This is a genomic window from Pseudomonas sp. FP597 (genome assembly GCF_030687435.1).
Lineage (GTDB): Bacteria > Pseudomonadota > Gammaproteobacteria > Pseudomonadales > Pseudomonadaceae > Aquipseudomonas > Aquipseudomonas lactucae.
The window spans coordinates 4,079,175-4,136,845 of record NZ_CP117432.1 but is presented as its reverse complement, the minus strand read 5'-3'; the positions used below and the strand labels follow the sequence as shown (position 1 = coordinate 4,136,845).

At 62.0% G+C, this 57,671-nt stretch carries 47 protein-coding genes (2 of these 47 cut by a window edge); 25 read left to right on the top strand and 22 right to left on the bottom strand.

Annotation, left to right across the window (positions count from 1 at the left end):
• The 3 genes in view from PSH66_RS18735 to PSH66_RS18725 are tightly spaced (at most 15 nt apart) and all read right to left on the bottom strand, a layout consistent with a single transcriptional unit that may run on beyond the window.
• Window positions 1–64: the 5' end (the start) of a gamma-carboxygeranoyl-CoA hydratase gene (locus PSH66_RS18735; RefSeq protein ID WP_003174793.1), read on the bottom strand. The gene continues 743 nt to the left of window position 1, outside the view; 64 of the gene's 807 nt are visible here — the first part of the coding sequence; its start codon is at window positions 62–64; the stop codon falls past the left edge of the window.
• Between the two features lie 15 nt (window positions 65–79).
• Complete coding sequence (locus PSH66_RS18730) at window positions 80–1,687, bottom strand: carboxyl transferase domain-containing protein (RefSeq protein WP_003174792.1); 1,608 nt, start codon at window positions 1,685–1,687, stop codon at window positions 80–82.
• A gap of 11 nt (window positions 1,688–1,698) precedes the next feature.
• Window positions 1,699–2,862 (bottom strand): isovaleryl-CoA dehydrogenase, encoded by a 1,164-nt coding sequence (locus tag PSH66_RS18725; protein ID WP_003174791.1) that lies wholly within the window; start codon window positions 2,860–2,862, stop codon window positions 1,699–1,701.
• Between the two features lie 150 nt (window positions 2,863–3,012).
• Here PSH66_RS18725 and PSH66_RS18720 point away from each other — a divergent pair, with 150 nt between their 5' ends.
• Window positions 3,013–4,644: an AMP-binding protein gene (locus PSH66_RS18720; protein WP_305427427.1), complete on the top strand. Its 1,632-nt coding sequence runs from the start codon at window positions 3,013–3,015 to the stop codon at window positions 4,642–4,644.
• 99 nt (window positions 4,645–4,743) lie between these two features.
• Window positions 4,744–9,855: an NEL-type E3 ubiquitin ligase domain-containing protein gene (locus PSH66_RS18715; RefSeq protein ID WP_305427426.1), complete on the top strand. Its 5,112-nt coding sequence runs from the start codon at window positions 4,744–4,746 to the stop codon at window positions 9,853–9,855.
• A 548-nt stretch (window positions 9,856–10,403) separates the two neighbouring features.
• On the opposite strand, the gene PSH66_RS18710 is transcribed toward PSH66_RS18715, so the two are convergent.
• The 3 genes from PSH66_RS18710 to PSH66_RS18700 all read right to left on the bottom strand — a co-directional run bounded on the left by PSH66_RS18710 (window position 10,404) and on the right by PSH66_RS18700 (window position 12,786).
• Window positions 10,404–11,303: a hydroxymethylglutaryl-CoA lyase gene (locus PSH66_RS18710; RefSeq protein ID WP_141064884.1), complete on the bottom strand. Its 900-nt coding sequence runs from the start codon at window positions 11,301–11,303 to the stop codon at window positions 10,404–10,406.
• Between the two features lie 16 nt (window positions 11,304–11,319).
• Window positions 11,320–11,712, bottom strand: a complete 393-nt coding sequence (locus tag PSH66_RS18705; RefSeq protein WP_003174785.1) for a MerR family DNA-binding transcriptional regulator — start codon at window positions 11,710–11,712, stop codon at window positions 11,320–11,322.
• A gap of 138 nt (window positions 11,713–11,850) precedes the next feature.
• Entirely contained in the window at window positions 11,851–12,786 is a 936-nt protein-coding gene (locus PSH66_RS18700; protein ID WP_003174784.1) for a LysR family transcriptional regulator, read from the bottom strand.
• A 166-nt stretch (window positions 12,787–12,952) separates the two neighbouring features.
• Between PSH66_RS18700 and PSH66_RS18695 the strand changes: the two genes are divergently transcribed.
• On the top strand, window positions 12,953–14,182 hold the full coding sequence (locus PSH66_RS18695; protein ID WP_003174783.1) for an acyl-CoA dehydrogenase: 1,230 nt from the start codon (window positions 12,953–12,955) through the stop codon (window positions 14,180–14,182).
• A 115-nt stretch (window positions 14,183–14,297) separates the two neighbouring features.
• On the opposite strand, the gene PSH66_RS18690 is transcribed toward PSH66_RS18695, so the two are convergent.
• Both PSH66_RS18690 and xthA read right to left on the bottom strand, forming a co-directional pair.
• Window positions 14,298–15,629 carry a phosphate ABC transporter substrate-binding/OmpA family protein gene (locus PSH66_RS18690; RefSeq protein ID WP_305427425.1) on the bottom strand — a complete coding sequence of 444 codons (1,332 nt, stop codon included), beginning with the start codon at window positions 15,627–15,629 and terminating at the stop codon, window positions 14,298–14,300.
• Window positions 15,630–15,758: 129 nt separating this feature from the next.
• Complete coding sequence (gene xthA, locus PSH66_RS18685; protein ID WP_003174781.1) at window positions 15,759–16,571, bottom strand: exodeoxyribonuclease III; 813 nt, start codon at window positions 16,569–16,571, stop codon at window positions 15,759–15,761.
• A 169-nt stretch (window positions 16,572–16,740) separates the two neighbouring features.
• Here xthA and PSH66_RS18680 point away from each other — a divergent pair, with 169 nt between their 5' ends.
• The 7 genes from PSH66_RS18680 (at window position 16,741) to PSH66_RS18650 (ending at window position 27,690) form a co-directional block, all read left to right on the top strand.
• Window positions 16,741–17,391, top strand: a complete 651-nt coding sequence (locus tag PSH66_RS18680) for an N-acetyltransferase (RefSeq protein ID WP_003174780.1) — start codon at window positions 16,741–16,743, stop codon at window positions 17,389–17,391.
• A gap of 63 nt (window positions 17,392–17,454) precedes the next feature.
• Window positions 17,455–19,182: an autotransporter assembly complex family protein gene (locus tag PSH66_RS18675; RefSeq protein ID WP_141064886.1), complete on the top strand. Its 1,728-nt coding sequence runs from the start codon at window positions 17,455–17,457 to the stop codon at window positions 19,180–19,182.
• Window positions 19,182–22,853, top strand: a complete 3,672-nt coding sequence (locus tag PSH66_RS18670) for a translocation/assembly module TamB domain-containing protein (protein ID WP_305427424.1) — start codon at window positions 19,182–19,184, stop codon at window positions 22,851–22,853. The genes PSH66_RS18675 and PSH66_RS18670 overlap by 1 nt, the downstream gene beginning before the upstream one ends.
• A gap of 171 nt (window positions 22,854–23,024) precedes the next feature.
• Entirely contained in the window at window positions 23,025–23,498 is a 474-nt protein-coding gene (locus PSH66_RS18665; RefSeq protein WP_003174777.1) for a MarR family winged helix-turn-helix transcriptional regulator, read from the top strand.
• Window positions 23,495–24,946 carry an efflux transporter outer membrane subunit gene (locus PSH66_RS18660; RefSeq protein ID WP_305427423.1) on the top strand — a complete coding sequence of 484 codons (1,452 nt, stop codon included), beginning with the start codon at window positions 23,495–23,497 and terminating at the stop codon, window positions 24,944–24,946. Before PSH66_RS18665 ends, PSH66_RS18660 begins: the two co-directional genes overlap by 4 nt.
• 15 nt (window positions 24,947–24,961) lie before the next feature.
• The gene (locus tag PSH66_RS18655) at window positions 24,962–26,161 is read left to right on the top strand and encodes an efflux RND transporter periplasmic adaptor subunit (protein ID WP_003174775.1); all 1,200 of its coding nucleotides are present in this window, start codon (window positions 24,962–24,964) and stop codon (window positions 26,159–26,161) included.
• Window positions 26,161–27,690: a DHA2 family efflux MFS transporter permease subunit gene (locus tag PSH66_RS18650; protein ID WP_141064889.1), complete on the top strand. Its 1,530-nt coding sequence runs from the start codon at window positions 26,161–26,163 to the stop codon at window positions 27,688–27,690. The genes PSH66_RS18655 and PSH66_RS18650 overlap by 1 nt, the downstream gene beginning before the upstream one ends.
• A 108-nt stretch (window positions 27,691–27,798) precedes the next feature.
• Here PSH66_RS18650 and lpxH read toward each other — a convergent pair whose 3' ends face one another.
• Together lpxH and PSH66_RS18640 are read right to left on the bottom strand one after the other, a co-directional pair.
• Complete coding sequence (lpxH, locus tag PSH66_RS18645; RefSeq protein WP_003174773.1) at window positions 27,799–28,548, bottom strand: UDP-2,3-diacylglucosamine diphosphatase; 750 nt, start codon at window positions 28,546–28,548, stop codon at window positions 27,799–27,801.
• The gene (locus PSH66_RS18640; RefSeq protein WP_003174772.1) at window positions 28,545–29,048 is read right to left on the bottom strand and encodes a peptidylprolyl isomerase; all 504 of its coding nucleotides are present in this window, start codon (window positions 29,046–29,048) and stop codon (window positions 28,545–28,547) included. Before PSH66_RS18640 ends, lpxH begins: the two co-directional genes overlap by 4 nt.
• A gap of 259 nt (window positions 29,049–29,307) precedes the next feature.
• Between PSH66_RS18640 and PSH66_RS18635 the strand changes: the two genes are divergently transcribed.
• The 3 genes from PSH66_RS18635 to lepB all read left to right on the top strand — a co-directional run bounded on the left by PSH66_RS18635 (window position 29,308) and on the right by lepB (window position 33,577).
• Window positions 29,308–31,008: a glutamine--tRNA ligase/YqeY domain fusion protein gene (locus tag PSH66_RS18635; RefSeq protein ID WP_003174770.1), complete on the top strand. Its 1,701-nt coding sequence runs from the start codon at window positions 29,308–29,310 to the stop codon at window positions 31,006–31,008.
• A 19-nt stretch (window positions 31,009–31,027) separates the two neighbouring features.
• The gene (gene cysS, locus PSH66_RS18630; protein ID WP_003174769.1) at window positions 31,028–32,416 is read left to right on the top strand and encodes a cysteine--tRNA ligase; all 1,389 of its coding nucleotides are present in this window, start codon (window positions 31,028–31,030) and stop codon (window positions 32,414–32,416) included.
• A 492-nt stretch (window positions 32,417–32,908) separates the two neighbouring features.
• Entirely contained in the window at window positions 32,909–33,577 is a 669-nt protein-coding gene (lepB, locus tag PSH66_RS18625; RefSeq protein WP_042944947.1) for a signal peptidase I, read from the top strand.
• A gap of 68 nt (window positions 33,578–33,645) precedes the next feature.
• On the opposite strand, the gene PSH66_RS18620 is transcribed toward lepB, so the two are convergent.
• The 7 genes from PSH66_RS18620 to PSH66_RS18590 form a co-directional block, all read right to left on the bottom strand.
• On the bottom strand, window positions 33,646–33,984 hold the full coding sequence (locus tag PSH66_RS18620; RefSeq protein ID WP_003174766.1) for a Na+/H+ antiporter subunit G: 339 nt from the start codon (window positions 33,982–33,984) through the stop codon (window positions 33,646–33,648).
• Entirely contained in the window at window positions 33,981–34,259 is a 279-nt protein-coding gene (locus tag PSH66_RS18615; protein WP_003174765.1) for a K+/H+ antiporter subunit F, read from the bottom strand. Before PSH66_RS18615 ends, PSH66_RS18620 begins: the two co-directional genes overlap by 4 nt.
• On the bottom strand, window positions 34,256–34,744 hold the full coding sequence (locus PSH66_RS18610) for a Na+/H+ antiporter subunit E (protein WP_003174764.1): 489 nt from the start codon (window positions 34,742–34,744) through the stop codon (window positions 34,256–34,258). Before PSH66_RS18610 ends, PSH66_RS18615 begins: the two co-directional genes overlap by 4 nt.
• Window positions 34,741–36,423, bottom strand: coding sequence for a monovalent cation/H+ antiporter subunit D (locus tag PSH66_RS18605; protein ID WP_305427422.1), 1,683 nt, complete (start codon window positions 36,421–36,423; stop codon window positions 34,741–34,743). The genes PSH66_RS18610 and PSH66_RS18605 overlap by 4 nt, the downstream gene beginning before the upstream one ends.
• Window positions 36,420–36,764 (bottom strand): Na+/H+ antiporter subunit C, encoded by a 345-nt coding sequence (locus PSH66_RS18600; protein ID WP_003192163.1) that lies wholly within the window; start codon window positions 36,762–36,764, stop codon window positions 36,420–36,422. Before PSH66_RS18600 ends, PSH66_RS18605 begins: the two co-directional genes overlap by 4 nt.
• Window positions 36,764–39,685, bottom strand: coding sequence for a monovalent cation/H+ antiporter subunit A (locus tag PSH66_RS18595; RefSeq protein WP_305427421.1), 2,922 nt, complete (start codon window positions 39,683–39,685; stop codon window positions 36,764–36,766). The genes PSH66_RS18600 and PSH66_RS18595 overlap by 1 nt, the downstream gene beginning before the upstream one ends.
• Before the next feature lie 205 nt (window positions 39,686–39,890).
• Window positions 39,891–40,820: a DMT family transporter gene (locus tag PSH66_RS18590; RefSeq protein ID WP_078733732.1), complete on the bottom strand. Its 930-nt coding sequence runs from the start codon at window positions 40,818–40,820 to the stop codon at window positions 39,891–39,893.
• A gap of 93 nt (window positions 40,821–40,913) precedes the next feature.
• Here PSH66_RS18590 and PSH66_RS18585 point away from each other — a divergent pair, with 93 nt between their 5' ends.
• The 11 genes from PSH66_RS18585 (at window position 40,914) to PSH66_RS18535 (ending at window position 51,707) form a co-directional block, all read left to right on the top strand.
• The gene (locus PSH66_RS18585) at window positions 40,914–41,477 is read left to right on the top strand and encodes a helix-turn-helix domain-containing protein (protein ID WP_042944943.1); all 564 of its coding nucleotides are present in this window, start codon (window positions 40,914–40,916) and stop codon (window positions 41,475–41,477) included.
• Between the two features lie 154 nt (window positions 41,478–41,631).
• Complete coding sequence (locus tag PSH66_RS18580) at window positions 41,632–42,828, top strand: SfnB family sulfur acquisition oxidoreductase (RefSeq protein ID WP_003174758.1); 1,197 nt, start codon at window positions 41,632–41,634, stop codon at window positions 42,826–42,828.
• 12 nt (window positions 42,829–42,840) lie between these two features.
• Entirely contained in the window at window positions 42,841–43,167 is a 327-nt protein-coding gene (locus PSH66_RS18575; protein WP_003174757.1) for a hypothetical protein, read from the top strand.
• Window positions 43,167–44,561, top strand: a complete 1,395-nt coding sequence (locus tag PSH66_RS18570; RefSeq protein ID WP_003174756.1) for an LLM class flavin-dependent oxidoreductase — start codon at window positions 43,167–43,169, stop codon at window positions 44,559–44,561. Before PSH66_RS18575 ends, PSH66_RS18570 begins: the two co-directional genes overlap by 1 nt.
• Window positions 44,562–44,617: 56 nt before the next feature.
• Window positions 44,618–45,466 carry an AMP-binding protein gene (locus PSH66_RS18565; protein ID WP_305427420.1) on the top strand — a complete coding sequence of 283 codons (849 nt, stop codon included), beginning with the start codon at window positions 44,618–44,620 and terminating at the stop codon, window positions 45,464–45,466.
• A complete protein-coding gene (locus PSH66_RS18560; RefSeq protein WP_305427419.1) occupies window positions 45,463–46,233 on the top strand; it encodes an ABC transporter ATP-binding protein in 771 nt (256 codons plus the stop codon). Before PSH66_RS18565 ends, PSH66_RS18560 begins: the two co-directional genes overlap by 4 nt.
• Entirely contained in the window at window positions 46,233–47,114 is an 882-nt protein-coding gene (locus PSH66_RS18555; RefSeq protein WP_003174753.1) for a branched-chain amino acid ABC transporter permease, read from the top strand. Before PSH66_RS18560 ends, PSH66_RS18555 begins: the two co-directional genes overlap by 1 nt.
• Window positions 47,115–47,118: 4 nt before the next feature.
• A complete protein-coding gene (locus PSH66_RS18550; protein WP_141064424.1) occupies window positions 47,119–48,168 on the top strand; it encodes a branched-chain amino acid ABC transporter permease in 1,050 nt (349 codons plus the stop codon).
• A 20-nt stretch (window positions 48,169–48,188) separates the two neighbouring features.
• Window positions 48,189–49,529: an ABC transporter substrate-binding protein gene (locus PSH66_RS18545; protein ID WP_003174751.1), complete on the top strand. Its 1,341-nt coding sequence runs from the start codon at window positions 48,189–48,191 to the stop codon at window positions 49,527–49,529.
• A 3-nt stretch (window positions 49,530–49,532) separates the two neighbouring features.
• The gene (locus PSH66_RS18540) at window positions 49,533–50,300 is read left to right on the top strand and encodes an ABC transporter ATP-binding protein (RefSeq protein WP_003174750.1); all 768 of its coding nucleotides are present in this window, start codon (window positions 49,533–49,535) and stop codon (window positions 50,298–50,300) included.
• A 12-nt stretch (window positions 50,301–50,312) separates the two neighbouring features.
• Entirely contained in the window at window positions 50,313–51,707 is a 1,395-nt protein-coding gene (locus PSH66_RS18535; protein WP_305427418.1) for an FAD/NAD(P)-binding protein, read from the top strand.
• Window positions 51,708–51,722: 15 nt separating this feature from the next.
• Here PSH66_RS18535 and PSH66_RS18530 read toward each other — a convergent pair whose 3' ends face one another.
• Genes PSH66_RS18530 through PSH66_RS18515 form a run of 4 tightly spaced genes read right to left on the bottom strand, consistent with a single transcriptional unit; the run spans window position 51,723 to window position 56,313 of the window.
• On the bottom strand, window positions 51,723–52,964 hold the full coding sequence (locus PSH66_RS18530; RefSeq protein ID WP_305427417.1) for an efflux RND transporter periplasmic adaptor subunit: 1,242 nt from the start codon (window positions 52,962–52,964) through the stop codon (window positions 51,723–51,725).
• Entirely contained in the window at window positions 52,954–54,417 is a 1,464-nt protein-coding gene (locus PSH66_RS18525; RefSeq protein WP_305427416.1) for a TolC family protein, read from the bottom strand. The genes PSH66_RS18530 and PSH66_RS18525 overlap by 11 nt, the downstream gene beginning before the upstream one ends.
• The gene (locus PSH66_RS18520; RefSeq protein WP_141064420.1) at window positions 54,410–55,609 is read right to left on the bottom strand and encodes an ABC transporter permease; all 1,200 of its coding nucleotides are present in this window, start codon (window positions 55,607–55,609) and stop codon (window positions 54,410–54,412) included. Before PSH66_RS18520 ends, PSH66_RS18525 begins: the two co-directional genes overlap by 8 nt.
• On the bottom strand, window positions 55,606–56,313 hold the full coding sequence (locus PSH66_RS18515) for an ABC transporter ATP-binding protein (RefSeq protein ID WP_141064419.1): 708 nt from the start codon (window positions 56,311–56,313) through the stop codon (window positions 55,606–55,608). Before PSH66_RS18515 ends, PSH66_RS18520 begins: the two co-directional genes overlap by 4 nt.
• 357 nt (window positions 56,314–56,670) lie before the next feature.
• Between PSH66_RS18515 and PSH66_RS18510 the strand changes: the two genes are divergently transcribed.
• Window positions 56,671–57,423, top strand: coding sequence for a TetR/AcrR family transcriptional regulator (locus PSH66_RS18510; protein WP_003174744.1), 753 nt, complete (start codon window positions 56,671–56,673; stop codon window positions 57,421–57,423).
• Between the two features lie 88 nt (window positions 57,424–57,511).
• Here the strand turns inward: PSH66_RS18510 and ltrA are convergent, their stop codons facing one another.
• Window positions 57,512–57,671, bottom strand: the 3' end of a protein-coding gene (gene ltrA / locus PSH66_RS18505) for a group II intron reverse transcriptase/maturase (RefSeq protein ID WP_305427415.1). Its footprint extends 1,256 nt past the window's final position; only the last 160 of its 1,416 coding nucleotides appear in the window; its start codon lies beyond the right edge, outside the window — the gene reads right to left on this strand; it ends in the stop codon at window positions 57,512–57,514.

Below are 57,671 nucleotides of genomic sequence, written 5' to 3'. Positions count from 1 at the left end.
TGAGCCACAGCGTGGCAAAGCCACGACGGTCGGTGATCAGTTCGAGGGTGTTGAAATCACTCATGGGGTACAGCTCCATTTACATGCGGAACACGCCGAAGCGGCTCGGCTCGATGGGGGCGTTCAGCGCGGCGGACAGGGCCAGGCCCAGTACGTCGCGGGTCTGCAACGGGTCGATCACACCGTCATCCCACAGTCGCGCACTGGAATAGTAGGGGTGTCCCTGGGTTTCATACTGATCGAGGATCGGCTGCTTGATGGCGGTTTCTTCCTCGGCACTGAAGCCGTTACCGGCACGTTCGGCCTGCTCGCGCTTGACCTGCACCAGCACGCCAGCGGCCTGCTCGGCGCCCATCACGCCGATGCGCGCGTTGGGCCACATCCATAAAAAACGCGGGTCATAGGCACGGCCGCACATGCCGTAATTACCGGCGCCAAAACTGCCGCCGATGATCACGGTGAACTTCGGCACCCTGGCGCAGGCCACGGCGGTGACCAGTTTGGCGCCGTGCTTGGCGATGCCGCCGGCTTCGTATTTCTGGCCGACCATAAAACCGGTAATGTTCTGCAGGAACAGCAGCGGAATCCCGCGCTGGCAGGCCAGTTCGATAAAGTGCGCGCCTTTCTGCGCGGCTTCGGCGAACAGAATCCCGTTGTTGGCCAGGATCGCAATCGGGTAGCCCTGCAGGTGTGCAAAGCCGCACACCAGGGTGGTGCCGAACAGCGCCTTGAACTCATCGAACACCGAACCGTCCACCAGCCGCGCGATCACTTCGCGCACATCGAAGGGCTGCTTGGCGTCGGCCGGGATCACGCCGTACAACTCTTCGCCGCTGTACAACGGTGCCACCGGCGCGCGCTGCGCCAACTGGCCCAGTTTGCGCCAATTGAGGTTGGCCACGCTGCGGCGGGCCAGGGCCAGGGCGTGTTCGTCACTGTCGGCGTAGTGGTCGGCCACGCCGGAAACCTTGCAATGCACATCGGCACCGCCCAGGTCCTCGGCGCTGACCACTTCACCGGTGGCGGCTTTCACCAGCGGCGGGCCGGCGAGGAAGATGGTGGCCTGCTGGCGCACCATGATCGCTTCGTCGGCCATGGCCGGCACATAGGCGCCGCCGGCGGTGCATGAACCCATGACCACGGCGATCTGCGGGATGCCCTGAGCGCTCATGTTGGCCTGGTTGAAGAAGATCCGCCCGAAGTGCTCGCGGTCGGGAAACACTTCGTCCTGGCGCGGCAGGTTGGCGCCGCCGGAGTCCACCAGGTAGATGCACGGCAGGCGGTTCTGCTCGGCGATGGTCTGGGCGCGCAGGTGTTTTTTTACGGTGAGCGGGTAGTACGAGCCGCCTTTTACCGTGGCGTCGTTGGCCACGATCATGCATTCGACACCTTCCACGCGGCCGATCCCGGCGATCACCCCGGCGGCGGGCACGTCTTCGCCGTACACCTGATGGGCGGCCAGTTGGCTGAGTTCCAGAAACGGCGAGCCCGGATCGAGCAGGCGATTGATGCGCTCACGCGGCAATAATTTGCCCCGTGAAGTATGCCGCTCCTGAGCCTTGGCGCCGCCGCCTTGCTGCACGTGGGCAAGCAAGGTGTGCAGGGCGTCGACCTGCTGGCGCATCGCCGCGCTGTTGGTGGCGAATTCCGCCGAGCGCGGGTTGAGCTGGGTGTGCAAGGTGGCCATGGCGCGCTCCCTCAGCGGGTTTCGTTGAACAGTTCGCGACCGATCAGCATCCGCCGAATCTCACTGGTGCCGGCGCCGATTTCGTACAGCTTGGCGTCGCGCAATAAGCGTCCGGCGGGGAATTCGTTGATGTAGCCATTGCCCCCCAGGATCTGGATCGCATCCAGGGCCATTTGCGTGGCGCGTTCGGCGCTGTAGAGGATCACCCCGGCGGCGTCCTTGCGTGTGGTTTCGCCACGCTCGCACGCCTGGGCCACCGCGTAGAGGTAGGCGCGGCTGGCGTTGAGTTGGGTGTACATGTCGGCGACCTTGCCCTGGATCAGCTGGAATTCGCCGATGCTCTGGCCGAACTGTTTGCGGTCATGGATGTAGGGCACGATCAGGTCCATGCAGGCTTGCATGATCCCGGTGGGGCCGCCGGAGAGCACCACGCGTTCGTAGTCCAGGCCGCTCATCAGTACTTTCACGCCGCCGTTGAGCGCGCCGAGGATATTGGCTTCGGGCACTTCCACATCATCGAAGAACAACTCGCAGGTGTTGGAGCCGCGCATTCCCAGCTTGTCGAACTTGTTGCTGCGGCTGAAGCCTTTCCAGTCGCGTTCGACGATAAACGCGGTGATGCCGTGCGGGCCCTTTTCCAGGTCGGTCTTGGCGTAGATCACATAGGTGTTGGCGTCGGGGCCGTTGGTGATCCAGGTCTTGCTGCCGTTGAGCACGTAGCGGTCGCCGCGTTTGTCGGCGCGCAGTTTCATCGAGACCACATCGGAGCCGGCGTTGGGTTCGCTCATGGCCAGGGCGCCGACGTGTTCGCCGCTGATCAGTTGGGGCAGGTAGTTGAGTTTCTGTTCGTGGGTGCCGTTGCGGTTGATCTGGTTCACGCACAGGTTCGAGTGCGCGCCGTAGGACAGTGCCACCGAGGCCGAGCCACGGCTGATCTCTTCCATGGCCACCACGTGGGCCAGGTAACCCAGGCCGGCGCCGCCGTATTCTTCCGGCACGGTTATGCCCAGCAGGCCCATGTCACCGAACTTGCGCCACAGGTCGGCGGGGAACAGGTTGTCGATGTCGATCTGTGCCGCGCGGGGGGCAACTTCCTTGGCCACGAAGGATTGCACCTGGTCGCGCAGCATGTCGATGGTTTCACCGAGGGCGAAGTTCAGGGACGGGTAACTCATGGACAGGCACCTTAATGTCAGCGTTGTTGTTGTGTGGAGCATGCGCCAGGGGAGGGCGCTAACCTTTACGTTAACGTAAGCTTGCGTTAGCGCGCTGTCAATCGTAGTTTACGTTTACGTCAACCTACAAAAAAGACAACAGGGGTCGTTATGGATCAACCACACCCGAGCTACAGCCGTGGCTCTCAGGACAAGACCTTGCTGGCCATGACCATTGGCCAGGCCTTTGATAAAACCGTCGCGCAGTACCCGGAAGGTGAAGCCCTGGTGGTGCGCCATCAGTCGCGTCGTTATACCTGGCGTCAACTGGCCGAAACGGTTGAGTTGCACGCCCGTGCGTTCCTGGCCCTGGGCATGCAGACCGGCGACCGCCTGGGGATCTGGGCGCCCAATTGTGCCGAGTGGTGCATCAGCCAGATCGCCAGCGCCAAGCTCGGTGTGATCCTGGTCAATATCAACCCGGCGTATCGCAGCAGCGAGCTGGATTACGTGCTCAAACAGTCCGGCTGCCAGTGGCTGGTGTGCGCCGGGTCGTTCAAGACCTCCGACTACCACGCCATGTTGCAGGCGCTGGACCCAGACCTGCGCGGCCTTATCAGCCTTGATCCCAGCCCGCCCCCGGGCTTTATGCCCTGGGCGCAACTGGCGGCTCTCGGCGCAGGCGTGCCGCCCGAGCAATTGCACAGCCGCCAGGCCAGCCTGCATTTCGACCAGCCCGTGAATATCCAGTACACCTCCGGCACCACCGGCTTCCCCAAGGGCGCCACCCTCAGTCATCACAACATCCTCAACAACGGTTACATGGTCGGCGAAAGCCTGGGCCTCACCGCGCAGGATCGCCTGGTGATCCCGGTGCCGCTGTATCACTGTTTCGGCATGGTGATGGGTAATTTGGGCTGCATCACCCACGGCACCACCATGATCTACCCCAATGATGGCTTCGACCCGCTGCTGACCCTCACCGCCGTCGCCGAAGAACGCGCCACCGGCCTGTACGGCGTGCCCACCATGTTTATTGCCCTGCTCGACCACCCACGGCGTGGCGAGTTTGAATTATCCAGCCTGCGCACCGGCATCATGGCGGGCGCCACGTGCCCCATCGAAGTCATGCGCCGGGTCATCGACGAAATGCACATGGTCGAAGTACAGATCGCCTACGGCATGACCGAAACCAGCCCGGTGTCGTTGCAAACCGGTGCCAATGACGACCTGGAACGCCGCGTCACCACCGTCGGCCGCACTCAGCCGCAACTGGAAAACAAAATCATCGACGCCGCTGGCAACACGCTCGCGCGCGGTGAGATCGGCGAGTTGTGCACCCGTGGCTACAGCGTGATGCTCGGCTACTGGAACAACCCCGAAGGCACCCGCGACGCCATCGACCCGGCCGGCTGGATGCACACCGGCGACCTGGCAACCATGGATGAGCAGGGCTACGTGTGCATCGTCGGGCGCAACAAGGACATGATTATCCGCGGTGGCGAGAACGTGTATCCACGGGAGTTGGAGGAGTTTTTCTTCACGCATCCAGCGGTGGCCGACGTGCAGGTCATCGGCATTCCCGATGAACGTTATGGCGAAGAGATCGTCGCCTGGGTCAAGTGCCATCCCGGCCATGAAGTAAACGAGCTTGAGCTTCTGGACTGGTGCAAGGGCCGCATTGCGCATTTCAAGACGCCCAGGTACTTCAAGTTCGTGGATGAATTCCCGATGACGGTGACGGGCAAGATCCAGAAGTTTCGCATGCGCGAGATCACCCTGCAGGATCTCGGCCGCGGTTGACACACTTCGGCATACGCAGGGCGATACTCGTGTGCCGCCTGTGTGCCCGTGCCACAGCCTAGGGTAGCGAACCTATTTCGCTCCCCCAGGGTTATGCACGTGACACAGACCACTTCAGACCAGAATGAACAAAATGTTCACCTTCATACCATCAGAGACAACACACCCGACTGGTACACCGACGCGCTGGCTGAACACAAAACGCAATTGGCCCTCCAGCCGCTGAACATTCCGGATTGGTACCGACACGCACCAGATCCCGCCAGGGACGCGCTCAAGGCGGTCCATGTACGGAGCCGGCACTCATTGAATCAGTTGGATCGACTGCTGATCGGCTTGAACAGTGCCGCTGACTTTGCCGAACCCTTGCTGGTCGAGGCCATCAAGAAAACCTTCGGTCTTCAATTGGACGTCAGGCAGGTTTTTTATGCACGCAAGATAGAACAGAAGGAATGCGAGCGCCTGCCCGACGAAGTGTCCCGAAGCAGTGAGCCCTCACTGGCGTCAGCGTTCTACTCCTACAAAGGGGTTAGCCTGCTTGAAGCGGCACTTTGCAACTTCAGCGAAGATGAAACCCGGGTGCCTGTCTGCCAGGACTGCCACCTGATTACCCGATACAACTTTCATGGGCGTTCTTTGCGCAAATGGCCGGAGGCCGGCAACGTCAGGTCCTTGCCGGTGGGAATCAAGGCCCACGAGTTTGCCCGCATGTGCAGGACGCTCGATTTGGGGGCGCAGTATTACGAGCATGTGCGTGCCACGCTCAACGCCCAGATTACCTCGACAAACCCGGAGGCAGCCGCCGGTAAACTCTACAGCGCGATGATCACCGCGCATCGCAACCAGTTGGAGCTGGCCGCGCAGATCGCGGTGATGAAGCAGGACATCCAGAATGATGGCCATGCCTTGATCAAGGACGTCCTGGTTAACCAGAGCGGCCGGCAATTGGATGGGGAGGCTATTAAGTTCTCCAGGTTTTCACTGTGCGCATTGGCGCTGGAAAATATTCTGGTCATCGGGCCCGTAGTGTTTAAGGCCCACTTCAGGAATGCGTCGATTCAGCCCCGTCGATGCTGGGTCTACATCCCGGGCGATCCGGAGTGTGTATTGAAGGAATATCCCAATCTCGATTGGTTTGCCGATGATCTGACCACGCGTTTGTGCAGGGTCGAGTACCGGACGTTCTTCAGCCAGTTCGTGCCGCTTGCCGAGCAGCAGGCGTTTTTCACCAAGCTCAAGACACTGCTTGATCCTAAGGGAACGTTCACTCAGTCCGAGGATTTCGCCCCGGCGTCCAAGCGCAGAATCAGCAACCCCGCCGACTACGGCTACGGTCCGTCATTAAAGGATGTGTGGCAGGACAGCGCGTTGCAGAAAATCCGTTTGATCATGGCCAACTCCAGTATCGCAGCCGTTTCGACAGGGGACGTGGATAATCGTGTCACACGTGCCAGGCTGTTGTTGTGGGGAAACAGGCTGCTGGACGTTCTGAATCTGGCCGGGCTTGTGGTACCGGGTCTTGGCGAAGTCATGCTGGCCGTCGGAGCGATGCAAATGTCCTATGAGCTTTTCGAAGGAATCGAGTCCTGGTCTGACGGGCAGGTGCAAGAGGGCTGGGCACACTTCTCGGCGGTATTGCTGGGTGTGGCGGGGCTGGCGGTTCCCAAGGCACTGCTGGTGGCGAAGGAATCGGCGCTCGTCAAACGCTTGGTCCGCGTCGAATTTGCGGGCGCAAAAGTCCGCTTGCTTGATTCCGATCTGCGGGCTTTCAGGCACTCGGTCACCCTGCCTGCCGAGCTCAAGCCTGATGCCCGGGGGCTGTACGCGCATGCCGGCGAAAGCTATCTGCCGGTGGAGGGCGGGCACTACAAAGTCGCAGACACCCACAACGATACCCGGCTTATCCACCCAGACGACGCTTCGCAGTATTCACCGCGCATTCGGCATAACGGCGGCGGTGCCTGGGTGCATGAGTTCGAGCAGCCCCTGAGCTGGGATCGTAGGACTTTGTTGCGCCGTATCGGGCACAGTGTCGATGCCTTGAGCGATACAGACTTGGAGCAACTCAGGGTCATGAGCGGGGTGACGGATGAAGAGCTGCGCGGCATCTACATCGATCAGCAGTTGCCCCCACCGCTGTTCAGGGAAGCCCTGAGACACTTTGAGGCAAACGCCAAACACCAGGCGTTGCTCGATAAATTGCGCAGCACGGACCCGCAAGCGCTAACACGCGTAGACGGGTATGCGCAGCTCAAGTTGATCATGCGCGAGGGCGTGTGGCCTGGCACCAAGGCGCTGCAGATCGACAATGCGGCGGGAGATGCCGTATGGAGTTCTTTTAAGGGAGACACAGAGAAGCAAGTCGTCCTGCTGCACGAAAAAGACGTGCTTGCCGGGCACATCCTGCCGTCGCTTCTGGCACAGCTGGAGCTGACTGAAGCGCGTCAGTTATTGGATGAAGGCATTGCGCGCGATACGGTAATACTCGATCTGTTGATCGGTGAGACAGAGGTCGAATTGCCGGATCACTTGCAACGCCCTCTTGCCAAGCGGGCTCTTGAAGTGCCTTCTGACGCCAAACGGCTTGTCACCTACCAGCGTCGCTTGCTGCAACTGGCAGACGAACATCGTCATGAACTGCTCGAGCGTGAGCTGGAGACAGGCAACCTGTCCAGTGACGTCAATGTGCAGTTGCTGCAGCGCGACTTTCCCAGCCTGCCCAAGGGGGGCATCGAAGAGTTGCTGGCCAATGCCAACAGTCAGGAGCTGGCATACATTACGCAGCACTCGCGCGTGCCGTTGCGGCTGGCGGAAGAGGCGCGCCGCTACCTGCCGCGAGTACGCATTCTGCGGGCGCATGCCGCGCTTGATTTTGACGGCCCACTCACGATGGATACTGTGCAACTGGCCTTGCACAAGCTGGCGGCTATGCCCGGTAACTCGCAGGCATTCGGCATCGAGTTGCGTGCCGACAGCCTTACCGGCGCGTTGCTCGATCGCGTCGGCAGCAAGGACGCCCCCCTACAGCGCCGGTTGGTTCGGGTCACCCTGGCCCATTGGGAAGTCTTTGATGAGTCCGGTAAAAAGCTGTATGCACGAAGCGATAAAGACGCTTTCTACAGCGCCCTCTGGTTCGCCGCAGGCGGTAAGTACACGGCTAGGGAAGCGCTGCGCATCGACACGCAGGCGCTGAAACTCAAGCTTGTGCGACAACCCTTGACCGACGCGCAGGCCCGGCGTGCATTAGCGCTGCAACCCATCAAGCCAGGTTACAAATCCCCCATGCGCCTTGCGGATGGGCGTTTTGGTTATCCATTGAGCCCGGTGGGGGGCGCCCCGCAGCGACCTTTGGCACTTGAGCTTGCTGCGGTGAACATCTACCCGTCCAGAACGCTTGATGAGGTGCGAGCCTTTTTGGGATACGAGGGGCGTAGCGACGCTGACTTCCACGCGAAGCTGACTGAGCTTGGGGTTGAGTTTGAACACCTTCAAACGGTGCTGAGCACATGGGTTGGCGCGGCGGGTTCGGGGTATGCAGGGGCCAGACGCAGGGTCGCCGGCACCATCAAACTCGCTTGGCAGCGGGCATTTGCAGGTGGGCATATCCTCGATTTGTCTGACGAGATGATCGAAGAGCTTCCCGCGATCAGCGCAAATATGGACCACGTGAGCGATTTGCGTTTGAGCCGTATGGCGCTGAGCGATGAATCGTTGGCGTTCCTGCAGGCCTTTGGCGGCTTGCGACGGCTGCGGCTCGAAAATAACAACCTGACCCAATTGCCGGAATTTGCCGATGGCGGCGTCAACCTCATTGAGCTGAACTTAAGCGCCAACGATATCCGCCTGACGGAACAAACAGTCGCGCGCCTTGAGGGCATGCGCAGTCTGCAAGACCTTGACCTTTCCCATAACACCCGGTTGGGATGGACCCCCAACTTGAGTACCCTGCGACGCCTGAACCGGCTTAACCTGCGTCGTACCGGGACAGTAACATTCCCCACGGGTTTGCAGCATTTGCCGCAGCTTGTCGATATCGATTTGCATACCAACCAGATCAGCACGGTGCCCGATTACGTGTTCGAGCGACGTGAACGCATCAACCTGCACGACAATCCGTTATCCGCAGAGAGCCTCCAGCGGCTGGGGCTCCAGGCCCCCGTGGTTCAACCCAGCTGGGAGCATGTAACGGCTGCCGAAGGGCGGGAGTCATGGTTGCGCGGCTTGGAGCAAACCGAGCGATCACGCTGTGAAACGATCTGGGACTCGCTCACCGCCAATCCGGAATCGAGCGCATTGCTTACGGTCGTGGCCGATACCACACGGTCCGCTGAATACCGCAAGGTGGCCACTCGAGCGCAATTGAGGGCGCGCGTTTGGGAGATGCTCAAGGCCGTCAGTGAGCGCGAGAGTGTCCGCAATGGCTTGTTCGCGATTGCCGATGACAGGGCTACCTGTGGTGATGGCAGTACGCTTGAGTTCATGAACCTGGAGCGTGAATTGTTCGTGCTGGACGTTATGGATCTGGCGGATGGGCCGCAGCTCGAGACGCAGTTGTTGAACGCTTCGAAAAAACTGTTTCGACTGAAGTTGGTAGATGACATTGCGCAACGAGATGTCATCTCTAGAGGCGCTGCGTTTACCGAACAGACTGAAGTGATTCTGGCGTATCGAATTGGATTGGCGGACAAGCTGGGGTTACCGGTCAAGTCGCGGGATATGTTGTTTTCTCAGACGGCCGGTGTCAGCCAAGCGGCCATCGATGACGCCTACACTCAAGTACTGACAGCGGAAGCGGTCAGCAGCGACCAGGAAACGTTTCTGGTTGAACAAGCATTCTGGGACAGATACCTGCGTACGCACTACAGCGATGAGTTTGAAGCGCTGATCGCCCCCGGAATCAAGCGTATAGATGAACAGAGTGATGCGTTGTTTGAGTTGTCTAGATTGCAGGAGGGGGCCGGTGCTCAAACGGATCAAGCGGCAAAGGATGCCTGGCAAACGAAACGAGACAACGCGGTCGACGCAGTGGTCAGTGCGCTGGGCATCAGCCGCGACGAAATGCTGGTCGATGGCTCGATGCAAAGTGACTTTTATGTAAAGCAGATGGACGCACTCAGCATTGCACGAAGGAGAGAGGAAAACCTGGGGCTAAAACGATTGACGCGAAAAGTGCTCATTAATCACGCGGCGGAGCATGGCTTGCAGCTCTGAAACACCCTGCGCAGAAAGCACAAAGGGGACCCGAAGGTCCCCTTTAATTTGTCGTTGCGTGCTCTTTTTTTATTATTGAGGGGCGGCCTGTTGTTGTTTTTGGCAGCCGTGACCCTTACCGCTGTTTTTGTCGACCCCCATGCGGGGTCAAGAGCAAACGTATTTTTTTGAGCGCTGATCTGCTTCTTCGCACGCGATCCAACCAGTGGGTAGCTACCTGAGGTAGTTTTATTTTTCTCTATCCGGTTGCGGGTTTCGGCGAGCCGTACCCTGCGAAGCACATCTTCTCCAAAAAAATCTGTTAGCTGCGTCTCTGCCGTGTTGTTTTTGTTATGTCAGAGTCGTTTCGTCTTATTTTTATTAGGTTTGGCGCTTTTTATTCTTGTTATGCCATAGAGATAGCAGAAGCCGTGCCAACTTTAAAAAATTGTTTAAAATCAATGGCTTGTATTTTAGTGAGGAAATACCCCGCAGCAAATACGAGAAAATATGTTCCCGTGTTACTCGATGTGTAGGCGCGCGGTAACACATTGTCACAGGCGCTCTACTCACACGGCGTTACGCGCCTTGGCCACCCGTGAGCCGCTGGGGCGTCCGAGTACCTGGCTGATTTGCCGGCCCGCGAGAATCAGCGCCTCCAGGTCGATACCGGTGTCGATGCCCAGCCCGTCGAGCAGGTACACCACATCCTCGGTGGCGACGTTACCGCTGGCGCCCTTGGCATACGGGCAGCCGCCAAGGCCTGCGATAGAGCTGTCGAACACATGGATACCTTCGAGCAGGCTGGCGTAGACGTTGGCAATCGCCTGGCCGTAGGTGTCATGGAAGTGGCCGGCCAGCTTGTCCCGCGGCACCTGCGCACCTACGACTTCAAACAGCCGCCGCGTGTCGCCTGCGGTGCCTGTGCCGATGGTGTCGCCCAGGGACACCTCATAGCAGCCCATGGCAAACAGCTCCCGTGCGACCGCCGCCACCTGTTGCGGGGCGACCGTGCCTTCGTACGGGCAACCCAGCACGCAGGACACATACCCGCGCACACTCACCCCGTGTTCCTTGGCCGCCGCCATGATCGGCACAAACCGCTCCAGGCTTTCGCTGATGGAGCAATTGATATTGCGCTGGGAAAACGCCTCGGACGCCGCCGCAAACACCGCGACTTCCTTTACCCCGGCCGCCAGCGCATCTTCAAAGCCGCGCAGGTTCGGCGCCAGCGCGCCATAGGTCACGCCGGGCTTGCGCTGGATCTGCGCAAACACCTCGGCCGAACCGGCCATTTGCGGCACCCACTTGGGCGAGACAAAACTGCCGACCTCGATATAACTCAAACCGGCGGCGCTGAGTGCGTCCACCAACTGCACCTTGTCGGCCACGCTGATGGGTTGGGCTTCGTTCTGCAGACCGTCGCGCGGGCCGACTTCCACCAGGCGTACGTGTGAGGGGAGGGACATGGCGGTTACCTTCTGATCAATGGCCGGCCTGGCTCATGGTGTGCGCAAGGGCCTGGGTGCAGCGCTCTTCGGCGGTGTCCAGTTCCAGTTTCATTTGTTCTATATCCAGCAGTTGCTGTTCCAGCTGTTCGCGGCGCTCGGCGATTTTCGCCAGCATGCTGTTGAGCTGGATGTGGTTGCCGCTGGTGGGGTCGTAGAGTTCGATCAGCTCGCGGCATTCGGCCAGGGAGAAACCGATGCGTTTGCCGCGCAGGATCAACTTGAGGCTGACCTTGTCGCGCGCCGAGTAAATGCGCTCCTGGCCCCGGCGTTCCGGGGCCAGCAGGCCTTGCTCTTCGTAAAAGCGAATGGCGCGGGTCGTGATGTCGAGCTCGCGAGCGAGGTCGGAGATGCTGTAGGTGGTGCTCATGACGGTGCTCAAGGGTGGCTTGAGCGTTAGGCTAGTGGCTGGTTTACGTTAACGTCAAGGGCTGCTTTGCAGCCCGGCGCAGGGCAAGCCTGCTCACCCCAACAAGCCTGCCTGCTGCAGCAAGCTCTCTTGTGCGGGTCAAGCCTGCTTGCCATCGAGCTTCTTCTCATGAGCGGTAACCTGCTGGCACAGCTCGATCATCTGCTCACGCATCCAGCGGTTGGCCGGGTCCTGGTCGGTGCTTTCGTGCCAGTACAAGTGCGTTTCCACCGCGGGTACGTCGTTGACCGGTAAATTGAACCAGTGCAGTTCGTGGCGTCGGGCGAAGCGTTCGGGCACGGTCATGACCATGTCGGTCTGCTGCAGCACTTGCGAGGCCATCAGGTAATGCTGGGAACGCAGGGCGATCTTGCGTTGCAGGCCCATCTTGCCCAGGGCCAGGTCGACGTGGCCCAGGCCGTTGCGGCGGCTGGAAATATGGATATGGGTCAGCCCCAGGTAATCGTCCAGGGTCAGCTTGTCCTTTGTCGCCATAGGATGACCCTTGCGCATGGCGCATACGTAGCGGTCTTCCATCAGCTTGACGTGACGCACTTGCGGGTCGGTGTTGAGCGGTGCGTCCACCGCAAAGTCCAGACGGCCGGCCGCCAGTTCCTTGGTGGTTTCGCGACGTTTGGACAGGAAGCTTTCGATCACCACCGTCGGCGCCAGGCGACGCAGGCGCTGGAACAACGCCGGCAAAATCACCGCCTCGGTAAGGTCGGTCATGCTGATGCGGTAGGTCTTGGCCGCCTGTTGCGGGTTGAAGATGCGGCTTTCCTGCACCGACACCCGCAGCAACGACAACGCGTTGCGCACCGGACCAATGATGTTCTGCGCCATCGGCGTGGGCACCATGCCCTGGGCGGTGCGCACGAACAGCGGGTCGTTGAAGGTTTCGCGCAAGCGCGCCAACGCGTTGGACACCGCCGGCTGGGTGATGCCGACGATCTGCCCGGCGCGGGTCAGGTTGGCTTCGGTGTAGATCGCGTCGAAGACGATAAACAGGTTGAGGTCGACCTTGCTCAGATTCATGGGGTTGCGCTCTTATTGTTAGATGGCGATTTATTACGGGCTGAGGCGCCGATCATATATCGGTGATGAATGTTAATACACGCCGAGAATAGGCTAGGTAAATTATCAACGCTGTTCTAGCATCGATTGCATGACCTAAACAACCTCTCAGAGAAGGGAGCTGCTCATGGATTTCGCCTATTCGCCCAAGGTTCAGGAACTGCGTGAACGCGTCACCGCATTCATGGACGCTCATGTCTACCCCGCCGAGCCGGTGTTCGAACGCCAGGTCAGCGAAGGCGACCGCTGGCAGCCCACCGCCATCATGGAAACATTGAAAGCCCGCGCCAAAGCCGAAGGCCTGTGGAACCTGTTCCTGCCCGAGTCCGAACTGGGCGCCGGCCTGACCAACCTTGAGTACGCACCGCTGGCCGAAATCATGGGCCGATCCTTGCTGGGCCCGGAACCGTTCAACTGCTCAGCGCCCGACACCGGCAACATGGAAGTGCTGGTGCGCTACGCCAACGAAGAGCAGAAACACCGCTGGCTCGAACCGCTGCTGCGCGGCGAGATCCGTTCGGCGTTCGCCATGACCGAACCGGACGTGGCCTCATCGGACGCTACCAACATGGCCGCCCGCGCCGAACGCCAGGGCGACGAATGGGTGATCAATGGCAAAAAATGGTGGACCTCCGGCGCCTGTGACCCGCGCTGCAAGATCCTGATCTTCATGGGCCTGAGCAATCCGGATGCGCCGCGTCACCAACAGCACTCGATGATCCTGGTGCCGGTGGACACCCCCGGGGTGAAAATCGTACGGCCGCTGCCGGTGTTCGGCTACGACGACGCCCCCCACGGCCACGCCGAAGTGCTGTTCGACAACGTGCGCGTGCCGTATGAAAACGTTCTGCTCGGCGAAGGTCGCGGCTTTGAAATCGCCCAGGGCCGTCTTGGCCCAGGCCGTATCCACCATTGCATGCGTTCGATCGGCATGGCCGAGCGTGCGTTGGAGTTGATGTGCAAACGCTCGGTCAGCCGCAGCGCATTCGGCAAGCCGTTGGCCCGTTTGGGCGGCAATATCGACAAGATCGCCGACTCACGCATGGAAATCGACATGGCGCGCCTGCTGACCTTGAAGGCGGCCTACATGATGGACACCGTGGGTAACAAAGTAGCGAAAAGCGAAATCGCCCAGATCAAGGTGGTGGCGCCGAACGTGGCCTTGAAAGTGATCGATCGCGCGATTCAGATCCATGGCGGTGCCGGCGTGTCCAACGATTTCCCGCTGGCCTACATGTACGCCATGCAACGAACCCTGCGCCTGGCCGACGGCCCGGACGAAGTGCACCGCGCGGCGATTGGTAAATTCGAGATCGGCAAGTATGTGCCCAAGGAACTGATGCGCGGCGGGCAGTAACACCGAGTCGCCTGTATCGGGAGCAAGCCCCTCCCACACAAAATGTGGGAGGGGCGGTGCGACGATTCGACTTGCCCCCGATGAGGCCGGATCAGGCAATGAAGATCCAGCAGGTTCAATACACCCAAACCTCCACCCGCCGATTCTTGATCCGCCCCTCATCCGCCGTATTCGCCGCCACCGGCATCTGCGCGCCAAACCCGCGAATCTCCCTCAGTACCACGCCGTTCTTCACCAATTCGCGACGCACCGCCATCGCCCTCAGCTTGGACAGCAACGCCGCCCGCTGCGGATCGTTCTTGGCATCGCCGAACCCCACCAGCGTGACCTGTTTGTCGAGTTTGTCGTGGCCCTTGAGGTACGCCACTACCCGCCGCAGATCCTGGCGCGCCTTGTTATCCAGGCTGGCGCTGCCTTCCTCGAAACGAAAATTCACGCTCAGGCGCTGGGCGTCACGGGCGATGGCTTGATAGTCCTCGGGCATCGATGCGCGCGGTTCCACGGCCATTGCCTGCACTTGCTGCGCAATGAAGCCGTTGGCCGCGACGATGGCCTGGCCTTTGCCGCTTTGGGCAAACGCTACCAGCGCCTTGGCCCATGGGTTATGGCTTGACGGCGGCAGGTAGAGAAACAACCGGCGGGACAGCGGGTAATCTTCGGTGGCGATCAGGCTGTTGAGCGGCAACATCGGCTGCGAGTCGCCGTCCACAATCGCCACGGCCTTGGCTTGGCGTACGTAGGGCAGGCCAATAAAACCGATGCCTTGGGGATTCTGGCTCACCGCGTCGGACAATTGCTCGCTGGACTCGTAGCGTTTGGCCGAAGCGACGAGCGGCTTGCCGCGCAGGCGCAGCACCAGCTCCTTGAACGTGTCGTAGGTGCCGGACTGATCGTCCCGCGCATACACCTCAATGGGCCCGCCGATACCGCCCAGCGCCTCCCAGGTGCTGATTTCACCATTGAAAATCTGCGCCAGTTGCTCGGTGTCCAACGTGTTCAGCGGGTTGCGGGGGTTGAGAATGATGGCCAGGCCGTCGATGGCGATCACCTGTTCGGCTTCAGGGCTTTTCAGGTCGCCGAGCGGTTCGAGTTCGACCAGTTCGCTGTCCTTGATCGGGCGAGACGAAGCGGCGAGGTCAGCCGTGGCATTTTTCAGCGCCGCGAAACCGGTGCTGGAACCATGCGCCGCCACTTCGATCGTGATCGACTTTCCCTGGCGAGTCGTACCGATCACACGCTGTTCGTTGGCGCCGGCCGGTTCACTGTGTATCGCCTGCAAGCCCTGTTGCTCCATCAATCCCTTGACCAATGCAGGGCCCAATGCAGCGCCGATGGTGTTGGAACCCTGGATGCGTAGCGCAGGACCTTGTTCGGGGACGGGTAGGGCAGTTGCCACAGCGGAGAGGGACAACGCGCAACACAACAGAAACAGAACGCGCAGCGTCATGCCGGCACCTTCTCAAGCCAAAGGGAGTGCCGCGAGATTAAGTCAGTTGGGTTTCAATAATGTGACTGGCGATCAAGCGATCAAATGTGGGAGGGGCCTCCCACATTCAACCCCAACACGGTCAGGGAGTCAGCTCAGTTCAAGCCAGATCGGCGCATGGTCCGATGGTTTCTCCAAGCCGCGCAGATCGTAATCCACCCCGGCATCCTTGACCCGGTGCACCAGTCCCGTGGACGCCATGATCACGTCAATGCGCAGCCCGCGCTTGGGCTCGTCTTCAAACCCACGGCTGCGGTAGTCGAACCAGCTGAAACGGTCGGTCACGTCCGGGTTGAGGTGGCGGAAACTGTCCACCAGGCCCCAGTTTTTCAAGCGGGCCATCCACTCGCGCTCTTCCGGCAGGAAGCTGCATTTGCCGGTTTTCAGCCAGCGCTTGGCGTTGTCGGCGCCGATGCCAATGTCGCAATCTTCCGGGGAAATATTCACATCGCCCATCACCACCAGCGCCTGGTCATTGCTGAACTGGCTTTCCAGCAGGTGCTGCAAGTCTTCATAGAAACGCTGCTTGGCCGGGAACTTGGTGGGGTGATCGCGGCTTTCGCCCTGCGGGAAGTAGCCGTTCATGACCGTGACGGGGTTGCCGTGTTCATCGGCGAACGTGCCCCAGATAAAGCGGCGCTGAGCGTCTTCCTCATCGCCGAGAAAGCCTTTGTGCACGCTCAAGGCTTCTTGGCGCGACAGCAGGGCCACGCCGTAGTGGCCTTTTTGGCCGTGGTAATACACGTGATAGCCAAGGGCTTGTACTTCGGCCAGGGGGAACTGGTCATCGTGGACCTTGGTTTCCTGCAGGCCGATCACGTCCGGTTGGTGCTTTTCAATCAGCGCCGCCAGCTGATGAGGGCGGGCGCGAAGCCCGTTGATATTGAAGGAGACGATTTTCATGGTCGGCGGTCCGGTCCTGGCAAAAAGGCGATGCTAGCCGACAAGTCGGACGGGGGCCAGCGTGGCGCTAGCACTGTTGCGCTGCTAAGGTCTGGGAACGACTCGCGCTGCACAGGTTCGTACCCATACGAACGCCATCGTTTAAATGGCGCCCAGGGAGATTTACCGTATGCCTGACACTTCGACTGCCATTGCTGAAATTCGCCTGCTCAACAGCGGCTATTCGCGCGAGGCCCGTTCCCTGTTGTACCAGGCCTATCGGCACGAGCCGACGTTCGCCTACATTTTCGAGGCCGAGCGCGCCGGCTATGAACAGCGGGTACGCGCCACCGTGCGCGAGCTGGTCAAGCAGCATTTTTTCCAGAAACTGCCGGCCATCGGCCTGTTCGTCAATGACCGATTGATCGGCATCGCCCTGATCGCTCCGCCGCAACGACGCCTGGGGATTACCGAGAGCTGGGCCTGGCAATTGCGCATGTGGCTGAGCACTGGCGTGCGCGGTACGCGGCGGTATCTGGACTACCATCACGCGGTCATGGCGTGCCTGCCCGGTGAGTCGGTGCATGTGCTGCCGTTGCTGGGCATCCATCCGCAATTCCAGGGCAAGCACTACGGTGAGCAGCTGCTGGAAGCGGTGCACAACTGGTGCGCCGAAGACCCGCATTCCTCCGGCGTGGTGTTGGATACGGGGAATTCACGTTATCTGGACTTCTATAAGCGTCAGGGCTACGAGGAAATCGGTGAAGTTGCTGTAGGGCCTATCCTGGAGCACGTGTTTTTTCATCCCAATCCGCAGCCGTCACAGACAGCGACGGCTTAAGACAGAATTATTCAGACAATTCTCAGTTCAAAGAGTCCCCCCAGCTCTGTAGCATCCGCGCCTATGAAATTTCCAGGAAGATACACCAGCGGCTTGGTTCTGCTGTTTATAAGCTGCGGCGTAGTGGCGCAAAGTGAATTGGACGTGCGGATCAAGCCCTCGAACGACGCGCTGAAAGCCAACATCGAAGGCTACATCGGTGGGGTGGGCGATCGTGATGAAGAAGCCTTGCTGCGGTTCAGCCATGGCGCCGAGGAGCAGGCGCGCAAAGCGGCCCAGGCCTTGGGCTTCTATCAGCCACGCATCGACAGCGATGTGAAGGGCGGCAAGAACCCGCGCCTGATCCTCAACATCGACCCCGGCGAACCGGTGCATTTGCGCGACGTAACCATTCGGGTCGACGGCCCTGCGGCGAACCTCAAGGCGTTTCGCGTGCCCGCCAGTGACGAGCTCAAATCCGGTGCCGTGCTCAACCACGGCCATTACGAAGAGGCCAAGCGGCTGATCCAGAACCAGGCCTCGCGCTATGGTTTTTTCAGCGGGCGTTTTACCAGCCAGAAACTCGCGGTGGACCCCCAGGCGGGCGTCGCCGATATCGAACTGGTGTACGACAGCGGCCCGCGCTACACCCTGGGCAAGGTCAACTTCGCCGGCGACACACCGTTCGACGAAGACCTGTTGCAGCGCATGGTGCCGTTCAAGGCCGGCGAGCCCTACGATTCCGAACTGATCGCCGAACTCAACCAGAACCTGCAGGCCAGCGGTTTTTTCGAAGGCGTGCGCGTGGATGCCGCGCCGGCTGCGTCGGCCAACGATGTGATCCCGGTGGCCGTGCGCCTGGAAACCCGCAAACCACGCACCATGGGCCTGGGCCTGGGGTTTTCCACCGACGTCGGCCCACGGGGCAAGGCCAACTGGACCCGGCACTGGGTCAACCCTCAGGGCCACAGCTACGGTTGGGAAACCGAGTTGTCGGCGCCACGGCAGAACGTCGGGCTGTGGTACGACATTCCGCTCGACCCACCGATTACCGACAAACTGCGGTTCGCCGGTGGCTACCAGAATGAAGAACTGGCCGGTACCGACACCTTGAGTAAATTGCTCACCGTGGGCCCGGAATGGCACAGCAAATTACCCAGCGGCTGGACCCGGGTGATCTCGCTCAAGTACCAGCGTGAAGAATATCGCCTGGGCAATGACTCGGGCCTGAGTAACCTGGTGATGCCGGGAATCAGCTATTCCTACCTGCGCAGCGACAACCGCATCGACCCCCACCACGGCTACCGTCTGCAATTCGACACCAAAGTGGCCAAGGAAGGCTTGGGCTCGGACACCAACCTGCTTTACGGCACGGCCATGGTCAAGGGCCTCACCACCCTGTGGGACAACCACCGTTTCCTGGCACGGGCGCAGGTCGGCGGCAGCGCCACCAATGGCTACAAGTCGGTACCGCCGTCGCTGCGTTTCTTTGCCGGTGGCGACCAGAGCGTGCGCGGCTACGAGTACCAGACCCTGTCACCGGAGAACGACCGTGGGGATCGCATCGGTGGGCGCTACATGGTGGCCTTGAGCGCCGAGTATCAATATTCCATCGCCGAGAAATGGCGGATCGCGACCTTTATCGACCAGGGTAACTCCTTCAACAATCTGGAGCTGCCCAGTCTGAAAACCGGCGTGGGTGTCGGCCTGCGCTGGGTGTCGCCGGTCGGTCCGATCCGCCTCGACCTGGCCCATGCCCTGGACGAACCGGGCGGCGTTCGTTTGCACTTTTCCATGGGGCCTGAGCTGTGATGCGCGGTTTGAAAATAGCGGGACTCGCCGTGCTGGCTGTCCTGGTTTTACTGTTATTGGCGCTGTGGACGGTGCTGGGTAGCCAGGCCGGCAGTCGCTGGGCCTTGAATCAGGTGCCGGGCTTGAGCGTGGAAAATTTCCAGGGCCATCTGGGAGGCCAGTGGCGTGCCGATCATCTGCTGTGGCAGCAAGACAGCAGCCGTGTCGAGCTTAAAGCGCCAGTATTCGATTGGTCGCCGGCCTGCCTGATGCACATGACCCTGTGCGTCAATCGGTTGGATGTGGAACAGGTCAGCCTGCAGTTTCCACCGAGTACCGAAGACAGCGGCGGCCCTATCACGTTGCCGGATCTTGAATTGCCGGTTGCCCTCCAGTTGGGCGACATTCGCATCGGTAGCCTGCTGTTTAACGGCAGCGAAGAACTCAAGGGCCTGCAACTGGCGGCGCATTGGACCGCCGCCGGCCTGCAGATCGATTCGGTGCACCTGCAACGGGACGATTTGGTGCTGGACCTGGCCGGCCTGCTGCAACCCACTGGCCAGTGGCCGCTGACCGTCAGCGGCAACCTGAGCCTGCCTTATGCACCCGGCGGCGCGCCGTGGAACGTCGCACTCAAGGTCGATGGCGACCTGCTCAAGACCCTCAAGCTCGACGCCGACAGCAGCGGCTATTTCCCAGCCAGGCTTAGCGGCGAGTTGCAGCCGCTGGTGGAAAACCTCCCGGCCTCCGTGCACATCACCGCCGATGGCTTCAAGCCCAGCGCCGAGTTGCCCGACACCCTGCAACTCAACCAGCTCGATCTCACCGCCAAAGGCGACCTGAAAAACGGTTACCAATTGCTCGGAAAGGCCGTGCTGCCGGCGGAAAAAGGCCCGGTGGACCTGTTGCTGCAAGGCAAGGTCGACGCCAACGGCGCGCAGATTGCCGGCCTGGACCTGACGGCCGGCGACAAGCAGAGCCTCAAGCTCGCGGCCCAGCTGGATTGGCAACAAGGCTTCAGTGCCGACGCCAGGATCGATTGGCTCGACTTCCCGTGGCATCGCCTCTATCCGGTGATTGACGAGCCGCAGGTTGCATTGCGTACGTTCACGGGTGAAATTTCCTATAAAGACGGCAACTACCTGGGCAATCTCAAGGCCGACCTCGACGGCCCGGCGGGCAAATTCAATGTGGTCACGCCGTTCAGTGGCGACCTCACGCAGATCTTCCTGCCCGAACTCAAACTGACTGCCGGTCAGGGCAAGGCCGAAGGGCACCTGAACCTGCAGTTCGCCGATGGCATCGTCTGGGACACCGCGCTGGACCTGTCGGCGCTGAACCCGGCGTACTGGGTGGCCGAGTTGCCTGGCACCCTGGCCGGCCCGCTGCGCAGCAAGGGTGAGTTCAAGCATGAACAACTCAAGCTCAACGCCGACCTCGACCTCAAGGGTCGCCTGCGTGGGCAAACCGCGGTGTTCGCCGCCAAGGCCGACGGCGAGGGCGAGCAGTGGACCCTGGCCAACCTGGATATCCGCCTGGGTGACAACCGCATCAACGGCAGCGGCAGCCTGCAACAGCGCCTGGCCGGGCGGATCGACATCAAACTTGCGCGCCTGGCCCAGCTATGGCCGCAATTGCGCGGCCAGGTCAACGGTCGCCTCGACGTGGCCGGCAGCCTCAAGGCGCCACACGGCAAACTCGACCTCAAGGGCCAGCAACTGGCGTTCGCCGACAACCGCCTGCAAAGCCTGAGCCTCGGCGCCACCCTGGATAACGCCCAGCGCGCGAGCATCGAACTCAAGGGCAGCGGCATCCAGAGCGGCGACACCCAGGTCGGCACCCTCACGGCCAGCGCCCAGGGCGATATCAAGCATCAAAAAGTCCAACTGGACCTCGCCGGGCCGTTGGTCAAGCTGGCCCTGGCCCTGGACGGCAACCTCGACAAAGGCAACTGGCGCGGACGCCTGGCCAGCGGTGACGTACAAGCCGGTGGCCAGGACTGGAGATTGCAGGCCCCGGCGAAGATCGAGCGCCTGGCCGACGGCAAGCTGACCTTTGCCGCCCATTGCTGGGTCTCCGGCGCGGCCAGCCTGTGCGGCGAAGACCAACGGCTGATGCCGGAACCCCGGTTGCGCTACCACCTCAAGCAATTCCCCCTCGACAGCCTGGCGGCGTTTTTGCCCAAAGACTTCGCCTGGCAGGGCAAGCTCAATGCCGACCTGCAGCTGGACCTGCCCGACAGTGGCCCCAAAGGTCTGGTCTCGGTGGATGCCGGTGGCGGCACCTTGCGCGTCAAGGACAAGGACCAGTGGCTGGATTTCCCCTATGACACGCTCAAGCTGGAAACCACCCTCAATCCCAAACGCATCGATGCCCAGTTGAACTTTCGCGGTGGCAAACTCGGTGAATTGCTGTTGCAGGCGCAGATCAACCCGCTGCCGAAGAACAAGCCGATCACTGGTAATTTCAGCCTTACCGGCCTCGACCTTGCCGTGGCGCGACCGTTTGTGCCGATGGTGGAAACCCTCAGCGGCAAACTCAACGGCAATGGGCGCATCTCTGGCGGCCTGCTGGCGCCCCAGGTCAACGGCAGCGTGAACCTGATCGGCGGCGAAGTCTCCGGGCCCGAACTGCCGGTCAGTTTCGAAGGCCTGAACGTGCAGGCGCAGATCGCCGGCGACGGCGTCCAGCTCAACGGTGGCTGGCGCAGCGGCAAGGCCGGGCGGGGCAGCCTCAAGGGGCGGATCGACTGGGGCCAGGCCCTGGCGGTAGACCTGAGCCTGCAAGGCGCGTACTTGCCAGTGACGGTGGAGCCTTACGCCGAGCTGGAAGTGGCGCCAGACCTGAAGATCACCCTCAAGGACGACAAACTGGCGATTGCCGGCAAGGTACAGATCCCGCGAGGCAACATCACCGTGCGCGAACTGCCGCCATCGACCGTCAAGGTCTCGGATGACACCGTGATCATCGGCAGCCAGACCGAAGAGGGCAAGCCGCCGATGGCCATGGCGATGGATATCGACGTGGCAGTGGGCGACGACCAGCTCAACTTCGCAGGCTTCGGCCTCACCGCCAAGGTGCAGGGCCATGTGCATATCGGCGACAACCTGGACACCCGTGGCGAGTTGTGGCTCAACGACGGCCGCTACCGCGCCTACGGTCAGAAACTCGACGTACGCCGTGCGCGCCTGCTGTTCGCCGGGCCCCTGGACCAGCCGTACCTGGATATCGAAGCTATCCGCAAGGCCGACGACGTGGTGGCCGGTATCCGTCTTAGCGGCAGCGCCGAACACCCCACCACGCAAATCTTCTCGGAACCGGCCATGAGCCAGGAGCAGGCGCTGTCCTACCTGGTGTTGGGGCGCCCGCTGAGCACCACCGGCGAAGACAACAACATGCTCGCCCAGGCCGCCCTGGGCCTGGGCTTGATGGGCAGCGCCGGGGTCACGTCCGACCTGGCCAAGAACCTGGGCATCCAGGATTTTGAACTCGATGCCCAGGGCAGCGGCAACAACACCGCGGTGGTGGCCAGCGGCAAGATTACCGAGAAGCTCAGCCTGCGTTACGGGGTAGGGGTGTTCGAGCCGGCCAGCACCATTGCCTTGCGCTACCTGCTGAGCAAGAAGGTCTACCTGGAAGTGGCCAGTGGCGTGGCCAACTCGCTGGATATCTTCTACAAGCGGGATTTTTGATCCTGTCGCGGTAAAAAATGTGGGAGGGGCACCGCCCCCCCCACATTGTTCGGTATTTCCTCTTTCCTGAACAAATACCAAGCAACCTAATTATTCCATTTGACTTTCGCTGCCTAGGCAGTAACATCTCGTCATACATTCACTGCCTAGGCAGTAATAAGGTGACTTCCGATGCCCCACTTCACCCCGGACAACTTCCATAACTGCCACCTCGGCCTATTGCTCGGCCGCGCCGCGATCCTCAAGGACCGCATCATCGACACCCATATGGAACCCCACGGCATCACCGCCGCGCAGTTCAAGGTGTTGATCATCATGGCGCAATTCGGTGTCGACACCCCGGCGGAGCTGTGCCGCCACCTGTCGCTGGACAGCGGCTCGATGACCCGCATGCTCGACCGGCTGGAGCAAAAAGACCTGCTCAGCCGCAAGCGCTCGGAACTCGACCGTCGCCAAGTGCAGTTGGTGTTGACCCCTGACGGTCAGCGCCTGGCGGACCTGCTGCCGTTCATCGGCGCCCAGGCGTTGAACCAGTTGGCCGGCGTACTGGAGCCGGGCGAGCTGGAAACCCTGGAGCGGATCCTCAAGAAAATTCTGATAGCTGCCGGTGACCCCATCACTATCCAGCGGGTAGGTAATAAATGAATACACGTGCCCTTTGCTTGGTGCTCGCGGCCATGAGCCTGGCCGGTTGCGCCAACTACAGCGGCCTTGACACCCAGGGCCAGCGCCTCGACGCCAACACGCTGCAGACCGGCAAGTCCCTGAGTGGCGTGGCCTTGTCGCCCGCCGCCTGGCCGGCGGCCGATTGGTGGAAAAGCCTCGGCGACCCACAACTCGATGGCTTGATCCGCGAAGCCCTGCAAAACAGCCCCGACATGCAAGTGGCCGACGCCCGTGCCCATCAGGCCCAGGCGGCTGCCTATGCCGCGAACGCTGCGCGCATGCCGACGCTGGACGCCAGCGCCGGTGTCAGCCGTTCGCGTCTGGCCAGGGACCAGGACCCGCGAGGCGAGGGCGATGCCTATTCCACCGTGCGCAATATCAGCGCCAGCTTCAATTACACCTTCGACCTCTGGGGCGGCCAGCGCGCCACCTGGGAAGCCGCGCTGGGCCAGGCCCGCGCCGCCGAAGTCGACCAACAGGCCGCGCGCCTGACCCTCGCCGCCGACGTGGCCAAGGCCTACAGCGACCTGGGCCAGGCGCACATCGTGCGTGACCTGGCCGCCGATGACCTCAAGCGCACCCGGCAAATGCTCGACTTGAGCAAGCGCCGCCTGGATTCAGGCATCGACAGCCACTACCAGTACCAGCAGACCGAGAGCCTGGAAGCCAGCTCACAGTCGCAACTGATCGACGCGGAAAAACAACTGCAGAGCGCCAGGATTGCCTTGGCGGTGTTGCTGGGCAAAGGTCCGGATCGCGGCAATGAACTGGCGCGCCCCAATGTGTTGAGACCTGCCGCCGTCGCCGTGCCTTCGGTGCTGCCCGCCGAACTGCTGGGCCGTCGTCCTGACCTGATCGCCGCGCGCTGGCGAGTCGAGGCCGCGAGCAAGGACATCGCCGCCAGCAAGACGCGCTTCTACCCCAATCTCAACTTGAGCGCGAGCGCCGGGGCCGAGTCGTTGCTGGGGGATGCGATGTTTGGCTCGGCTAGTCGCTTCTTCAATATTGCACCCACTGTTTCGCTGCCGATCTTCGACGGCGGTCGCCTGCGCGCCGACCTCGATGCCCGCGACGCGGACTACGACCTGGCCGTGGCGCAGTACAACAAAACCCTGGTGCAAGCCCTGGGCGACATCGGCGACACCCTGTCGCAACTGCGCGAAACCGGCCGGCAGATCCAGGCCCAGCAACACGCGACCGACATTGCCCAGCAGTCCTACGACACCGTGGTTCAGCGCTATGGCTCCGGAATCGGTAGCTACCTGGACGTGCTCAGCATCGAGCAGCAACTGCTGCAGGCCCAGCGTCAGCTGGCGAGCCTGAATGCCGGGCAGATCACGCTGTCGATCCAATTGATGCAGGCCCTGGGCGGCGGCTTCAACGCCGACAACGTGGCATCGACCACCCCAGCCACACGCACCGAATAATTCGAGGTATTTGTCATGGCCACTGCCGAAAACACCAACGCAACTGAACAACCGACAGACAACAACCCGCGCAAACGCAAAGTCATGCTGATCGGTCTTGCACTGGTCGTCATCCTCGGCGCCGTCGGCGTATGGGGCTGGTATGAGTTTTACGGGCGCTTCAACGAAAGCACCGACGATGCCTATGTAAACGGCAACGTGGTGGAAATCACCCCGCTGGTCACCGGCACCGTGGTCAGCATCGGCGCCGATGATGGCGACCTGGTCCATGAAGGCCAGGTGCTGGTCAATTTCGACCCCAACGATGCCGCGGTCGGTCTGCAAAGCGCCCAGGCCAACCTGGCGCGCACCGTGCGCCAGGTGCGGGGCTTGTACAGTAATGTCGACGGCATGAAAGCTCAGGTCAATGCACAGAAAGCCGACGTGCAAACCGCCCAGGACAACTACAACCGTCGTAAAACCCTGGCCCAGGGCGGGGCGATTTCCCAGGAAGAACTGTCCCACGCCCGTGACAGTCTGACCGCCGCGAAGAACGCGCTGACCAACCTTGAGCAGCAACTCAAGACCAGCAATGCCCTGGTGGATGACACGGTGATTTCGTCTCACCCCGATGTGCAGGCCGCCGCCGCGCAACTGCGCCAAGCCTACCTGACCAATGCCCGCAGCACCCTGATCGCGCCGGTGACCGGCTACGTGGCCAAGCGCACCGTGCAACTGGGCCAGCGCGTGCAGCCGGGCACCGCGTTGATGGCAGTGATCCCGCTGAACCAGTTGTGGATCGATGCCAACTTCAAGGAAACCCAGCTGCGCGACATGCGCATCGGCCAGCCGGTGGACATCGAGTCGGACATCTACGGCAGCGACGTGAAGTTCAGCGGCACCGTCGATAGCCTCGGCGCCGGTACCGGCAGTGCGTTTGCCCTGTTGCCTGCGCAGAACGCCACCGGTAACTGGATCAAGATCGTGCAGCGTGTACCGGTGCGCATCCACATCAATGCCGAAGAATTGGCCAAGCACCCGTTGCGGGTGGGCTTGAGCACGGTGGTCAATGTGAACCTGCACGACCAGAGCGGCCCGGTACTGGCGCAACAACCGCCGCAAAAAGCCTCGTTCACCACCAACGTGTATGACCGCCAATTGGCCGAGGCTGACGCCATGATCACCCAGTTGATCCATGACAACAGCGTCGCCGCTCCCAAGGCTGTGCAACGCTGATGAGCAATAACGCCTCGTTCACGCCACCCAGCCTGTTGATGGCCACCATTGGCCTGTCGCTGGCGACCTTTATGCAGGTGCTCGACACCACCATCGCCAACGTGGCGTTGCCGACCATCTCCGGCAACCTGGGCGTGAGTTCGGAGCAGGGCACCTGGGTGATCACCTCGTTTGCGGTGAGCAACGCCATTGCCTTGCCGCTCACCGGCTGGCTGAGCCGGCGCTTTGGCGAGGTGAAGCTGTTTCTGTGGGCAACCGTACTGTTTGTGCTGGCCTCGTTCCTCTGCGGTATTTCCACCTCGATGCCCGAGCTGATCGGCTTTCGGGTGCTGCAAGGCCTGGTCGCCGGGCCGTTGTACCCAATGACCCAAACCTTGCTGATCGCGGTGTATCCGCCCGCCAGGCGCGGCATGGCCCTGGCGTTGCTGGCGATGGTCACGGTGGTGGCGCCGATTGCCGGCCCTATTCTTGGCGGCTGGATCACCGACAGCTACAGCTGGCCGTGGATCTTCTTTATCAACGTCCCCATCGGCATCTTTGCGGCGATGGTGGTGCGTTCGCAGTTGAAGAAACGCCCGGTAGTCACCAGCTATCAGCCGATGGATTACGTGGGCTTGTTGAGCCTGATCGTCGGCGTCGGCGCTTTGCAGATCATCCTCGACAAGGGCAATGACCTGGACTGGTTCGAATCCAATTTCATCCTCATCGGCGCGGCGATTTCGGCGATTGCCCTGGCGGTCTTCGTGATCTGGGAAATGACCGACAAGCACCCGGTGGTCAATCTGCGCCTGTTTGCCTACCGCAACTTTCGCATCGGCACCATCGTGTTGATCGGCGGCTATGCGGGTTTCTTCGGCATCAACCTGATCCTGCCGCAGTGGTTGCAGACCCAGATGGGCTACACCGCCACCTGGGCCGGGCTGGCGGTGGCGCCAATCGGTATTCTGCCGGTGCTGATGTCGCCGTTCGTGGGTAAATACGCGCACAAGTTCGACCTGCGCCTGCTGGCGGGGCTGTCGTTCCTGGCGATGGGTTTAAGTTGCTTCATGCGCGCCGGTTTCACTAACGAGGTGGACTTTACCCACATCGCCCTGGTGCAGCTGTTCATGGGCATCGGCGTGGCGCTGTTCTTCATGCCGACCTTGAGCATCCTGATGTCCGACCTGCCGCCGCAGCAGATTGCCGACGGCGCCGGCCTGGCCACTTTCCTGCGGACCCTGGGCGGCAGCTTTGCGGCGTCGCTCACCACCTGGATCTGGATCCGCCGGGCCGACCAGCACCATGCCTACATGAGCGAGAACATGACCGTCTATGACTCGGCCACGCGCGATGCCTTGCAGGCGCTGGGTGGGGCAGGGCAGAAGGCGTATTCCCAGCTGGATCAGATTCTCACCAGCCAGGCGTACATGATGTCCACCGTGGATTACTTCACGTTGATGGGGTGGATCTTCGCCGGGTTGATGCTGCTGGTGTGGCTGGCCAAGCCGCCGTTTACCGCGAAGGCGGGGCCTGCGGCTTCAGGTCACTGACCGCTGAAGCGTGGAATGGGATCACTGTGGGAGGGAGCAAGTCGAATCGTCGCACCGCCCCTCCCACATTTGGATCTCTGTTCACATTTGAACGACGGTGTACTCGAGTCAGGCGCCAGGCAAAGCCAACTGCGGGTTCACAAAATCAAACGCCGCCAACGCGAACCCCTGCTCATCCACCTGCAACGCCCAACCCTGCTTGTCCCAATCCCCCAGCACGATGCGCTTGGCCGCCTGGTCGCCAATCTGCAGCTTATGGATCGCCGGGCGGTGGGTGTGGCCGTGGACCAGGGTGCGCACGCCAAAATGCTGCATCACCCGTGGCACTTCCTCGGGCGTCACGTCGACAATGTCGTTGGCCTTCATGCGTGTTTGCGCGCGGCTTTCACTGCGCAGCTTGCGCGCCAGCTTGTGCCGGGTGCGCAGCGGCAGGTGACGCAGGATAAACAGCACGATCGGGTTACGCAGGATGCGCCGCAGCTTCATATAGCCGAGGTCGCGGGTGCAGAGGCTGTCGCCGTGCATCAACAGCACGGGTTCGCCGTAAAACTGCACGACACTCGGGTCCTTGAGCAAGGTAGCGCCTGCGGCTTTGCAGAACGCCTTGCCGATCAGGAAATCGCGGTTGCCGTGCATGAGGAAAATCGGGGTGCCACTGTCGCTCAGTTCGCGTAAAGCTTCACAAATCGAACGCTGGAACGCGGTCATCCCATCGTCGCCAATCCAGGCTTCAAAAAAGTCCCCCAGAATGTACAACGCCTGGGCACCACGGGCGCGGCCGTGGAGCAGATCCAGAAACGCCCGGGTGATGTCCGGGCGCTCCTCTTCCAGATGCAAGTCTGAAATCAGCAATATCACCCAACGATCTCGGCTTTCTCGACGATCACGTCTTCGGCTGGAACGTCCTGGTGACCGGCTTTGGACGTGGTGGACACGCCTTTGATCTTGTCGACAACGTCAGTGCCTTCGGTGACTTTACCGAACACCGCGTAGCCCCAACCCTGCACGTTCTTGCCGCTGTGGTTCAGGAAGGCGTTGTCGGCGACGTTGATGAAGAACTGCGCGGAGGCCGAATGCGGCTCCATGGTACGGGCCATGGCGACGGTGTACTTGTCGTTGGAAAGACCGTTGTCCGCTTCGTTCTGGATGCTTGGGCGCTTGTCTTTCTTTTCCTTCATGCCAGGCTCGAAACCGCCGCCCTGGATCATGAAGTTGCCGATGACACGGTGGAAAACGGTGTTTTCGTAGTGGCCGGCTTTGACGTACTCGATGAAGTTGGCGACGGTGATCGGCGCTTTCTCGGCGTTCAGCTCGATGACGATGTCACCGTGGTTGGTGGTCAGTTTGACTTGAGTCATGTTCACTACTCTTTTCAGGGAATTCGTGGGTTTGGGCGAATAAACGCTTTACCTGTCTGGCTAAACGGCGGCCAAGGCGCGCAGTTTAGCGTGCCTGCCAGGAATTTCGAGGTGGTTTTTTACCGCCCCACTCGTTAAAAGGGTAATTAAACAGCAGTTTTTGGTCCCGGCCTGTCAGTGTCTTGACAGCATCAGCTATGATATCGCCTTTGTTTTGTCTGGCCCCCACCGGCCACGAACCTGTCTGTTCAAGGATCCTATGAGCAAGCCCACTGTCGACCCTACCTCGAATTCCAAGGCCGGACCTGCCGTCCCGGTCAATTTCCTGCGCCCGATCATCCAGGCGGACCTGGATTCGGGCAAGCACACGCAGATCGTCACCCGTTTCCCGCCAGAGCCCAACGGCTACCTGCACATCGGTCACGCCAAGTCGATCTGTGTGAACTTCGGCCTGGCCCAGGAGTTCGGTGGCGTCACGCACCTGCGTTTCGACGACACCAACCCGGCCAAGGAAGACCAGGAATACATCGACGCGATCGAAAGCGACGTGAAGTGGCTGGGCTTCGAATGGTCCGGTGAAGTGCGCTATGCCTCGCAGTACTTCGACCAGTTGCACGACTGGGCCGTCGAGCTGATCAAGGCCGGCAAGGCCTACGTCGACGACTTGAGCCCCGAACAGGCCAAGGAATACCGTGGCACCCTCACCGAACCGGGCAAGAACAGCCCGTTCCGTGACCGCTCGGTGGAGGAGAACCTCGATTGGTTCGCCCGCATGCGCGCCGGTGAGTTCCCGGACGGCGCCCGCGTGTTGCGCGCCAAGATCGACATGGCCTCGCCGAACATGAACCTGCGCGACCCGATCATGTACCGCATCCGCCATGCCCACCACCACCAGACCGGTGACAAGTGGTGCATCTACCCCAACTACGACTTCACCCACGGTCAGTCGGACGCCATCGAAGGCATCACCCACTCCATCTGCACGCTGGAGTTCGAAAGCCATCGCCCGCTGTACGAGTGGTTCCTGAGCAACCTGCCGGTGCCGGCCCAGCCGCGCCAGTACGAGTTCAGCCGTCTGAACCTGAACTACACCATCACCAGTAAGCGCAAGCTCAAGCAACTGGTCGATGAAAAGCACGTGCATGGCTGGGACGACCCGCGCATGTCGACGCTGTCGGGCTTCCGCCGTCGCGGCTACACCCCGGCGTCGATCCGTAACTTCTGCGACATGGTCGGCACCAACCGTTCCGACGGCGTGGTCGATTTCGGCATGCTCGAATTCAGCATCCGCCAGGACCTCGATGCGAACGCGCCGCGCGCCATGTGCGTGCTGCGTCCGTTGAAAGTCGTGATCACCAACTACCCGGAAGGTCAGGTCGAACATCTCGAACTGCCGCGTCATCCGCAGAAAGAAGAACTCGGCGTGCGCAAGCTGCCGTTCGCCCGTGAAATCTACATCGACCGCGATGACTTCATGGAAGAGCCGCCGAAGGGTTACAAGCGCCTGGAGCCCAATGGCGAAGTGCGCCTGCGCGGCAGCTACGTGATCCGTGCCGATGAAGCGATCAAGGACGCCGATGGCAATATCGTCGAACTGCGCTGCTCGTACGATCCGGACACCCTGGGCAAGAACCCGGAAGGCCGCAAGGTCAAGGGCGTGGTTCACTGGGTGCCGGCCGCGGCCAGCATCGAGTGCGAAGTGCGCCTGTACGATCGTCTGTTCCGCTCGGCCAACCCCGAGAAGGCCGAAGACAGCGCGAGTTTCCTCGACAACATCAACCCTGACTCCCTGCAAGTGCTCACTGGTTGTCGTGCCGAGCCATCGCTTGGCGACGCACAGCCGGAAGACCGTTTCCAGTTCGAGCGCGAAGGTTACTTCTGCGCGGATATCAAGGACTCCAAACCTGGTCATCCGGTATTCAACCGTACCGTGACCTTGCGTGATTCGTGGGGCCAGTGATTCTGTTTAAGGAACTGTCGTGCTAACGATCTACAACACACTCAGCAAGACCAAAGAAGTCTTCAAGCCGCTCGATGGCAACAAAGTGCGCATGTACGTGTGCGGCATGACCGTGTACGACTACTGCCACATCGGCCACGGCCGCAGCATGGTTGCCTTCGATCTGGTGACCCGCTGGTTGCGCTTCAGCGGCTATGACTTGACGTACGTGCGCAACATCACCGACATCGACGACAAGATCATCAACCGCGCCAACGAAAACGGCGAGGCGTTCGACGCGCTCACCGAGCGCATGATCGCCGCGATGCATGAGGACGAGGCCCGCCTCAACATCCTCAAGCCGGACATGGAACCGCGCGCCACGGACCACATCCCTGGCATGCACGCGATGATCCAGACCCTGATCGACAAGGGTTACGCCTACGCCCCAGGCAACGGCGACGTGTACTACCGCGTCGCCAAGTTCATGGGTTACGGCAAGCTGTCGCGCAAGAAGATCGAAGACCTGCGCATCGGCGCGCGCATCGAAGTCGACGAAGCCAAGCAGGACCCGCTCGACTTTGTGCTGTGGAAAGGCACCAAGCCGGGCGAGCCGAGCTGGGAATCGCCGTGGGGCGCCGGGCGTCCGGGTTGGCACATCGAGTGCTCGGTGATGTCCACCTGCTGCCTGGGCGAGACCTTCGACATTCATGGCGGCGGCAGCGACCTGGAGTTTCCGCACCACGAAAACGAAATCGCCCAGAGCGAAGCCGCCACCGGCAAGACCTACGCCAACGCCTGGATGCACTGCGGCATGATCCGCATCAATGGCGAGAAGATGTCCAAGTCCTTGAACAACTTCTTCACCATCCGCGACGTGCTGGAAAAGTACCACCCGGAAGTGGTGCGTTACCTGCTGGTGTCGAGCCACTACCGCAGCGCCATCAACTACTCGGAAGACAACCTCAAGGACGCCAAGGGCGCCCTGGAGCGGTTCTACCACGCGTTGAAAGGCCTTCCCGCAGTTGCACCGGCTGGCGGCGAAGCGTTCGTGGCACGCTTCACCGAAGTCATGAACGATGACTTCGGCACCCCCGAAGCCTGCGCGGTGCTGTTCGAAATGGTGCGCGAGATCAACCGCCTGCGCGAGAGCGACCTCGACGCGGCGGCGGGCCTGGCGGCACGCCTGAAAGAACTGGCCAGCGTGCTGGGCGTGCTGCAGATGGAAGCCGACGACTTCCTGCAAGCCGGCGCCGAAGGGCGTGTGGATGCGGCGCAAGTGGAGGCGCTGATCCAGGCGCGTCTGGCGGCTCGTACCAATAAAGACTGGGCGGAATCCGACCGTATCCGCGACCAACTGACCGCGATGGGTGTGGTGTTGGAAGACGGCAAGGGTGGGACGACGTGGCGGTTGGCTGATCAGGCCTGATTGGTAAACCCTGAATGAAAAACGCCCCGACTGGTTCGGGGCGTTTTTTTGCACACTGTTTTAGTGAGCGGCTCACCCGATCCAGCGCCATCGGGGGCAAACCCTCTCTCACGTTTTGGCCCAATCTTCGATCTCAGAATCTTGAAACCGGGATGAATCCAACGGTGGATTCGGACTGTCTTTAATCATGGCGAAGCTCCTAGAGTATTGGAGCCACCACCCATCGCTGCGAAACAATTTTAGGGTGGCAGCTGTACGCAGGTTCGCAGGCCGGGACTCTAGGCACCCGACATACCCGAAGGTATCCCGCGCACAGCCGCCATAATCCTTTTTGTACGCTTGGACGCTAATGTTAATTTAATCCTCGCGTGCAACAACCGAGCTTCGCCCTGATGCCATTCATTCAAAAAGTAGAAGGGGTAAACAGTAACTGTGTTCCCCTTAACTAACTGGAATCAGTCGTTACGCCCACTTTTTGTAGTGCGAGGTTGTATGCGAAATTGGTTGATCCGTTACCGTTACGCAATCATTTTCTGGTTGTGCTTCGGCGTTTTTCGTACCTCGCTGGCTGACTGGAATCCCATTCCCTCCGGCTCCATGCGCCCGACCTTGCTGGAAGGCGATGTGGTGCTGGTCAACCGCGTGGCCTACGACCTCAAGGTGCCGCTCACGGATATTTCCCTGACCAAGCTCGATAGTCCCCGGCGCGGCGATGTGGTCACCTTCTCGTCGCCGAAGGATGGCATGCGTCTGATCAAGCGGATCGTCGGCATCCCCGGGGACACCCTGGAAATGAAAGATGAGGTGTTGTGGGTCAACGGCGTACCGGCTACCTACAGTGACGCGCAGGACATCAGCGAGCCCATCGTGCCTGGCCATACGGTTCCCGGCATCAAGCTGATCGAGCGAGCGGACAGCAGTCAGCGCACTGTGCAGTTCATGCCGACGGTGCGGGCGTTACGCGATTTCGGCCCGGTCACGGTGCCTGCCGACAATTACTTCATGCTAGGGGACAACCGCGACAACAGCGATGACTCCCGTTACATCGGATTCGTGCCTCGTCGGTTGTTGATCGGGCACGCGCACCATGTGCTCGCGTCGGCGAACATTCTTGATCACTGGAGGCCGCGCTTAAGCAGATTTGGCACGCCGATTTTGTAATCGGTAGACTCAAGCCAACTCATGACGAAAATGGCAGTGATTAAAATGGATTGTATTCTCTTCAGCGCTCAGCGGCGGCTGCTGACTTCGGCGGGTACGTCGTCACCGGCCATGCGTTTGCGGAACAGCGCCGTACGGGCCAGCAGCAACGTAGTCACCGGCACGGTGATCGCCAGCAAAATCGGTATCAACCACCCGTGCAGCACCGGCCCGGACTTGAGTACCGAAAAGTAGATAATCGACGCCAACGCCACGCACCACGCGCCCAACGTCGAGGCCAGGGCCGGCGGATGCATACGCTGGAAAAAGTCTTTCAGCCGCAGCAGCCCAATCGCGCCTATCAGCGCAAACACACTGCTGAGCACCAGCAGCACCGCGACAATCACTTCGATCCACAACGGCATCATTCAATCACCTCCCCACGCAGCAGGAATTTGGCCAGGGCAAACGAGCCGACGAAGCCGAACAGCGCGATCAACAGCGCCGCTTCAAAGTAGGTGTCACTGGCATACCGAATGCCCAACACCAGCATCATCAGCATGGCCAGGATGTAGAGGTAGTCCAGCGCCAAGACCCGGTCCTGGGCCGACGGGCCTTTGAACAGGCGGATCAGGGTCAGCACCATGGCCACCGAGAACAGGAACAGGCTGAACAGGATCGCATTGGCGAGCAGGGCGCTCATTCGAAGATCTCCATCAGGGGCCGTTCGTAGGCGCTTTTGAAATGTTCGATGAAGGCCGCTTCGTCATCCAGATCGAAGACGTGCAACAGCAGGATGCTACGGTCCAGCGCCAGTTCGGACCAGATCGTACCGGGCACCACGGTGGTAATCATCGACAGCGCCGCCAAGCCGTTGGCGTCACGCAGGTCCAGGGGGATCTTGATAAAGCGCGAACGCGGCGGGCGGGCGCCGCAGACCAGCACACCCCAGGCCACTTGCAGGTTGGACACGATCACATCGCGGCCGACCAAAAAGAACAGGCGGATGATCACACCGGGGCGGCGGATGCGGATCGGCAGCGGGCGCAGCGGTGCCATCAGCAGCGGCGCGAGAAACCCCAGCAGTGCGCCCAGCAACAGGTTGCCGGGGCTGACCGACAGGTTCAGCACCAGCCACAGTACCGCCAGTGCCAGCGACAACCACGGCGCAGGGAACAGGCGCTTCATGGTTGCACCTCCAGGATGGCGGTCTTGGCTTCGGGACTCGGAATCGGGCGCGTTGCCATCACCGCCATCACATAGCGTTCCGGGTTGTTCAGGCTGTCGGCGGTGGCCTGGGTGTAGCGCATCAACGGCTCGGCCTTGAACGTCAGCAGGATGCTCAGGCCCAGCAGGAAGAAGATCGGCACGCACTCGTAGCGACGCAGCAAGGGCGAGGGGCGTTCTTCCGGGGTCCAGAAACGCTGGATGCCCAACCGTGCGAAGGCGATCAGCGACGCCAGGCCGGACACAATCAGCAGTGCCACCAGACACCAGGCCGCCGGACGGATCGGTTCATCGATGCCGACGCCCAGACCCAACGGATTGACCAGCGCACTCAACAGGCTGAGCTTGCCGATAAAACCGGACAACGGCGGCATGCCGATGATCAGCAGCGCGCAGGCGATAAAGCTCAAGCCCAGGAACGCCATGGTCCAGGGGATCACCTGGCCGACCACGGCTTTCTGTTCGTCATCCAGATTCACGCCTGGCCGTGGATGCAGCGATTCCATGGCCTTGGGCAGCGCATCGATTTCTTCATCCAGCGGCAGGTCGTTGGCCGAGCGTGAGCGTTCGATCAACTCGGCCAGCAGGAACAGCGCGCTCAATGCCAGGGTGGAGCTGACCAGATAAAACAACGCCCCCGCCGTCAGGCTCGGCTGGGCAAAACCCACCGCCGACAGCAGGATCCCGGCGGAGACCAGAATGCTCAAGCTGGCCATGCGCTCCAGGCGTTGCGCTGCAAGCATTGCCAGTGCCGCGCAGACGATGGTCGCCATGCCGCCATACACCAGCCAGTCGCCGCCAAACAGCGCCGACGCACCGGCCTGGCCGGAGAACAGCAGGGTCCACAAACGCAGCACGGTGTACACGCCGACCTTGGTCATGATCGCAAACATCGCCGCCACCGGTGCGCTGGCCGAGGAATAGGCGGGCGCCAGCCAGAAGTTCAGCGGCCACATGCCGGCCTTGGCCAGGAACGCCGTTGCCAGGATCGCCGCACCCGCATGCAGCAGGCCACGGTCCGCTTCGGGCACCAGCGGGATTTTCAGCGCCAGGTCGGCAAAATTCAGCGTGCCGGTGACGCCATAGATCATCGCCGCGCCAATCAGGAACAGCGACGACGCCAGCAGGTTGATCGCGATGTAATGCAGCCCCGCCGACACCCGCGCGCGGCCGGAACCGTGCAGCATCAAACCGTAGGACGCCGCCAGCAGCACTTCGAAAAACACGAACAGGTTGAACAGATCGGCGGTGAGAAAGGCGCCATACAGGCCCATCATCTGGATCTGGAACAGCGCATGGAAGCTGGTGCCGGCACGGTCCCAGCGGGCCATGGCGAACAGCAGCGCGCTCACGCCGATGATCCCGGTGAGCACCAGCATCAGCGCCGAGAGTTGGTCCACCACCAGCACGATGCCGAACGGCACCTGCCAGTTGCCCGGCAGGTACACGCCAATCGAACCGGGGCCGTCCTGTTGCGTCCAGTACAGCAGCAACACGGCAATGCCCAGGCCGATCAGGCTGGAGAACAGGTTGATCCTGGCTTTGAGCGGACGACGTTTTTCGCCGAGCATCAGCATCAGCGCGGCGGTCAGCAACGGCAGCAGGATCGGCGCGACGATCAGTTGATTGATCCCACTCATTCCTTGGGCTCCCGGCCATCCACATGGTCCGTCCCGGTCAAGCCCCGAGAGGCCAGCAGCACCACCAGGAACAGCGCGGTCATGGCGAAGCTGATCACGATGGCCGTCAGCACCAGGGCCTGGGGCAGCGGGTCGGTGTAGTTGAGCAAGTCTTGCGGCACGCCGTCCTTGATGATCGGCTCTTTGCCGATGAACAGGCTGCCCATGCTGAAAATGAACAGGTTGACGCCATACGACAACAGGCACAGGCCCATCACCACCTGGAACGTCCGCGGGCGCAGGATCAACCACACGCCCGAGGCCGCCAGGACCCCAATGGCAATTGCGATGACTTCTTCCATCAGGCGGCTCCTTCTGTGGCGGCAACGGCTTTGGGCTGGTTGCCCGGTTTGTGCGCGCGCACCGATTGGTGGCCGAGGGCAGTGAGCATCAGCAGCGTCGAGCCCACCACCATGGCGTACACGCCGACATCGAAGAACAATGCGCTGGCGATATGAATATCCCCCAGCAGCGGCAGGCTTAAATGCCAGGTGTGGGTGGTGAGGAACGGGTACCCGACAAACAGCGCGCCGAGCCCGGTGAGGGTCGCCGACAGCAGGCCGAAGCCCATCCAGCGCATTGGCCGCAGGCTCATCTGCGCCTCGACCCATTGGGTGCCGGCAACCATGTATTGCAGGATAAACGCCACCGACATCACCAGCCCCGCGACAAAACCGCCGCCCGGTTGGTTGTGGCCGCGCATGAACAGGTAGAACGACACCACCAACGCAATCGGCAGCAGCAGGCGCACCAGCACCGCCGGCACCATCATGAAGCCCAACGCGGTGTCATTGGCCTGGCGCGGGTTGACCAGGTCGGTGGCCACGTCCGGCGCCAGTTGGCGCTGTTGCGCGGGCAGTTGCATGCTTTCCTTCGAGGGGCGGAAGCGGCGCAGCAGGGCGTAGACCGTGAGCGCCACGGCGCCGAGTACGGTGATTTCGCCCAGGGTATCGAAGCCACGGAAGTCCACCAGCATCACGTTCACCACATTGCTGCCGCCGCCTTCGGGCAGGGCGCGGCTCAAGTAGAACGAGGAGATATCGTTGGGGGTCTGGCGCGTCAGCATCGCATAGGACAGCAACGCCATGCCGCCACCGACCACGGTGGACAGCAGGAAGTCACGCAGGCGACGGATACGTGCCTTGCGCAACGAGCTGGGCAGTGGCGAGACTTCTTCGATCCGTCGTGGCAGCCAGCGCAGGCCGAGCAGGATCAGCACCGTAGTGACGACTTCCACGACCAACTGGGTCAGCGCCAGGTCCGGCGCCGAGAACCACACGAAGGTGACGCAGGTCATCAGGCCGCACACGCTGACCATGGTCAGGGCCGCCAGTCGGTGGTATTTGGCTTGCCAGGCGGCGCCCAGGGCACAGGCAATCGCCAGCAGCCACAGGGTCACGAACACGACGGAACCGGGGATCTTCGGCCGGTCACCCCAGGTGAGGCCACTGTTGAACATCGGGATCATGGCGCCGATCACTGCAACGATCACCAGCAGGAACAACTGGGTCTGCAGGCGCTTGGTGCTGATGCGTTTTTCGATCTTGTGCACCCCGCGCATCATCACCACCAGGCAGCGTTCGAAACCGCGTTTGCCGTTGAAATAGCTGATGACCGGCGGGTATTTGAAGCGACCACGCTTGAGCTGCTTGCGCAGCATCAGGTAAAGCACCACGCCGCCGGTCATGGCCACCAGGCTCATGATCATCGGCGCGTTCCAGCCGTGCCAGATCGCCAGGCTGTACTGCGGCAGGACGCCGCCGACCACCGGCAACGCGGCGGCGGCGAGGATCGAACCGACCACCTGGGCCGGGAAGATCCCCACCAGCAGGCAGGTGAATACCAGCAGCTCAACCGGCGCACGCATCCAGCGTGGGGGTTCGTGGGGCGTGTGCGGCAGGTCGGTGGCGGGCGGGCCGAAGAACACATCCACGGTAAAGCGCAGGGCATAGGCCACGCTGAAGGTGCCGGCAATGGTCGCGATCACCGGCAGGGCGATTTCCACCCATTTTGTCGCCGAGATAAACACCGTTTCGGCGAAGAACATCTCTTTGGACAGGAAACCATTGAGCAACGGCACGCCGGCCATGGAGGCGCTGGCCACCATCGCCAGGGTCGCGGTAAACGGGATCAGCCGCACCAGGCCGCTGAGCTTGCGGATATCGCGGGTGCCGCTTTCGTGGTCGATGATGCCCGCCGCCATGAACAGCGAGGCCTTGAAGGTGGCGTGGTTGAGGATATGGAACACCGCCGCGACGGCGGCCAGCGGGCTGTTGAGCCCCAGCAGCAAGGTGATCAGCCCGAGGTGACTGATCGTGGAGTAGGCCAGCAGGCCCTTGAGATCGTTTTGGAACATGGCGCAGTAAGCACCGAGGAGGAGGGTGAGGGCGCCGGCCCCGCCGACGATCCAGAACCATTCTTCGCTGCCCGACAGCGACGGCCACAGGCGGGCCAGCAGGAACACGCCGGCCTTCACCATCGTCGCCGAATGCAGATAGGCCGAAACCGGCGTCGGCGCCGCCATGGCGTGGGGCAGCCAGAAATGGAACGGGAACTGCGCGCTCTTGCTCAACGCGCCGATCAGCACCAGGGCCAGCATCACCGGGTACAGCGAGTGCGCGCGAATCTGATCGCCCGCCGCCAGCACCTGCTCCAGGTCATAGCTGCCGACGATATGCCCCAGCAGCATCACCCCCGCCAGCAGGCACAAACCGCCCGCGCCGGTGACCATCAACGCCATATAGGCACCGCGTCGCGCATCCGCGCGGTGGTGCCAATAGCCGATCAGCAAGAACGAGAACAGACTGGTCAGTTCCCAGAAGAACACGATCTGCACCAGGTTGCCGGAGATCACCAGCCCGAGCATGGCGCCCATGAAGGCCAGGAAAAACGCGAAGAAACGCGGCACCGGATCTTCCGGCGACATGTAGTAACGCGCATACAGCGACACCAGCGTGCCGATGCCCAGCACCAGCATCGAGAACAACCAGGCGAAGCCATCCATGCGCAGCACGAAGTTCAGCCCCAGGCTGGGCAACCACATGAATTCTTCGCGGATCACGCCGCCATAGGCGACCTGGGGGTAGAGCAGGGCAACTTGAACAGTCCCCACCAGCGCCACGAGGCCGGCCAGCAGGGATTCGGTATTACGTGCGTTGTGCGGCAGCAAGGCCGCCAGACAGCTGCCGATAAAAGGCAGAAGCAGTAGAACTATCAGGGACATAGGCTTCTAATCTGCGGGAGTTTGGGATGCATCATACGTGCCGCTTTCTCGATCACCAAACGGCAAGATGTGGCAGGATCCTACAAGGTAGGACGAAAACTCCTATTTGGCACTGTTTCAAAATTCGCAGAATTGGAATGCCGACCCCTGTGGGAGCAGGGCTTGCCCGCGAAGGCAATATTACAGGCACCACAGTATCTGGAGGCTATCCCTGACGCTTTTGTTCCAACGCATCGGCCAGGTCAACCGCCTTCTGCCCTTTTGTTTTCATCTCACTCACAATCACCGCCAGCACAATCAACACCGCCCCCAGCATCGCAATCGGCGGGAAGCGCTCGCCGGCAATCCGCCCCACCACGCCGGCCCATACCGGCTCACCGGCATAAATCAACGTGGCTCGCGTGGGCGAAACGCTCTGCTGTGCCCAGTTCATCGCCACCTGGATCACCGCGCTGGTCAAGCCCAGGCCCACCGCACTGAACAGCAGCAACCAGGAGAACCCCGGCAGTGCCTCGCCCATCGGCACGACCATCAGGAACGACAGCAGCGATGCCGTGGCCAGTTGCACCACGGTGACGCGGCGTACATCCACCTGCCCGGCAAATGCGCTGATCAGGATGATTTCCGCGGCAATCGCGATGGCGCCGATCAAGGTCGCGATTTCGCCGGGGCTGAAATTCAGCGATGCTCCGGTCGGCCCCGTCAACAGCATCAACCCGGCAAACGCCAGCATGATGCCGATGCTGGGCATCAAGCCCGGACGACGTCCCAGCACCAGCCATTGCAGCAACGGCACGAACGGCACATAGAGCGCGGTGATGAACGCCGACTGGCTGCTCAGGATGGTTTGCAGGCCGATGGTCTGCAGGCCGTAGCCGAACATGATCGCCACGCCGATAAATACCCCGGCCTTCAGCTCGAACAGGGTCAGGTCGCGCAGGGTGCGCAGGGAAAAGAACCCCACCACAATCGCCGCCGCCGCAAAGCGCAGGCCCACGAAAAACATCGGCCCGCTGACGGTCATGGCATGCTGTACCAGCAAAAACGTACCGCCCCAGATCATGGTGATAAACACCAGGATGCATTCGGCTTTGCTGAAGCGGTTGAAACGCGAAGGGGAGGTCGGGGCAGTCATGGCGGCTCTGGTCTTGCATGGGAAAGGCACGGACCGCACAATGCGCCGCACGCTGGGCAGTATACTGCGCACACCCACCCATTGAGCAATATAGTGCACAAAGAAAATCCACAACGGGCCTCGGTCCTGCAGCACGTCAGCCAGAACGTTCGTCGCCTGCGCCACGCCGCCGACCTGAGCCAGACCGCGCTTTCGGAAAAGTCCGGCGTCAGCCGGCGCATGCTGGTGGCCATCGAAGCCGGCGAGAAAAACGTCAGCCTGTCCACCCTCGACCGTGTGGCCGAAGCGTTGGAGGTGGCCTTCAGCGACTTGATCCAGGCCCCGGATGCGCCCGACCACAGTCGCATCAACGAGCTGGCCTGGGCCGGTGAAATCCCCGGCAGTAAAGCGGTGCTGCTGGCCAAGGCCACTGCGCGACGTGAAGTCGAGTTATGGGAAATGCGTCTGGAACCGGGTGATTGCTACAGCCCGGACCCCGACCCGGAAGGCTGGAGCGTGCAGCTGTTCGTGTTCGAAGGATGCCTGACCCTGCTGCTGGGAGATGAAGAAAAACAGGTCGCCGCCGGTGAGTTTTTCATGTTTGCCAGCCGCCAGGTGCATGGCTATCGCAATGAAGGTGACGTCGCCGTGAGCTTCGTTCGCAACGTGGTGATCTAACTGTCCGCCAGGCAACAGTGGATGTGCAGTTTGCTGGTTTAAGCCGCGCTCTGCGGCGCCGATTTACCAGCAAATCGCTGATTTTATTGACGATTAAGTTCAGGCACGACTCCTGCAATCACTCCGGTATTCCCTCGGAGCCTGGAGTCGGTCCATGTCAGCCCACCCTCAACACCCTGCCCATATCATTCGCTCGGACGCGGAGGCCATCGAAGTCGCCACGCGCCTGGCCGAGCGTTTTGCCGTCGAGGCCAGCGTGCGCGACCGCGAGCGGCGCCTGCCTTTTGCTGAACTGGACGAGTTCTCCGCCAGCGGCCTGTGGGGCATCACCGTGCCTAAGGCCTACGGCGGCGCCGGGGTGTCCTATGTGACGGTGGCCGAGGTGATCAAGTTGATCTCCGCCGCCGACCCGTCGCTGGGGCAGATCCCGCAGAACCACCTGGGCGTGGTGGACCTCCTGCTGCAAACCGCCACCGAGGAACAAAAGCGCTATTACTTCGGCAAGGTGCTGGCGGGTTACCGTTTCGGCAACGCTTTTTCAGAGGCCAAGAGCAAAAACGCCGGCACCTTCGATACCCAGATCCGCTTTCACGGCGACACCGCCCAGATCAACGGCGAGAAGTTCTACTGCACCGGCGCGCTGTTCGCGCATATCGTGCCTACCGCGGGCAGCAACGAAAATGGCCAGGTCTTTATCGGCCTGGTCGAACGCAATGCCCCCGGCCTGACCGTGATCGACAACTGGGACGGCTTCGGCCAGCGCACCACCGCCAGCGGCGGCGTGACCCTCGACGGTGTGACCGTCCCCTTGAGCGCGGTGATCCCCGCCCACCTGGCGTTTGATCAACCCACGGCCGACGGACCGATTTCGCAGATCATCCAGGCGGCCGTCGACACCGGCATTGCCCTCGGTGCCCTTGAGCAAGCGAAAATTTACGCCCGTCAGGCCCGGCCGTGGATCGACAGCCAGCAGGATCACGGCTGGCAGGACCCATTCACCATTGCCGCTATCGGCGACCTGGAGTGGCGCGTGCACGGCACCGAAGCCATCCTCGCCAAGGCCGGCATCGCGGTCGACCAGGCTCTGGCCGAACCGAATGAAGACACCGTGGCCCACGCCTCGCTGGTGGTGGCCCAGGCCAAAGTGCTGTCGGCCGAAACCGCCTTGCTCGCCGGCAGCAAACTCTTCGAACTGGCCGGCACCCGCTCGGTCACCGCCAAGCACAACCTCGACCGTTTCTGGCGAAACGCGCGCACCCACACCCTGCACGACCCGGCCCGCTGGAAATACCACCTGATCGGCAATTTCGTGCTCAACGGCGTAAAGCCCGCGCGCCACGCCTGGAACTGAGGAGCCTGACCCATGACCGCACTGACGCTCGCCCGCCAACTGCTGGACAGCACCCGTCTTCACGTCGAAAAAAGCGACGACCCCTATGTGATCAGCCGTTTCGGCGACTTGCAGATCCGCGTCGACGTGGCCGCCGCGCTGCTTGAGCGCGCCGACACCCACCCCAGCCCGGTGGCCGCCACCGAAGCGCAGATCGCCGCCGCCGAGGCCCTCATTGCCGCCAGCAACGCTGAGTTCGAATTGACCGGTCAACGCACCGCGCTGCCGTCGACCCTGGATGACCCGTTGCGCTGGAAATACCAGGTTGTCGGCAACTACCACCTCAACGGAGTGCTTTGATGGCCCGCCAAATCCGCTTGAATGCCTTCGACATGAACTGCGTCGGCCACCAGTCGCCCGGCCTGTGGGCGCATCCGCGTGACCGTTCGTGGCAGTACAAGGACCTGGAATACTGGACCGACCTGGCAAAAACCCTTGAGCGTGGCAAATTCGACGGCCTGTTTATCGCCGACGTGCTGGGCATCTACGACGTGTACAACGGCAACGGCGACGCGGCGATTCGCCAGGCCACCCAGGTGCCGGTCAATGATCCGCTGTCGCTGATCGCACCGATGGCGCTGGTCACCGAACACTTGGGGTTTGGCCTGACCGCGTCGCTGTCCTTCGAGCATCCGTATCCGTTCGCGCGCCGGCTGTCGACCCTCGATCATCTGACCAAGGGCCGCATCGGCTGGAACATCGTTACGTCCTATCTGGAAAGCGGCGCCAAGAACCTCGGCCAGAAAGCCCAGACCGAACACGATGCGCGTTATGACTATGCCGAGGAATACCTCGAAGTTTGCTACAAGCTCTGGGAAGGCAGCTGGGAGGAGGGCGCGGTGCTGCGCGACCGTGAGCGTCGCATCTTCAGCGACCCGAGCAAAATCCATGAGATCCGCCACGTCGGCAAGCACTTCCAGGTGCCCGGCATTCACCTGTGCGAACCGTCGCCGCAACGCACGCCGGTGCTGTACCAGGCCGGCGCGTCCAGCCGTGGCAAACAGTTCGCCGCCGAGCAGGCCGAATGCGTGTTCGTCGCCGCGCCGTCGAAGGTATTGCTGAAAAAAACCGTGGCCGATATTCGTCGCCGTGCCGCTGAAGCGGGGCGCGATCCGAAGAAGATCCTGATCTTCAACCTGCAGACGGTGATCGTCGACGAAACGGATGCCAAGGCCAAAGCCAAGTTCGACGACTACAAATCCTACGTCAGCTACGAAGGCGCGATGGCGCTGATTTCCGGCTGGACCGGTATCGACTTCAGCCAGTTCAAACCGGACGAACCGCTCAAGCACGTACACACCAATGCGATTCAATCGGCGGTGGAAGCCTTCTCCACGGCGGACCCGAACAAGGTCTGGACACCCAATGAACTGGCCGACTGGGTCGGTATCGGCGGCTTTGGCCCACTGTTTGTCGGCGGTCCGCAAACCGTCGCCGACCTGTTGCAGGAATGGGTGGAAGACACCGATGTGGACGGCTTCAACCTGGCCTATGCACTGACCCACGAGACCTTTATCGACGCCGTCGAGTGGCTGGTGCCGGAGTTGCAAAAGCGTGGCGTATACAAGACCGAATACGCCCAGGGCACCTTGCGCGAGAAGTTGTTTGGCGACGGTGCAAGGTTGGCGGCCAACCACCCCGGCGCCGGCTACCGCGACCTGTCTGCCTCCCACATTCGTCCTCTGCAGTTTTGAACATCTCAGCCAGCGGACCACCGCACGCTTAACCACCCAATAGGAGCAACCCCCCTATGAGCGTGCACGACCCCAAGGCCCGCCTGGAACACCTGCACCACTGGGCACAACTCACGCCGCTGCACATTGCCCTGCGCCACAAACGCCAGGGCCAGTGGTACGCCTGGCGCTGGATCGACACCCTGCGCGACGTCGAACGCCTGGCTGATGGTTTGCGCCAGCAAGGTTTCAGCGAACAGTCACGCTTGGCGCTCAGCGGCGCGTTTGAGCCGAACCTGCTGTTGCTGGCGTTGGCGGCCCAGTCCGTCGGCGGGCAGGTGCTGACGCTGGCCGACAACCTGGAGCCGCAGGCCCTGGAGCAACAGCTGTGGCGTATTCGTCCCAGCCACGTCTACGTTCAAGGTCGCCAGCCGGATTGGGCGTTCACCCAGCGGGTAGACTTCGCTCAATTGCTCGGTCCGGTCGATCCGGCGCAGCACCTGCAGCGTTGGTGGCAACCCACAGGCGAAACCGCGCTGTGGAGCGAAGAGGGTACCCATTGGCAAGGCGGCCTTGCTGTGGTGCTGGAGCAATGGCTGAGCACGGGTCACGGTCTGGCCTTCCCGGAAAACCTCGCCTCGGCGCGGCGTGATCGCAGTGAAGTGGCGCCCACCGGCCTGCTGTTGTCGCCCGCGCGCTTACAGCACCTGGCCGACGATATCGAAAGCCGCCTGGCGCCCCACGGTACCTGGCGGCGACGCCTGTGTGACTGGGCCATTGCCCACCCGCAGGGCGGCCTGCGCCGGTTGCTGAAAAACCGCGTGCGCAAACTGCTGGGGTTTCAGCGCCTGGCCTATATCTGGCAGCCGCTTAAAGCCAGTGCCGAGCCGACGTGGCTGGCCGAATTCAAACGGGACATCGCATGAGCCAGGCCATTCTCCAGGTGCGGGACATCTCGCTGTCGTTCAAGGGGGTCAAGGCCATCAATGCCTTGTCGTTCGAGGTACGGCGCGGCGAGATCTGCGCGCTGATCGGCCCCAATGGCGCCGGCAAAAGTTCACTGCTCAATGTGCTCAACGGGGTGTACCGCTTCGATGCCGGCGAGATCGTCTTCGAGCAACAACACTTCCACCGCATCGACCCTTTGGGCGCCGCGCGTCGGGGCATTGGCCGCACGTTCCAGAACAACGCGCTGTTCAAGAAGATGAGCGTGCTCGACAACCTCCTCACCGGGCTGTCGCGGCATATGCGCAGCACCTTTATCGAACAGGCCCTGGGCTTGCCCCGTGCGCGACGCGAAGCCGAAGTGTTTCGCCGGCGTGGCCAAGGCATCCTTGAGTTTCTTGAGCTGCAAGCCCACCGCGACGTGCTGGTGGGCAACCTGTCCTACGGCCTGCAAAAACGCGTGGAATTGGGCCGCGCGCTGATCGCCGGGCCCAGCCTGTTGCTGCTCGACGAACCCATGGCCGGCATGAACGCCGAAGAGAAACAGGACATGGCGCGCTTCGTTGCCGACGTGAACCGCGACCTCGGTACCACTGTGGTGTTGATCGAGCACGACATGGGCGTGGTCATGGGCCTGTCCGACCATGTGGTGGTGCTCGACTACGGGCGCAAGGTCGGCGACGGCACGCCCGCACAGGTGCAGGCCAATCCCGAGGTCATCGCGGCGTATTTGGGAGTGGTGCATTGATGACGTTTTTCTTCGAAACCCTGCTCGGCGGTTTACTTGCCGGCACCCTGTACTCACTGGTCGCCATCGGCTTCGTGCTGATCTACAAGGCCAGCGGCGTGTTCAACTTTGCTCAGGGCGCGATGCTGCTGTTTGCCGCGTTGACCTTCGTCAGCCTGCACGACCAGGGCGTGCCGTTTGCCCTGGCGTTGCTGCTCACGGTGCTGGTGATGATCGTCGGCGCGTTGCTCATCGAGCGGTTGGTCTTGCGCCCGCTGGTGAACCGTTCGCAGATCACCCTGTTCATGGCCACGCTGGGCCTGTCGTTCATCATTGAAGGCCTGGCTCAGGGCTTGATGGGCGCGCAGGTGCGTGCGCTGGACCTGGGCATCGACGATGTGCCGCTGTTTATCGGGCCGCTGATGCTCAGCCAGTTCGACCTGGTCGCCGCCGCGACCGCCGTGGTGCTGGTGGTGGTGCTGGCGCTGCTGTTCAACAAGACGCGCATCGGTGTGTCGTTGCGCGCGGTGGCGGATGACACCACGGCGGCGCTGTCCATCGGCATCCACCTCAACCGTGTCTGGCAGATCGTCTGGGCGGTGGCCGGGATTGTCGGGCTGGTGGCCGGGCTGCTGTGGGGCGCGCGCCAGGGTGTGCAGTTCTCGCTGTCGCTGGTGGTGCTCAAGGCCTTGCCGGTGTTGATCATCGGCGGCTTTACCTCGATTGGCGGGGCGATTGTCGGCGGGCTGATCGTCGGCGCCGCCGAGAACCTTGCCGAGGTGTATATCGGCCCGCTGATCGGCGGCGGCATCACGCCGTGGTTCGCCTATGTATTGGCGTTGGCCTTCCTGTATATCCGTCCCGCCGGCCTGTTCGGCGAGCGCGCCATCGAGCGAGTCTGAAACCATGTCGATCCCTGTTGCTCAAGACACCGCGCCGTTATTACTGCTTCAGCGGCGCGTACCCTGGGGCCTGCTTGGCCTGCTGACGCTGGCCTTCGTCGTCGTACCGCTGTGGGGCAATGACTATTGGCTCAATGCGATCCTGATCCCTTTTTTGGTGTTGTCCCTGGCCGGGCTGGGCTTGAACCTGCTCACCGGCTACACCGGGCAAACTTCGGTGGGCGCGGCGGGCTTCATGGCGGTGGGCGCGTTCGCCACCTACGGGTTCCTGCTGCGGCTGCCGGAATTGGGCTTGCCGGTGGCGCTGCTGGGCGGTGGGATTATCAGCGCGTTGGTCGGCTTGCTGTTTGGCCTGCCCAGTTCGCGGATCAAGGGCTTTTACTTGATGGTCACTACCCTGGCCGCGCAGTTTTTTCTTGAGTGGCTGTTCGTCAAATTCCCCTGGTTCTATAACTACGGTTCGTCCGGCACGATTTCGGCGCCCAAGCTTGCGCTGTTCGGCCATGACCTCAACACACCGCTGGGCCGTTACTGGCTGACCCTGGTCACCGTGCTGCTGCTGACCTGGAGCGCCCTCAACCTGGTGCGCAGCCAGGTGGGGCGCAACTGGATGGCGATCCGCGACATGGACACCGCCGCCGCCGTGGTCGGCATTCCGGTGGCGCGCTACAAGCGCCTGGCGTTTGCGGTCAGTTCGTTCTACTTAGGCATCGCCGGCGCGCTGTGGGCCTTCGCTTACCTGGGCACCGCCAGTGCCAGCAGCTTCGATATCAACCGCTCGTTCCAGATCCTGTTCATCATCATTATCGGCGGCATGGGCAGCATCGCCGGCAATTTTGTCGGCGCGGCCTTCATCAGTCTGCTGCCGATCTTTCTCAGCCACGCCGGGCAGGCGCTGTTTGGCGGTTCGGTGGATGCGGGGCAGTTGCAGAACCTGCAGAAAATCATCTTTGGCGTGTTGATCATCGTGTTCCTGATCAAGGAACCCGAAGGTTTGATTCGCCTGTTGCACACCCTTCGCGATTGGCTGCGGCAGTGGCCGCTACGTTTCTAACCCTTCTAAAGAGAACTTCCATGCGTGCATCCTTGAAACGCTCCCTGGCCGGCGCTGCCTTTGCGCTGGCGACCTTGGCCGCTGCCGTGCCCCAGGCCATGGCGTCACCCGACCAGCAATTCTTCCCCCTGGCGACCTATCGGGTGGGGGCCTATGCCTCCAGCGGTGTGCAGGTGTGGGCCGGGATGATCGACTACCTGCGCTATATCAACGAGGTCGAAGGCGGCATCAACGGTGTGAAACTGGTGTGGCAGGAATGCGAGACCGAATGGACCGCGGAGAAGGGCATCGAGTGCTATGAGCGCTTCAAGAATGGCCTGGATGGCGCGCCCGTCGCGGTGTACCAACCCAACGGCGCACCGGCGGCGTATGCGCTCAGCGAAAGGGCAGAGGTGGACAAGATCCCGCTGATCACCCTCGGCTACGGGCGCACCGAAGCCACCGACGGCACGGTGTTCCCGTACAACTTTCCGGTGATGCTGACCTTCTACAGCGAGGCGTCGACGCTGGTGAATTACATCGCCCAGCGTGAAGGCGGCTTCGACAAACTCAAGGGCAAGAAGATCGCCACGGTCTACCACGACTCGGCCTACGGGCGCGAAACCCTCGGCCCGCTGAAGCTGCTGGCCGAAAAGTACGGCTTTGAAAATATCCAGATCCCGGTGGCCGATCCGGGCAACGAGCAATCGGCACAGTGGCGCCAGGTGCGCCAGGCCAACCCGGACTGGGTGTTCCTGCGCACCTGGGGCGTGTCGACGCCCGTGGCGGTGAAAACCGCCGCGCGCTTTGGCTTCCCCGTGGACCACATCATCGGCGACATCTGGGCCAGTTCCAGCGAAGACGTATTGCCGGCCGGTGCCGCCGCCAAGGGGTACCTGGCGCTCACGCCATACCCGGCCGGGGCCGATTTCGAGATCCACAAGCGCCTTAAGCAATACGTCCTCGACAAGGGCCACAGCGACCTCAAGGACCTGAAAAACTTCGGCAGCGTCTACTACAACTCCGGCCTGGTAAATGCCGCCGTCGCCGTGGAAGCGATCCGCACCGCGCAAGCCAAATTCGGCAAGCGCCCGCTCAATGGCGAAGAAGGCCGCTGGGGCCTGGAACACCTGGATATCGACGATGCACGGCTTAAAGCCATGGGCTACCTGGGCCTGATGCAGAACCTCAAGCTGTCGTGCCGCGACCACGAAGGCGGCGGCTCGGCGCGGGTGCAGCAGTGGGACGGCGCCAACTGGACGCTGATCAGCGACTGGATCGCCGCCGACCGTGCGCTGCTGCGCCCGTTGATCGATGAAAAGTCCGCCGCATTCGCCAAGGAAAAAGGCCTGACGCCACGCACTTGCACCGGGGATGAATAAACCATGAGCCAGCCTGCCACCGCGTCCGCGAGCCCGTCGCTGCTGACGGTCAACGACATTGAAGTGATCTACGACGGTGCGATCCTGGCGGTGGCCGGGGTGTCGCTGAACGTGCCCAAGGGCGCTATCGTCGCCTTGCTCGGCGCCAATGGCGCGGGCAAGAGCACTACCCTCAAGGCCATCTCCGGGCTGGTGCGCGCCGAACGCGCCGAGGTCAGCCGGGGCGTGATCGAATACGCCGGTGCGGACCTGGCCGGTGTCGACCCCAGCCAGCGTGTGCGCCAGGGCATGGTGCACGTGCTGGAAGGCCGTCACGTGTTTGGCCAACTGAGCGTGGAAGACAACCTGCGCAGCGGCGGTTTTGTGCGACGCCTGAGCCGCAAGGAGATGGAACAGGACCTGGAGCGCATTTACGCCTGGTTCCCAAGGCTCAAGACCAAGCGCCACACCCGTGCCGGGCTCACCTCCGGCGGCGAGCAGCAGATGGTCGCCATCGGCCGGGCGTTGATGACCCGTCCTACTTTGGTACTGCTCGACGAGCCGTCCATGGGTTTGGCGCCTATGATCGTGCAGGAGATCTTCGCGATCATCGCGCAACTCAACCGCGAACAGCAGGTGAGCTTCCTGATCGCCGAGCAGAACATCAACGTCGCGCTGACCTATGCGTCCCAGGGTTACGTGCTGGATACTGGACGCGTGGCCTTGAGCGGCAGCGCCGCTGAACTGCTGGCGCGGGGGGATCTGCATGATATTTATCTGGGCAAACAGTAAGGGCGAACCTGCATGAGTGAATCCATCCGCAACGCCGATGTGCTGATCATCGGTGGCGGCCTGAGCGGCACGATGCTCGCCGTGCAACTGCTGCGCTTGCCTGGCCGGCGCCGCATCCTGGTGATCGAACCGCGTGCCGAACTGGGCCGGGGCGAGGCCTACAGTGCGGTCGAATTGGGCCACACCCTGAACGGCAACGCGGCGCGCATGAGCGTCGATCCGGACAATGCCGACGACCTGACCCAATGGCTCACCGCCCACATCGGCGCCGGTGGCTGGCCGGAGTCGGACCGGCAGCACGTACCGATCAGCGAACTGTTCCCGCCGCGCGGGCTGTTCGGCTTGTACGCGCAGCAGCGGCTGGCCGAAGCCAGAGCGCTGTCGGCGTCCACGGCGGAGCATGTGCGCGCCGAAGTGATCGACCTGCAAGTGGACGCGGATTCAACCCTGCTGACCCTCGATAACGGCCAGTCACTGCGCGGCGCCGTTGCGGTATTGGCCACCGGTATGTTCCCGGCGGCGCGCACGCCACAAACCGAGTCCAGCGGATTGAACGCGGCGGCGGTGGACCCTTGGGACGTGCAGGCCATGACCCGGCTCGATCCACGGTCGACGGTGCTGATCATCGGCTCGGGGCTGACCATGGTCGATGCCGTGGTGTCCCTGGAACAGGCCGGTCATCGCGGGCCCATCGAGGTGTTTTCACGCCATGGGTTACTGCCCCATGTACGCCGCCAACCGCCGAGCTGGGTGGACTTTCTCGGCGAAGACCACAGCCTGCGCAGCCCTCGGCAGTTGCTGCGCGAAGTGCGCCGGCAATGCCGGATTGCCGTGGAGCAAGGCATTGATTGGCAGGCGCCGCTGGACACGGTGCGCGCGCATATCGGTCGGCTGTGGAGCCAGGCCGGCGAACGTGAAAAGCGCCAGTTCGTACGCCATGTTCGGCCCTGGTGGGAGAGCCATCACCACCGCTCGCCGCCGTTGAGTGCGCAACTGGTGGCGCGCTTGCACGAAGAGGGGCGCTTGCGCATTCGCGCGGCGTCGTTCAAGGGCCTGGCGCCTGCGGGCGAGGGCGTGACAATCCAGTTGCGCTATCGCGGTGAGCAAGCGCTGACCCAGGTGTCGGGCGCGGCGCTGATCAACTCCAGCGGCATCGAATACGACTGGCGCCGCGTGGCCCGGCCGTTACCCCAGCAGTTGCTCAAGCGCGGGCTGATCCAGCCTGGGCCGCTGGCCTTGGGGATTGCGGCGGATGCGTCGGGGGCGGTGCTGGATGCCCAGGGGCGGGTCAGCCAACGACTGTTTGCCATGGGCCCGCCGTTGCGGGGGATGTGGTGGGAGAGCACGGCGGTGACGGATGTGGCGCTTCAGGCCAAGGCCCTGGCTTCAAAGCTGACAGAAATCTAAATGTGGGATCTTCATTTATCTTGAGATTTTCACCAGGCCGGGCTTTAGGCCGAACACCTCAACCCCTTGCGCCGTCGACTGCCCGGTGGTGACTTTCACCCGCTCCACCGGCTTATCCATCGCCTCGCGATACTCCACCGTCATGTCCGCCTGGATCGCTTGGCTCGGCACGACAATCGCCTGTGCATTGTTGTAGGTGACGATGGTCAGCCGTGCGCTCATTCCCAAGCGCACCCGCTGTAACTGCTGGGGCGTAAGCTTGGGAATCGACAGGGTCACCGGAAACTGCGCGCTGCCCTGGCTGTCGCTGGCCACCGCCAACCCACTGACCACACTGACCGAACCGCTCAGCCGTTCGCCATCAAAACCATCCCCCATGACTTCCACCGCCTGGCCCTGATGCAACTGGTTGATGTCCAGTTCCGAGACTTTGGCGACGATTTTCAACCGTTCGATATTCGCCAGGCCAAACAGCACCTGGCCCTGGCTGACCTTGCTGCCGGCCTGGATGGGGGCATTGTTGTCGTTGCCGCCCTGAGAGGCATGATTGCCGGGCGCGGGCACCACGATGCCGGAGAATGGCGCCTTGATTTCCTGGCCTTCGAGCAACCTGCGCAGGGCCTCGTATTTCACCGTGGCATTGGTCAGTTCCATGTCGGCGATCTGGCGGTATTCACCCTTGCCTTGGTCGAGGGCCTGTTGCAGTTCACTGCGTGCCGCCACCAAGTCCAACTGTTGCTGTTGGGCCTGTTGCTTGAGGTCGTCCAGTTCATTGCGCGGGATGATGCCGCGCTTGAATAGGTTTTCGCTTTCGGTGAGCTTGCGCTGGGTGTTGCCGGCGCTCATTTCGGCGGTGCGCAGGCTGCGGCGTGCGCGGCTGACGGCGGGGCTGCTGTCCCAGTCCTGCATCTCTTGCACGGCGCGCCGGGCCTTGAGCTGGGCGGAGAGGGCGTCGCGCAATTGCACTTCAAGGGTGGTGGGGTCCATGCGCAGCAGCACCTGGCCGGCTTCGACCCGTTGGCCTTGCTCGACCAGGTTGGCCTGCACATTGCCGTCGAAGGGGGCGGTGAGGGTGAGGGTGGTGTCGGGCTCGATCTTGCCCACCAGGCCGATCTGGTGCACCAGCGCATCGGGCTGCACCGCCAGCCATTGCTCGGCCGCCGCCGGGCCTTCAGCGGGGCTGCGCAGGGCCAGCCCGGCGCCGGCCACCAGCAGGATCAACACAGCGCCCAGCAGGCGTTTTCGATTAGTAGTCATTGAGGGCGATTTCCCAACTTTCCAGCGTCATGCCCAGGGTCAGGTCGAGCTGGGTCTGGGCGTTCAGGTAAGCGATCAGCGCATTGAGCTGCGCGTTTTCGGCGTTGCGCAGGTCGGTCTCGAAACTCAGCACCTGGAAGTTGGTGGAGCGTCCGGCGCTGAGTTTTTCCCGTTCGATCTCGATCTTGCGCCGCGACAACTCCACCGCGCGCTGGGAGATCTCATACTGGCGCCAGCGCGTGCCGAGGTCGCGCACCACGTCATTGACGCTGCGTTCCAGCGCCTGGCGGGCATCGGTGATGCGGATCTGCTGATCCTCCACATTCACCCGCGCACGCACTTCGGCCTGACGCGTGCTGATGTCGCCGATGGGGATTTGCACCTGCACGCCGGCGTAGCTGTCCCAGGTGCGATTGTTGCTGCTGCCGGCGTCGTTAGTGTAGTTGTCACGTATCTGGTTCGCGCCGGCGACGAGGTCGACTTGCCAGCGCCCGGAGTCCTTGGCGATCACCAGGTTGAGGTCGGCCTGTTGGCTGCCGAGCAGGGCGGCGAGGTATTCCGGTTGCTGGGTTTGCGCCAGGTTGAAGGCCTGGCGCTTGTCGATCTGCATGGGCTTGGCTTCCAGGGCTTCGGTGGCGCGAATCGGCGTGGACAAGTCCAGGGCCAGCAGGCGCAGCAGGGCCAGGCGGTTGGTGTCCAGTTGGTTCTGCGCTTCCTCCACGCCCAGTTGTTGGGTGGCGATGTCGGCTTCGGTCTGCACGATCTCGAACTCGGCCATGCGTCCGGCGCTGATCAGGGCCTTGTTCACATCGAGCAAGGTGTTGGAACGCTGGAGGGCGTCCTGCACGATGCTCAATTGCTCCTGGGCGCGCAGCAACTCGCGGTAGGTGGCGATGATCTGGCTGATGGTCTGGGCCACGGTGGCCTTGAGGTTCAAGCGGTTGGCCTGTTCCGACAGGCGCGACAGGCGCAGCGGTGCAGTGGTGGCGTCCCAGCCGGCGCCGCGCAGCAGTGGCTGGATAATCGCCAGGTCGAGGCCGTCGCTGCGGTAGCGGCCGGCGCGGTCGGCGTTGTTCAACTGTTGGGTCCAGGCCATGCTCAGGCGCGTGCCGTACTCGCCGAGCAGGCTGCTGGACGGTGCCAGGTTGGCGTTGCGTGCGCTGTCCTGGGAGCCGCGTGTGCTGCGGTAATAACTGTTGAGGGTCAGTTTGGGGTTGAACGCATCTTCGGCGACACGCAGGTCGAACTTCTGCGCCACCCGTTGCAGGTACGCACTGCGGATCGCCGGGTTGTTGCGCAGGCCCAGGTACACCGCATCGCCCAGGGTCAGGCTGGTGACTTGGGCGTTCAGCGATACGCTGCGCGTGGTGCTCGGCGCCGACGGCCGGATGACGATGTCGGCCGCCATGCCGGGCAGGCTGACCAGCGTCAGCAATACCAGCCATTTATTCATCGCGCAGGGCCTCCACCGGTTGCAGGCGCGAGGCCGAGACTGCCGGGTAGATGCCAAAGAACAGACCCACCAACAAGGTACTGCCCACTCCCAGGGGCAGGGCGGCGACGGCCAGGTCGAACGTCCAGCCTGACAGCCAGGCATAGAGCCAGGCGGCGGTCATGCCGAGCACCGCGCCGCACAGCGCGCCGACAGCGGTGAGGGTCACGGCTTCGATCAGGAACAGGTTACGGATATCCCGTCGGCGCGCGCCCAGGGCCATGCGGATGCCGATCTCACGCCGGCGCTCCGAGACGTTCATCAGCATCACGTTCATCACCCCCACACCGCCGCCCACCAGGGAGATCGCGCCCAGGGCCAGCAGCAAATAGGCGAAGGTGCGACTTTGCCGGGTCATGCCGTCGATCATTTGCTGCGGCACCTGAATGTCGACATCGTGTTCAGTGAGTTGGCGTTGCAAGGCACCGGCGGCGGCTTTGGCAAGGCGCTCCATGTCCTGGCCTGGCGCGGCGCGGATGATCACATTGCTGATCTGCGGCGTGGCGTAGATGCGGCGCATGCCTTCGGCGGGAATGAACAGCGATTCGTTGGCCTGCACCGGCATCAGCATCGCCCGTGGCTGACTGCGCAGGATGCCCACGATCAGGAACAGGTAGTCGTTGATGCGCACGCGGTCGCCCAGTTGCACGGGATCGCCCGGTGCGCCGAGGGCCTGGGCGATCTGGTCACCGATCACGCCATAGGTGTCGTTGGCGTCGAAGCTCGACAGGAAGCGCCCCTGTTGCATAACCAGGCGCATCGCCGGCTGAATGCCCGGCGTGCTGCCGACAACGTTGGCATTGACGCTGCGGCCATGGAACACGATGGGCCCGCTGAACAGCGTCAGGGCGCCGATATGTGCGATGCCCGGCACCGCCTGGCGCACCGCTTGCAGATCGAGCTGGGGGCGCATCGGCAGGTTGGCGCCGCCCTTGGGCGGGAACTGGACGACCAGGGTGTCGGTGCCCATGTCCTTGAAAATCGCTGCGGCATCCACCGCCGCGTTATGCCCGATATTGATCAGCGCCACCACCGAGGAACTGCCGATCACAATGCCGAGCAGCGCCAGGACCGAGCGCTTGCCCAAGGTGCGCAGGCTGATGAAGGCTTCATGCAGCAGTTGACTCAGGCTTTGTTCGACCCGCGGGCTCATGGGCGCTGCGCCTCGTGCACCACGCCATTGCGCACCAGGATCTTGCGCGCCAGGCGCTCGGCGATGTGCGGGTCGTGGGTGACGATGATCAACGTGACTTGTTGCTCGCGGTTCAGCGCCAGCAGCAGGTCCATGATGTCCTGGGCGGTCGTGCTGTCGAGGTTGCCGGTAGGTTCGTCGGCCAGGATTACCGAAGGATTGCCGACCAAGGCGCGCGCAATCGCCACGCGTTGGCGCTGGCCGCCGGAGAGGTCGGCGGGGCGATGGTGGGCGCGCTCGGTCAGGCCCACCTGTTCGAGCATGCGCAGGGCCCGCTCCACCGACTCATGACGCGACACGCCGCGATAGCTCAAGGGCAGGGCAACGTTATCCAGGGCGCTCAGACGCGGCAGCAGGTTGAAGCTCTGGAACACGAAACCGATCTGCTGGTTGCGGATGGCGGCCAGTTCATCGGGGCTGGCGTTGAAAATATCGTGGCCGGCGAAGTGGTATTGGCCGTCGTTGGGCAGGTCCAGCAGACCGAGGATATTGAGCAGGGTACTTTTGCCGGAACCGGAGGCGCCGAGAATGCCGCAGCTGTCACCGCTGGCGATGGACAGGCACACGTCATTGAGAATGGTCAGTTCTTGCCCGGCGAGCCGATAGCGCTTGCCGATGCCTTGCAGGGAGATCAAGCCTGGGTATGCGCGGGTATCGGTCATCATGACTACGCCTGCAGTCTCGACGTTGCCCTCATGCACCCGGTAAAGCCTTGTAACAAGTTCGGGAGCTATCTGGTACGCGTCTCGGACTGGTTTTATTTCTTGTTTTTAAAATATTGTTTGAATACTAACCGCGTTATCGGCGCTCCGCCAGCCATGGCTGTAGAGCGTTTTTACCCTTTGAAATGATTTTGCCAGGCAGGTGAACGCGCCCTCGAAAACCTCCAGTCGACCGCTGAGACGCCCGTACGTCGAGGCTTTCGCTCATATGGCGGAGTGTCACTACTTGCTTTAACCGAGCCGCCCCGGTATAAAAAATCAAATTATTTTTTAAAACAATATTTCCGCCGTGGAACCCTTATGGTCGCGAAGAAACTCAGCGCTCCAAACGTTACCAAGACTCGCTTGCTGGATGCGACAGAGGCCCTTTTCATCAAGTATGGGTACGACGCCGTGCTGTTGCGGCAGATTACCGAGCGCGCCCAAGTCAACCTGGCCGCCGTGAACTACCACTTCGGGGACAAGGATTCCCTGATGAAAACCCTGCTGATGCAGCGCCTGGAGCCGCTCAACGAGCAGCGCCTGGAGCTGCTGGCGCGTTGCGAAGCCGAAGCCGACGGCCCGCTGGATTGCGACACGTTGTTGGGCGTGCTGTTCGCCCCGGCCATGGGCCTGGAACGCAGCGACCCGGCGAGTGGGGAAGGGCGTTCATTCATCCGTTTTCTCGGCCGCGTGTACAGCGACACCTCGCCGTTTATCCAGGAATACCTCAAGGTGCATTACCAGCCGGTGTTCCAGCGCTTCTTCGAAGCCTTCGCCCTGGCCTTGCCGGACCTGCCACGCAATGAGCTGGGCGTGCGCCTGCAATTTGCCCTCAAGGCGATTTCCGGGGTGATGGCCGGTACCGAACTGCGCCTGCTCATGAACTCCATGAGCCTGGGTCGCCCGGCCACGGACGCCGAGGTCATGGCCAAGCTGATCACCCTGGTGTCGGCGGCGATTCGCGTGCCGCAGCAGAGCCCCGAAGCGCAAACCGCGTTGGCCAAGGTGCTTGATACCCAGCGGGCTATTCGTGAGCAAGCCGTGGCACCCACCGCCAAGGCGTCGCGCTAACTCGAATCCAAGATCGAGTAGGAGGCGGATTTACATCCGCCGTCCTCTCACACCACCGTACGTACGGTTCCGTATACGGCGGTTCAGGTCATGCGGATAAGCCGTTGATCGTATCGAGTATCGAGACCAGTCCGAGCTGGTTCCACAGTTTCTTCGGCAGCGCCTGATTCATATGTGACGCTCCCGAGTTCCACCAAGGACCTCTGCCATTGAACGCTGATGTGCAAGCACGTCCTTCATGGATCCCC

Excerpts from the sequence above, each read along its gene's own strand:
- PSH66_RS18730 (WP_003174792.1), bottom strand. The coding sequence starts at position 1,687 with ATGGCCACCTTGCACACCCAGCTCAACCCGCGCTCGGCGGAATTCGCC.
- PSH66_RS18725 (WP_003174791.1), bottom strand. The coding sequence starts at position 2,862 with ATGAGTTACCCGTCCCTGAACTTCGCCCTCGGTGAAACCATCGACATG.
- PSH66_RS18720 (WP_305427427.1), top strand. The coding sequence starts at position 3,013 with ATGGATCAACCACACCCGAGCTACAGCCGTGGCTCTCAGGACAAGACC.
- PSH66_RS18710 (WP_141064884.1), bottom strand. The coding sequence starts at position 11,303 with ATGTCCCTCCCCTCACACGTACGCCTGGTGGAAGTCGGCCCGCGCGAC.
- PSH66_RS18705 (WP_003174785.1), bottom strand. The coding sequence starts at position 11,712 with ATGAGCACCACCTACAGCATCTCCGACCTCGCTCGCGAGCTCGACATC.
- PSH66_RS18700 (WP_003174784.1), bottom strand. The coding sequence starts at position 12,786 with ATGAATCTGAGCAAGGTCGACCTCAACCTGTTTATCGTCTTCGACGCG.
- PSH66_RS18695 (WP_003174783.1), top strand. The coding sequence starts at position 12,953 with ATGGATTTCGCCTATTCGCCCAAGGTTCAGGAACTGCGTGAACGCGTC.
- PSH66_RS18690 (WP_305427425.1), bottom strand. The coding sequence starts at position 15,629 with ATGACGCTGCGCGTTCTGTTTCTGTTGTGTTGCGCGTTGTCCCTCTCC.
- xthA (WP_003174781.1), bottom strand. The coding sequence starts at position 16,571 with ATGAAAATCGTCTCCTTCAATATCAACGGGCTTCGCGCCCGCCCTCAT.
- PSH66_RS18680 (WP_003174780.1), top strand. The coding sequence starts at position 16,741 with ATGCCTGACACTTCGACTGCCATTGCTGAAATTCGCCTGCTCAACAGC.
- PSH66_RS18675 (WP_141064886.1), top strand. The coding sequence starts at position 17,455 with ATGAAATTTCCAGGAAGATACACCAGCGGCTTGGTTCTGCTGTTTATA.
- PSH66_RS18670 (WP_305427424.1), top strand. The coding sequence starts at position 19,182 with ATGCGCGGTTTGAAAATAGCGGGACTCGCCGTGCTGGCTGTCCTGGTT.
- PSH66_RS18665 (WP_003174777.1), top strand. The coding sequence starts at position 23,025 with ATGCCCCACTTCACCCCGGACAACTTCCATAACTGCCACCTCGGCCTA.
- PSH66_RS18660 (WP_305427423.1), top strand. The coding sequence starts at position 23,495 with ATGAATACACGTGCCCTTTGCTTGGTGCTCGCGGCCATGAGCCTGGCC.
- PSH66_RS18655 (WP_003174775.1), top strand. The coding sequence starts at position 24,962 with ATGGCCACTGCCGAAAACACCAACGCAACTGAACAACCGACAGACAAC.
- PSH66_RS18650 (WP_141064889.1), top strand. The coding sequence starts at position 26,161 with ATGAGCAATAACGCCTCGTTCACGCCACCCAGCCTGTTGATGGCCACC.
- PSH66_RS18640 (WP_003174772.1), bottom strand. The coding sequence starts at position 29,048 with ATGACTCAAGTCAAACTGACCACCAACCACGGTGACATCGTCATCGAG.
- PSH66_RS18635 (WP_003174770.1), top strand. The coding sequence starts at position 29,308 with ATGAGCAAGCCCACTGTCGACCCTACCTCGAATTCCAAGGCCGGACCT.
- lepB (WP_042944947.1), top strand. The coding sequence starts at position 32,909 with ATGCGAAATTGGTTGATCCGTTACCGTTACGCAATCATTTTCTGGTTG.
- PSH66_RS18620 (WP_003174766.1), bottom strand. The coding sequence starts at position 33,984 with ATGATGCCGTTGTGGATCGAAGTGATTGTCGCGGTGCTGCTGGTGCTC.
- PSH66_RS18615 (WP_003174765.1), bottom strand. The coding sequence starts at position 34,259 with ATGAGCGCCCTGCTCGCCAATGCGATCCTGTTCAGCCTGTTCCTGTTC.
- PSH66_RS18610 (WP_003174764.1), bottom strand. The coding sequence starts at position 34,744 with ATGAAGCGCCTGTTCCCTGCGCCGTGGTTGTCGCTGGCACTGGCGGTA.
- PSH66_RS18605 (WP_305427422.1), bottom strand. The coding sequence starts at position 36,423 with ATGAGTGGGATCAATCAACTGATCGTCGCGCCGATCCTGCTGCCGTTG.
- PSH66_RS18600 (WP_003192163.1), bottom strand. The coding sequence starts at position 36,764 with ATGGAAGAAGTCATCGCAATTGCCATTGGGGTCCTGGCGGCCTCGGGC.
- PSH66_RS18595 (WP_305427421.1), bottom strand. The coding sequence starts at position 39,685 with ATGTCCCTGATAGTTCTACTGCTTCTGCCTTTTATCGGCAGCTGTCTG.
- PSH66_RS18590 (WP_078733732.1), bottom strand. The coding sequence starts at position 40,820 with ATGACTGCCCCGACCTCCCCTTCGCGTTTCAACCGCTTCAGCAAAGCC.
- PSH66_RS18580 (WP_003174758.1), top strand. The coding sequence starts at position 41,632 with ATGTCAGCCCACCCTCAACACCCTGCCCATATCATTCGCTCGGACGCG.
- PSH66_RS18575 (WP_003174757.1), top strand. The coding sequence starts at position 42,841 with ATGACCGCACTGACGCTCGCCCGCCAACTGCTGGACAGCACCCGTCTT.
- PSH66_RS18570 (WP_003174756.1), top strand. The coding sequence starts at position 43,167 with ATGGCCCGCCAAATCCGCTTGAATGCCTTCGACATGAACTGCGTCGGC.
- PSH66_RS18565 (WP_305427420.1), top strand. The coding sequence starts at position 44,618 with ATGAGCGTGCACGACCCCAAGGCCCGCCTGGAACACCTGCACCACTGG.
- PSH66_RS18560 (WP_305427419.1), top strand. The coding sequence starts at position 45,463 with ATGAGCCAGGCCATTCTCCAGGTGCGGGACATCTCGCTGTCGTTCAAG.
- PSH66_RS18555 (WP_003174753.1), top strand. The coding sequence starts at position 46,233 with ATGACGTTTTTCTTCGAAACCCTGCTCGGCGGTTTACTTGCCGGCACC.
- PSH66_RS18550 (WP_141064424.1), top strand. The coding sequence starts at position 47,119 with ATGTCGATCCCTGTTGCTCAAGACACCGCGCCGTTATTACTGCTTCAG.
- PSH66_RS18545 (WP_003174751.1), top strand. The coding sequence starts at position 48,189 with ATGCGTGCATCCTTGAAACGCTCCCTGGCCGGCGCTGCCTTTGCGCTG.
- PSH66_RS18540 (WP_003174750.1), top strand. The coding sequence starts at position 49,533 with ATGAGCCAGCCTGCCACCGCGTCCGCGAGCCCGTCGCTGCTGACGGTC.
- PSH66_RS18535 (WP_305427418.1), top strand. The coding sequence starts at position 50,313 with ATGAGTGAATCCATCCGCAACGCCGATGTGCTGATCATCGGTGGCGGC.
- PSH66_RS18530 (WP_305427417.1), bottom strand. The coding sequence starts at position 52,964 with ATGACTACTAATCGAAAACGCCTGCTGGGCGCTGTGTTGATCCTGCTG.
- PSH66_RS18525 (WP_305427416.1), bottom strand. The coding sequence starts at position 54,417 with ATGAATAAATGGCTGGTATTGCTGACGCTGGTCAGCCTGCCCGGCATG.
- PSH66_RS18520 (WP_141064420.1), bottom strand. The coding sequence starts at position 55,609 with ATGAGCCCGCGGGTCGAACAAAGCCTGAGTCAACTGCTGCATGAAGCC.
- PSH66_RS18515 (WP_141064419.1), bottom strand. The coding sequence starts at position 56,313 with ATGATGACCGATACCCGCGCATACCCAGGCTTGATCTCCCTGCAAGGC.
- PSH66_RS18510 (WP_003174744.1), top strand. The coding sequence starts at position 56,671 with ATGGTCGCGAAGAAACTCAGCGCTCCAAACGTTACCAAGACTCGCTTG.